Origin of the sequence: Cytobacillus sp. IB215316, from assembly GCF_033963865.1 — a bacterium.
Taxonomy (GTDB): domain Bacteria; phylum Bacillota; class Bacilli; order Bacillales; family SM2101; genus Nanhaiella; species Nanhaiella sioensis.
Genome location: NZ_JAXBMC010000020.1, coordinates 1 through 57,671 on the forward strand (window position 1 = coordinate 1; position 57,671 = coordinate 57,671).

A 57,671-nucleotide genomic window follows, 5' to 3' on the forward strand; every position below is an offset into this window, starting at 1 on the left:
TAAGCTCTTCAGCGCCGATGGTAGTTGGGGGTTTCCCCCTGTGAGAGTAGGACGTTGCCAGGCAATTAAAAAACACAGAGAGCTTCTCTGTGTTTTTTTGTCTGCTTTTTTTGCAATGTACAAGTTTCCTTGAATGTGTTGACTTAAAAAATTTGAAAGATATGTTGTACTTATTGCGTATAGACATACACATTTATTTTAAAAAAGAAATACACTAATAGAAATAGTAAAAACAATTATTCTGTAACCAAAATTCTAAATTATGTATAAATTTTAAAAATACTGATGATAATAAGTGTATGGAGGTGGAGGTGTTGAGTTCACTTGTAGTAAAACAACTTATTGGGGAAACGTGTTTAATATGTGAACAGAGAAAGTATCAAGGAATTCATTTATATAAGACATTTATTTGTATAGAATGTGAAAAGAATATGATAACAACGGATACGAGCGATCCAAAGTATCAGTTTTATCTACAACAGTTAAAGAAGGCAACATCTTCATAGATCAATACCATATCACACTACAAATAATTATTTACTGAAATATCATAATTAATTTCTGAACACTTGTGTACATAGATACATAAGTGTTTTTATTAAGGCTCTTTTTGTAGCTATACTATGTATTATAGGGGATAGTTACATAATAATAATGTTTAGATCTTAGTCTTATAGCAAATAATTACTGTTATAATATGCCTTATTTAATAAGATTTTAAAGCTTGAAATAAGTTATAATAATGAGGTATGTAAAGTATATAATTCCGTTCTGGAAGGAGTAATAATGGATCAAAAATTAACACCTTTGTTTGATGCGTTAGTTCAACATATTAATAATAACCCGTATTCATACCATGTTCCTGGTCATAAATATGGTGCCCTCTTCCCTAAAAAAGGTATTAACTTCTTTGAAGATATATTAAGAATAGATGCGACTGAATTAACAGGGCTAGATGATTTACATGCACCTGAATCTGCTATTGCACAAGCCCAACAATTAACTGCTGAGTTATATGGTGTAGACCAGAGTTTTTTTTTAGTTAATGGCAGCACAGCTGGTAATTTAGCAATGGTACTTGCTGTATGTGAGAAAGATGACACTGTTCTTGTACAAAGGAATAGTCATAAGTCTATTTTTAATAGTATTCAATTGGCAGGGGTTAAGCCAGTTTTTTTAGCCCCTTATTATGATGATATAGTAAAAACTGCAGCTCATGTCCCAATTGATACGATTAAACAAGCAATTAAAGAACATCCTAAGGCGAAGGCTATCATTTTAACAAATCCCAATTATTATGGGCAGTCAGTTGACTTAACAGAGGTTATTTCATATGCTCATGATTATGATATTCCAGTATTAGTTGATGAAGCACATGGTGCTCATTTTAATCTAGGTCAGCCATTCCCTATTTCTGCAATTGAGTGTGGAGCTGATATTGTTGTTCATTCCGCACACAAAACCTTACCCGCAATGACTATGGGGTCATTTATTCATGTCAAAAGTAATCTTGTTGATATAAATAATTTGGTGTATTACTTACAGCTATTTCAAACAAGTAGTCCCTCTTATCCCATAATGGCTTCTTTAGATTTAGCAAGATACTATCTTAACGATATAAAACATACTAGCATAATCAATCAACTTGTTGAGAAAATAAATCAATATACTGAGATTTTACATTCTATACCACAAATTAAAGTAGCGAGAACAAATAATCCATCTATATTAACTGACCCATTGAAGGTTACCATTCAATCTAATTGTGTATTATCTGGCTATGATCTCCAAAAATTATTTGAGGATTATGGAGTTTATACAGAATTAGCCGATCCTGATAATGTGTTGTTCATATTTCCATTATCAAATGATGAAAACTTATTTAAGCCGTTACTTTCTATAGAGAATATTTTACATTCTGTCGAAATAACTAAAACGAAGAGTTCTAACGTAAAAATGTATTCGAACGATAACATTTCTACTTTAACTATTTCATATAGCCAGTTAAAAAGCTACAATAAGAAAGTAATTCCGTTAAAAGATGCGGTAGGTCAATTATGTGCTCAAATGTTAATACCTTATCCGCCAGGAGTACCACTTTTAATAGTAGGAGAAGTAATTACAGAATCACATATTGAAAGAATCCTTAATTTTAAGGAATTGGGTGCTAAATTTCATGGTGGACAATTATTGAAGCAAAACGAGATAGAAATTTTTGATAGATAGCAAAGGAGAATATTGAGTGTCTGGATATTTTTTTTCTTTTGAAGGCCCTGAAGGTGCTGGAAAAACAACAATCATTGATAAATTAGCAAATTATTTATATAAAAAAGGGTATGATGTCATTTCAACTCGTGAACCTGGAGGCATTGCTATTTCAGAGCAAATTAGGAATGTAATATTAGATCAACAGAACGATACAATGGATGGTCGTACAGAAGCTTTGTTATACGCAGCTGCAAGACGGCAACATCTCGTCGAAAAGGTAATCCCAGCCTTAGAAGAAGGGAAAGTAGTATTGTGTGACCGTTTTATAGATAGCTCACTCGCTTATCAAGGTTATGCTAGAGGAATTGGTATTGATGAAGTTTTTGGCATAAATAAGTTTGCCATTAACAACTTAATGCCTCATTTTACTTTATATTTTGATATAGAGCCAATTGTGGGACTACAAAGAATTCAACAAAATAATAAAAGAGAGGTTAATAGGTTAGATATGGAGAACATCTCCTTTCATGAGAGGGTGCGTGAAGGATATTTATTATTAGTTGACCGCTTTTCAGATCGTATTAGACTAGTCGAGGCAGACAGGCCGCTTGAAGAGGTATTCAATGAAGCAAAAATGCATATAGAGCATTTTATAGAAGGACATAAACGATAATAATTTAAAATTCATGATAAGTGCCTAGGTAAAGTGATGGAAAATGATGTTATAATAAACGAAACATAAACGATATTTTCCAACATCCTAAACATGATGATATAGGAATTTCGTGATAAAATGATAGGAGGCTGATGTTATGAAATTAATTTTAGCAGTCGTCCAAGATCAGGATAGTAATCGATTGTCAAATGCACTAGTTGACCATAATTTTCGAGCGACAAAGCTTGCAAGTACAGGTGGTTTTTTAAAATCTGGAAATACAACATTTATAATTGGAACAGAAGATATTCGTGTTGAAAAAGCCTTACAGGTCATAAAAGAAAGTTGCCAACATCGTGATCAATTAGTTGCCCCTATTTCTCCAATGGGTGGAAATGTAGATACTTACGCATCATATCCGGTTGAAGTAGAGGTAGGAGGAGCTACGGTATTTGTTCTTCCAATCGATCAATTTCACCAATTTTAGACGGATATGAGGTATTTATAATGAAAATTAACCAAGATGTAAAGACAACCATTGAAAAGGCTCAACCAGAAATTAAGCAATCATCTAGTAATCAAATGAAGTTTAATGAGCTTGTACAGAAACAAGATTCAAAAATGCATGTTGAACAGTTAAACAAGCTTATGAAAGATATTGAAGTAGCTGGTAATTTGCTCGCTCGCTCAAGAACATTTAAGGATTTAACTAAGTATAAAGCGTTAGTGAAACGCTTCGTGGAGCAAGCTGTTGATTTCGGCATGGACTTAAAGCAATCTCATAGTTGGAATTCTAGGGGACAGGGTAGAAAGCTAAAAATTATCGAAAACATCGATCAAGAGTTGATTGATTTAGCTGATACACTGATAGATAAAGAAAGTAATTCAATTTCTCTATTAAATAAAATAGGGATTATAAAAGGATTATTAATAAATTTGTATACGTAAGAGAGTGATGTTTGTGGTAAATGATACGTGGGACAAGCTAGAAACCTATCAACCGACAATAATAAAAATGCTCACTAATAGTATACTTAAGGATAGAGTAGCCCACGCATATATATTTGAAGGTGGTCGAGGTACAGGAAAGAAGCATGTTAGCCTTATGCTAGCTAAAAGCATGTTATGTAAACATTTGAATGGAAGCATGCCTTGCCAAAATTGTATCAATTGTCGTAGGGTTGATTCGAAAAACCACCCTGATGTGCATATCATTGAACCAGATGGCCAATCAATTAAAAAATCACAAATTCAAGATTTACAAAGTGAATTTTCTAAAACTGGAGTAGAGTCATCTAAAAAGTTATATATTATTGAACATGCTGATCGGATGACGACAAATGCTGCTAACAGTCTATTGAAATTTTTAGAGGAGCCTGATTCTGATACAATCGCTATTCTCCTTACAGAAAATATACAGAAAATGTTAAATACTATTATTTCTCGTTGTCAAGTGTTATCTTTTCAACCAATTTCTTCAATTGTTATGAAAGATTTCCTATTAGACAAAGGGGCTCCAAACCATTTAGCTGCAATAGTCGCTCAATTGACCAATAACTTTGAAGAAGCAACGGAATTATGTCAAGATGATTGGTTTGCGCAATCTAGGATGATAGTGATACAATTATATGAAATGCTAAATATGAATTATGCTAAAGCTTTATTATATATTCAGGAGAAGTGGCTCTCCCATTTCAATGATAAAGACAAGCTTGATAGTAGTTTAGACTTATTATTACTTTTATTAAAAGATTTACTATATATTCAGTTAGGTGAAAATGAATACGTTGTGTATACTGACCAATTAGAAAAATTAAATCAATATGCCCTTCATATTTCTCAAAATCATATTGCTGAACAAATGTCAGCAGTTTTAGAGGCCAAAAGTCGTTTACACACCAACATGAATCCACATTTATTAATGGAACAACTTGTATTGAATTTGCAGGAGGGATTTTAATTTGTATGATGTAGTTGGTGTACGTTTTAAAAAAGCTGGGAAAATTTATTATTTTGATCCAGGGGAATTTAAAATAGATGATGGAGAATTTGTTATAGTAGAAACAGTTCGTGGAATTGAATTCGGCAAGGTAGTTATAAATAAAAAACAAGTCGATGAGAGTGACATAGTTCTTCCATTAAGAAAAGTTATTAGAATTGCTGAATCAAAAGATAAACTTATTGTTGAAGAGAATAAACAAGCTGCACAAGAAGCATATGAAGTATGCATCGAAAAGGTTAATCAACATGGCTTGGAGATGAAACTAGTAGATGTAGAGTATACCTTTGACCGAAATAAGGTAATTTTCTACTTCACAGCAGATGGCCGCGTTGATTTTAGAGAACTAGTAAAAGATCTTGCAGCTATTTTTCGAACAAGAATTGAATTGCGTCAAATTGGTGTTCGTGATGAAGCCAAAATGTTAGGTGGTATAGGTCCGTGTGGAAGAATGCTCTGCTGTTCGACATTTTTAGGGGACTTTGAACCAGTCTCTATAAAAATGGCAAAAGACCAAAACCTCTCTTTAAATCCTACTAAAATATCTGGTCTATGTGGCCGATTGATGTGTTGCTTAAAGTATGAAAATGATGAATACGAATCTGCTAAACAACTGCTACCTGATATAGGGGAGAAGATCGTAACACCTAATGGAGCAGGCCGTGTAGTTGGATTGAATATATTAGAACGTGTATTACAAGTCGAGTTAAACGATAGAGAACGAGTAATTGAATACACATTGGATGAATTAATGAACGAGGGAGCTGTATCAATTCAAGCCACAGATTAATGAGGTGGATTTTGTGGATAAAAAAGAGATTTTTCATTCAGTAAGCAGTATGGAGGAGCAAATAGGGCATTTATATCGTCAACTGGGAGAGCTAAAAGATCATCTTGCACAATTATTGGAAGAAAATCATCATTTAATAATTGAGAATGAGCATCTTAGACGTAGATTAGAGCAAACCTCAGAAGAGCCAAAAAAATTAAAGAAGAACAAATCTAATAACAAAAGGAAACAAAATAAGCAAGTCGATATTGGGGAGGGTTATGATAATTTAGCCCGCTTATATCAAGAAGGATTTCATATATGTAATGTTCACTATGGTAGTGTTCGTGCAGAAGGAGATTGCTTGTTTTGTTTATCATTTTTAAATAAAAAATAATGTATAGTCTTCCACTTTGGAAGACTATTTTTACTAGGAATTTTAATAACTATAGAAGTGACAAACTTTTAATTAGGCACTTTTCACTTAAAGTTGAGTGACGGAAATGTATTGTCATAAGAAAAGGTGCCGAATGTGTTTAGTTCTTAATGCGACAACATCGTTATAAACAGAAAGGAGTGTCTATGATGGTTGAACTTATAGGGGATGAGCGATTAGATCATTTACTTGGTGAAAATATGAGAATTATTCAGAGCCCATCGATGTTCGCCTTTTCACTAGATACAGTTTTATTAGCCAAATTTGTTTATGTACCAATTCAAAAGGGTAATTTAATTGATTTATGCTCAGGAAATGGAGTTATACCATTATTACTTAGTAAAAGGACAAAAGGGCATATTACAGGAGTCGAAATCCAAGAAAAAATTTATCAGATGGCTGAGAGAACAATTGCATTTAATAAGCTAGATAGCCGCATAAAATTTATCCATGGCGATATAAAAGATATGCCCACATTATTAGGACAAGGAAAGTATGACATTGTTACTTGTAATCCACCTTATTTTCCAACACCTAGTAATGAAGAAATTAATAAAAATGAACATTTAGCAATTGCTAGACATGAAATTTATTGTACGCTAGAGGATACAATTAGAGTAAGTAGTATGCTACTTAAACAGGGCGGGAAAGCAGCATTTGTACATCGACCAGGTCGTCTTATTGACATGATTACATTAATGAGGAAATATCGTTTAGAGCCAAAAAGATTACAATTTGTTTACCCACGACATGGAAGAGAAGCAAATACCCTATTAATTGAAGCGACCAAGGATGGAAGCCCAGATTTGAAGTTATTACCCCCGCTAGTAGTATATAATGAACACAATGAATACACTGACGATGTGAGGAACATTCTATATGGAAAGTAAACAGCATTTCTTATATGTATTAGAATGCAGTGATGGAAGCTATTATGCTGGTTATACAAATGACCTTAAAAAACGCATAAGAACACATAATGAGGGCAAAGGGGCAAAGTATACGAGAGGACGTATTCCCGTAACATTACTGTTCTCCAAATCGTATGCTACAAAAAATGAAGCACTTCGGGCAGAATGGGACTTCAAGCAACTTAAAACACGACAGAAGAAAGAGCAATTTATAGCAAAGGAGAACAAACTAAAGTATGTGGCAACAAAACAGCTTTCAAAACGATAATACCGAGGGGTGCTTATATCTTGTTCCAACACCTATTGGTAATTTAGAAGATATGACATATAGAGCCATACGTATACTTAAAGAGTCAGACATTATAGCAGCAGAAGATACAAGACAAACGAAAAAGCTATTGAATTACTTTCAAATATCAAATGCAGTCATGAGTTATCATGAGCATAATAAAGAGACGAGTGGCGAAAAAATAATAAACCTGCTTAAATCAGGAAAAAAGGTAGCATTAGTTAGTGATGCAGGGATGCCGACAATTTCTGACCCAGGTTTTGAAATTGTTGTTGCAGCATTAAAAGAGCAGTACAAGGTGATTCCATTGCCAGGTGCAAATGCAGCATTAACATCGTTAATTGCTTCTGGAATAAAAACACAACCTTTTTATTTTTACGGATTTTTACCTCGTCACAAAAAAGAAAAACGGAAACAATTGGAGCTTTGTAACCAAGTACAAGAAACGATGATATTTTATGAATCACCGCATAGGTTGCAAGAGACGTTAAAAATAATGTTAGACCAATTAGGTGATCGCCCTGCAGTCCTTTCAAGAGAGCTGACAAAAAAGTATGAAGAATTCATAAGGGGAACGATACAAGATCTATTGCAATGGTCTCAGCAATCGAATGTGCGTGGTGAGTTTTGTATTATAGTAGAAGGAAGTAGTATAGAAAGTCATATGGAAAATCAATGGTGGGAAGAATTAACTGTTGTAGAGCATATCGATTATTATATAAATAAACAATCGTACACTTCAAAGGATGCTATAAAAAAAGTAGCAAAAGATAGGGATATGGTAAAAAGAGAAGTTTATCAACAATACCATATAAAGTAGAATTCAAATTATGATCCTTTTTCCTAGGAAATAAATGGGTGTTTTCGTAGTTATTGTTGCTTTTTTTGCAATAAGAGCTAAACACGAATATTACTAATGTTCGGGATATCTTTTCTTATCTAAAAACTACAAAAGTCAATATATAATACACGACATGAGTTTCTCAAATTAAAGTAAAAACAACAACATAGTTTTCGAAAAATAGCCAAATAAAAAGAAAAAAGCGCCTTATAGACATTCCATATAACGGAAATGTAAGGCGCTTGTTTTTATAATAACTCCATTATTTTACTTGGTTTGATTTAATTTCATCTATTAGCTTTTCTGCACCTTCAGGACTTAGAATAATTTTACCCTCGGCAAGAGTAAAGTTATCATCAGATACTTCCCCTGTTACTTGACAAGTCATATTAGGCTTGTACTTTTTCAAAATAATTCTATCATCATCAACGTAGATTTCTAGTGCATCCTTTTCTGCAATTCCTAGTGTACGTCTAAGTTCAATCGGGATTACTACACGACCTAACTCATCAACCTTACGAACTATACCTGTAGATTTCATAATAAATACTCCTCTCAGTAGTACAAAAATTTTTATTATCTCTTAAATTCGTCATTATTCGACAAATAATTATTTTCTTTATAATACCAGTGTTTCCCATGCTAGTCAATAAATTTAATTGAAATATATGTAGTGTTTTAAAAAAAATGGTATTATATAGAGAGATAACTATTGTTTTAATAGGATTTAAGTTAAAATGCTATAAAATCACTAAATGGTAAATATTTAGAAAATAATCCATTTATTCTTAACTTTTTCAAACAATTTACCAATATAGTTAAGAATTATTATAAATAAAATTCGACAAATTTCAACTATAAATCGACAAAAAACTACTGGAAAATAAATACTAATAAAATTTGAAATTTGATTCGACTATACGTTTTAAAATAAAATAAACAATAAATCCTATACACTAGTTAAAGAAGCTTATCTTTATAGTAAACTAAGGTTTATAATTATTGATTTGTTATTACATAAGGAGGAAAAGATGAAACAAGGAGCTAATAACTTTTATATTACTACCCCAATATATTATCCAAGCGGCAAGTTGCATATAGGACATGCTTATACAACGGTCGCAGGTGATGCGATGGCCCGTTATAAAAGACTTAAAGGTTATAATGTGATGTATTTAACGGGTACGGATGAACATGGTCAAAAAATTCAGCAAAAGGCTGAAGAAAAAGGGGTTTCACCTCAAAAGTATGTAGATGACATTGTATCAGGAATACAGGAATTATGGAAAAAATTAGATATTTCGTATGATGATTTTATACGAACAACGCAACCAAGGCATAAAGATATTGTTGAGAAGATTTTTGATCAACTTGTTAAACAGGAAGATATTTATTTAGATGTATATGAAGGGTGGTACTGTACACCTTGTGAATCTTTCTACACTGAACGTCAATTAGTCGACGGAAAATGCCCAGATTGTGGACGTGCTGTAGAAAAAGTGAAAGAGGAATCATATTTCTTTAAAATGGGTAAATATGTTGATCGACTGCTAAAATTCTACGAAGACAATCCTCAATTTATTCAGCCAGAATCGCGAAAAAATGAAATGATAAATAATTTCATTAAACCTGGCCTAGAGGACTTAGCAGTATCAAGAACAACGTTTGATTGGGGAATAAAGGTTCCTGGTGATCCTAAGCATGTCATTTACGTGTGGATAGATGCATTAACAAATTATATTACAGCATTGGGATATAGCTCAGAAAATGATGAAAAATTTCAAGCTTATTGGCCAGCCGATGTACATCTGGTTGGTAAAGAAATAGTACGTTTTCATACGATATATTGGCCTATAATGCTTATGGCATTGGATTTACCGCTACCGAAGAAAGTATTTGCTCACGGTTGGCTCCTCATGAAGGACGGCAAAATGTCGAAATCGAAAGGTAATGTTGTTGATCCTGTATCTTTAATTGACCGATATGGCTTAGATGCATTACGTTACTATCTACTTAGAGAAGTTCCATTTGGGGCAGATGGCGTGTTTACCCCAGAAGGGTTTGTTGAAAGGATAAATTTTGATTTGGCTAATGATTTAGGTAACTTACTCAATAGAACCATTGCTATGATTCAAAAGTACTTTGATGGGGAGATACCTAGATATAACGGTTCTAAAACAGACTTTGACAATGAACTTGTAACAATGAATGAAAAAGTTGTAGAGAAATATAGTGATGCTATGGAGAAAATGGAGTTTTCAGTTGCGCTTTCTTCCGTGTGGCAATTAATTAGTCGATCAAATAAATATATTGATGAAACTCAGCCATGGTTGTTAGCGAAAGATGAAAATAGTAGAGAACAGCTTGCTTCAGTTATGACACATTTAGTGGAATCACTACGTAGGGTGGCAATCTTATTACAGCCATTTTTAACACAGACACCGTCACTCATGTTTGAGCAAATGGGAATTACTGACGACAAATTAAAGCAATGGGATAGTTTAGCACAATTTGGGCTTATTCCACCAAATGTAACAGTTAACAAGGGGGAACCTATTTTTCCAAGGTTGGATATGGAGGAAGAGGTTGAGTATATTAAACAACAAATGCAAGGTGATGTTGTTGAAAAAACTGAGAAAACTGAGAAGAATGAGCCTGAACTAGATGAAATTACGATTGATGACTTTATGAAAATCGATTTACGGGTTGCAGAGGTTATACATGCTGAGCCAGTGAAGAAAGCAAATAAATTGTTAAAACTTCAATTAGATTTAGGGTATGAACAACGGCAAGTTGTATCAGGAATAGCAGAGCATTATAAGCCTGAGGAGTTAGTTGGACAAAAAGTCATTTGTGTAACGAACTTAAAACCAGTTAAACTTCGTGGTGAATTATCACAAGGAATGATTCTAGCAGGTAAAAATGAGGGCATGCTGTCTTTAGCATCTGTTAATCAAAATCTACCTAATGGAACAAAAGTAAAATAGCTATAGTACACAGCATAGGTTGTCTTTGTTGTCTCATTTATAGGTGAATAACAAGGCTTTTAGGTTTTCAATTAGAGGTGTTCTGCTCATTATAGAAGTGGAACACCTTAATTTAATCTAAATTTAACATAATTGTATTGCTAGAGAATTTAATAATTGAAAAGAGGTTTTAAGATGTTATTTGATACACATGCACACCTAAATGCAACGCAATTTGACGAGGATGTAGTAGATGTCATTAATCGTGCTAAAATGGAAGGTGTATCCCATATAGTTGTTGTTGGTTTTGATCGTCAAACAATTACTCGCGCTATGGAACTTACTGACATGTATGACTTTATTTATGCTGCAGTTGGTTGGCACCCAGTTGATGCAATTGATATGGTTGATGAGGACCTATCATGGATTGAAGAATTGGCAAGTCATCCAAAAGTAGTTGCGATTGGGGAAATGGGGCTAGATTATTATTGGGATAAATCACCAAAAGATGTTCAAAAAGAAGTGTTCCGCAAACAAATTAAACTAGCAAAAAAGGTAAACTTGCCAATTATTATACATAATCGCGAAGCAACAGCTGATGTTTTACAAATTCTTGAGGAAGAGAATGCTGAACAAGTTGGTGGGATTATGCATTGCTTCACCGGAAGTGTAGAGGTAGCTAAAAAGTGTATGGATATGAACTTTTATATTTCACTCGGGGGCCCTGTCACATTTAAAAATGCAAAAAAGCCTAAAGAAGTTGCTAAGGATATACCGTTAGAAAATCTTCTCATAGAAACAGACTGTCCGTATTTAGCTCCACACCCTTATCGTGGGAAACGTAATGAGCCGAGCTATGTAAAGTATGTTGCTGAATCCATTGCTCATTTAAAAGGAATTACAGTTGAGGAAGTTTCTGAAAAAACAGGGTTAAATGCAAAAAAATTATTCGGCATAAAATGATAAATTTCTTTGTCTTTTGCTGAAGAGACTTGTCTAACGATATCTGACCTTGAGTAAATTCTACATCCTTTACTATTGTAGGTGATGGGAGTGTCGATAAGTCTCCCTTTTCTTTTTTAGTTATTTTTTGCATAATGTTGTATATCGAAAGTGAAAAGGAGGTCAGGGTTGACAGATAGTAACTAACTATATATAATCTCTCCGAGGAGAAGGAGGCGTTTTTCATCGAGTTATCAAGATTGAAAAATCTGTTTTTTAAGCCCTTCAAGAAAGAGAGATTAGCTATAATTATTAGTAGTTTCATAGCTATCTCAGCTGGATTAGTCTTTATCATTTTCCAAGCTACGAAGGAAAGAGTTACTCTAACTCTTGATGGTTATACGCAGGTAGTTAATACACATGCGGATACAGTTAATGAGCTGTTAGACGAATATGATGTCAATGTAAAACCTGCAGACAAAGTAAATCCATCGGTGGATACACCAATAAGTAATAATATTGAAGTGGTGTGGGAGCCAGCACAGCTTGTTCTCTTTGTAAAAGAGAGGGAAGAGCAAGCGTATTGGACAACTGCAAAAACAGTAAAAGAATTTCTGGCAGAAAATGAAATTGAATTAACAAGTCATGACCGAATTCGACCAGAATTAAGTACAGATATAAGTAATGAAATTGTAGTAACATTGGAAAAGGCATTTCAAATTACACTAAATGTCGGCGGAGAAGATAAACAAGTATGGTCTACTTCGACTACTGTCGCTGACTTTTTAAAGCAGCAAGAGATCACTCTCAATTTACTTGATCGCGTTGAACCCAACTTAACAGAACGAGTGAAAAAGGATTCGGTTATTACTGTGACGAGAGTTGAAAAAGTCACCGATGTAGTGGAAGAGCCAGTCGACTATGCAGTTGTTACTAAAAATGATAGTAAATTATCTAAAGGTGCTTCAAAAGTTCTTTCTGAAGGTAAAGAAGGTTTAGTTGAAAAACAATATGAAGTTATCTTAGAAAATGGCAAAGAAATTTCAAGAACATTAGTAAATACATCGACATTAAAAGAAAGTCTTGACCGTGTTGTAGCTGTGGGTACTAAAGAAGACATTCAAGTATCCCGTGGTACTGAAGGTGGGGAAGAATTTTATGTATCTTCTACCGCATATACTGCAAGTTGTAATGGCTGTAGTGGAATAACCTCTACTGGCATAAATTTAAAAGCAAACCCTCAAGCAAAAGTAATTGCCGTAGACCCTAGTGTTATACCTTTAGGAACTAAAGTATATGTAGAAGGTTATGGTTACGCTGTAGCAGGAGATGTTGGTTCTGCTATTAAAGGCTATAAAATTGATGTGTTTTTCCCGACGAAAGATGAAGCTTATCGATGGGGCAACAAAAAAGTAAAAATAAGAATAATTAATTAACACTTTGTTCATGCGGAGGATTTTTCTATCCTCTGCATTTTTACGTTATAATTGTTTAAGCTAAGTTGTTTTAGTATAGATTGTGTAAAAAAGCAGTCATAATAAGGCAAAGAAAATTACTTTCTACATGTTAGACGATTGAACGGGCAAAAAAGTTTCAACTTTTGGAGGAAAAAATAAAAATGATTATAAAAGAAATAATTGTTGTTGAAGGTCGGGATGATACAGTAGCTATTAAACGTGCTGTGCAAGCCGATACGATAGAGACAAATGGATCAGCGATAAATAGTATTGTAATTGAACAAATTCGCTTAGCGCAACGTAAGAGAGGTGTTATTATATTTACTGATCCAGACTTCCCAGGTGAGCGCATAAGAAAAATAATATCTGAGCAAGTATCAGGTTGTAAGCATGCATTTCTGCAAAAGTCTGAAGCTATTGGGAAAAATGGAAAAGGTATAGGGGTTGAGCATGCTTCGCCAACTGCGATAAAACAAGCCCTCAAGGATGTAAAGCAAGAAATTGAGGACATACAGGAAGCTATACCTTTTCAAGATCTTGTAGATGCCGGTTTAATTGGTGGTCAGCAGGCAAAATTAAGACGTGAACGATTAGGCAAATATCTCAAAATTGGTTATACAAATGGTAAACAACTACACAAACGTCTAATCATGTTTCAAATATCTAGAGATTCATTTGTAGCTGCATTACGTAAAGTGCTACAGGAGGAGCAAATTCATGAATAAAGATATAGCAACACCTAATCGTACGAGAGCAATTCTTGAGAAGTATGGTTTTTCTTTCAAAAAAAGTTTAGGACAGAATTTTTTAATTGATACGAACGTGTTACGTCGTATTGTAGACCATGCTGAGTTAACCGAAGAGAGTGGAGTAATAGAAATAGGGCCTGGTATTGGAGCGCTTACTGAACATTTGGCTAAAAGTGCTAACAAGGTAGTTTCTTTTGAGATAGATCAACGATTATTACCAGTATTACAAGAAACGTTAAGTATTTACGATAATGTTAAAATAATTCACTCAGATTTTCTTAAAGCAAATATAGAACTTGTTATACAAGAAGAGTTTGGTGAAATGAAAGATTTGATGGTAGTTGCGAATTTACCATATTATGTTACAACGCCGATTATTATGAAATTACTAACTGAACAAATCCCAATCAGGGGTATTGTTGTTATGCTGCAGAAAGAGGTTGCTGATCGGATGACAGCTGCTGCGGGAACGAAAGATTATGGATCCTTGTCGATTGCTGTTCAATATTATACAAAGGCTGAGAAGGTAATGACAGTACCTAAAACAGTTTTTGTCCCTCAGCCAAATGTTGACTCTGCTGTTATCCGTTTAACAAGACGAGATGATCCAGTAGTCAATGTAGAGAATGAAGATCACTTATTTACAATTGTTCGCGCGTCATTTGCACAACGGAGAAAAACGATATTAAACAATTTAGTTAATCAATTACCAAATGGAAAGCAGAAGAAAGAAGTAATAGAAGAAGCGCTAAAAAGTGCGAATATTGACCCAAAACGTCGAGGGGAAACATTAGCTATTGAAGAGTTTGCCCTGCTCAGTAATATTCTGTTAGAGCTCTTTTAGTAAACTAGTCATTGTTGTAAAGAAGAAAAGATGCCACGAACTCTAGTTTTATACACGTTTAGCTCTTATTACGAAAAGCAACAATTCATGTGAAAACAGCCTTCGTTTAATACATATGAAATATAAAATTACAATTAGCTTTTCAAGCCTCCCTTAATACATGATGTCTTCATGAATTAAGGGTCTTTATTTTTTGGGGGATAGGTACTTCGGCATTTCTTATCACAACAGACATAGATGTTGCATAGCCTAAGTAAAGGAAAACATTTGGATTTAAAGAGTCGCCTCAAATTGTTGCTGGAGTGAAGAGTATGGATGCATGTATTGGCGATATTGTTGCTCGCAAGTCGTATAAATGTGATTTGTTATTTCGTGTGATCAACATTAACAATGATAAGCATGGAAATAAAATTGTGATTTTGTATGGAGAAGATGTCAGACTTGTCGCAGATGCTCCTTATGAAGATATTGTTGTTATCAATGAAAGGGAACAAAAGAAAAGAAAAAAGGTCGATGAAGAGAAGATTGAGCAATCTTATAAGCTATTCCGTCAAGAGTATCAACTCATTAGGCAAAAGAGTGAATATTATGCAACAGAAGGTTATGCTAACACATTTGATTTTTTCCAATTGCCTGGTAAAGTGTTGCATTTAGATGGTGACCCGTTATATTTAAAGAAATGCTTGGCTTTATATGAGAAGATTGGTGTTCCTGTTTTTGGAATACATTGTAATGAGAAAGAGATGCCTCAAAAAGTAACTGGTTATATTGAGAAATTCAGGCCGGATATTCTTGTTGTAACAGGTCATGATGCATATACAAAGGCCAAAGGTGATAAATCTGATTTGAAAGCATATCGACACTCAAAGTATTTTGTCCAAACCGTTCGCCAAGCACGAAATAAAATACCCCACTTGGATCAGTTAGTCATCTTTGCTGGTGCGTGTCAATCTCATTTTGAATCACTAATAAGAGCAGGAGCTAATTTTGCTAGCTCACCTTCAAGAATTAATATTCATGCTTTAGATCCTGTGTATATTGTATCAAAAATAAGTTTTACTCCATTTGTTGATAGAATAAATGTTTGGGAAGTACTTCGTAATACACTTACAGGAGAAAAGGGATTAGGAGGGATTGAAACAAGGGGCGTGTTACGAACTGGGATGCCATATAAACTACAACAAGAAGAAGAGTAAATACTGACTGGGTTGTCATTTGTGGCGACTCAGTTTTTAGTTGTGTACGCCTTTTTTCTTTAATACAAAAAACAACAATTAATGCGAAAACGATCTTTTATTTATACGATCAGTAAGGTGGGGGTTTTATCCAATCCTCATAAATAAAATGTAAAAAATATGTCAAGAATGATAGATGGAAATAGGTTTATATTCTTTGTGCGAAAACAACCATCTATAAGAAAATAGCCGATATAAAAATAATTGTATATATAACTTTTTAAGCAAATATCTAACATAAAAAAACAATTTACATATCTAATTAATAATTGGTAAAAATATTTGTAGAGGAAAGTGGAATTTTGTTGTATTATTTTCATTGACAAACAAAATAGATCGTTGATATAATGAAATTTTTATTTGACTATTTTTTGTTAATTTGCTATAATTGATATCGTGAGGTGGAGCGATTATGGGAAAAACATTGTCAGATATAAAAAAGGCATTAGATGGGAATCTAGGCAAACGACTTACCTTGAAAGCAAACGGTGGTCGTAGAAAAACGATTGAACGTTCGGGTGTTCTGGCAGAAACATATCCATCCGTTTTTGTAGTTGAGTTAGATCAAGCTGAAAATGCATTTGAACGTGTTTCATACAGTTATGCAGATGTCCTAACTGAAACAGTTCAATTAACATTTTCTGAAGACGCATCAGGGAATATAGCTGTTAACGGGCAGTAAACCTTAGTTTGCTGCTTTTAATTTTGACTGTTTTCGCATAGATTATTGTATTCGTACTTTAAAAAAATAAACACGAATTTAGATTTCATGGTGGAATCTTTTCCTCTATAAAAGGATGTCTGTTACGTAATTCGACAATATCTTAATCTTCTAGTTGAAGAGCAATAGCAACAAAGTTACGGAAAGAGCCTTTAATTTGGCTGTTTTTTTACGTTAAAAGTTGTTTTTATATAAAAAAATGAATACGAATTAGTTATATGTCTTCATTTGTAATGATGACAAGTTGCGAGGGTATAAAACTTCTTCTAGTTTTTCTACAAGGGCCGATGTTTTATATAGATAGAATGTATAACATTTTACATATGGAGAGTGTTGATGTATTAAGGAAATATATTAATTGCATCTCTTAAGCTCCAGTTTTTAGCCCGAAACTATGTTAAAAGGAATATTTAGGGTTTCATATTATTAGTAATTTTGTCCTTATACTAAGAGTGTCGTAGTTATTTTGAAAGGAGTTGCTTTTGTTGGGTAGACGCCGCGGAATAATGTCGGATCGATTTAAGGAAGAACTAGCGAAAGAACTTGGTTTTTATGACACTGTTCGTAATGAAGGCTGGGGAGCGATTCGTGCAAGAGACGCTGGTAACATGGTGAAGCGCGCAATTGAACTTGCTGAAGCAAACCTTGTAAATAATGATAAACAAAAGTAATAAATAAACGATTAAATAACTGCGATAACCGAAGCCTAGTAGCTTCGGTTTTCTTGCATTACAATTGATTGAAGTCATTATTCAATTTCTGCAATGAATATTATGTGTATAATATATGGTAAAATGACGTTATAACAATGGAAGAACGAAAAGTAGGTGAAGATTTTGAGACTTTTGGTTAAGGCGCCAGCTAAAATTAATTTATCCTTAGATGTATTACATAAGCGTCCAGATGGATACCATGAAGTGAAAATGATTATGACTACGATAGATTTAGCCGATCGAATTGAGTTAATTGATTTAGCAGAAGATACCATTTCTATCGTATCGCATAGTCGCTTCGTTCCAGATGATAGTAGAAATTTAGCATATCAAGCCGCACAGTTATTAAAAAAGAAGTTTGGAGTGCAAAAGGGAGTATCGATAGGTATTACAAAGACGATCCCGGTTGCGGCTGGTCTAGCAGGAGGTAGTAGTGATGCAGCAGCCACATTACGGGGCTTGAATAAATTGTGGAACCTTGGATTAACAATTGATGAACTGGCGTCATTAGGTGCTGAAATAGGTTCGGATGTATCATTTTGTGTTTATGGAGGAACCGCACTTGCGATGGGACGTGGAGAAAAGATCATTCACATTGATCCACCACCGCATTGTTGGGTTGTGTTAGCAAAACCATCAATAGGTGTTTCTACTGCAGAAGTATATAGAAGACTAGATCTTAATAATGTAGAACACCCAAGAGTAGATGAAATGGTAGATGCTATTCGGGCGCATGATTATCCTTTGATATGCTCACTCTTAGGTAATGTTTTGGAAGATGTTACATTTCAGATGCAGCCTGAGGTTGCACAAATAAAAGAGCAGATGAAACGTTTTGGTGCAGATGCTGTATTGATGAGCGGAAGTGGACCAACGGTGTTTGGTTTAGTTCAACACGATTCTAGAATGCAGAGAGTATACAATGGGCTAAGAGGATTTTGTGATCAAGTATTCGCGGTAAGAATGCTAGGTGAAAGAATCACTCTTGATTAAATACGTATGTTAATGATATATTTACATAAAATATTCGTATTTTGGAGGAATCGAGAATGAAAATACGAAGAAGCGGTCGATTAGTCGATATGACAAATTATTTATTGCAGCACCCCAATCAACTTTTACCTTTAACGATTTTTTCAGAAAGGTATGATTCAGCGAAATCATCTATAAGTGAAGATTTGGCGATAGTTAAACAAACTTTTGAACAGCAAGGTATAGGGACTTTACTAACAGTGCCAGGTGCAGCTGGTGGTGTTAAATATATTCCTGGCGTATCTTCTGAAGAAGCTACGTTAACAATTAATGACTTATGTCATTTAATTGCGAAGCCGGACCGGTTGTTACCGGGAGGATATTTATATATGACAGATATATTAGGTCATCCCCAACTTGTAAACCAAGTAGGTCGATTATTTGCAGCTGTATATGGCGATCGTCCGATAGATGTGGTTATGACAGTTGCTACTAAAGGAATCCCTTTAGCTTACGCAGTTGCATCATATTTAAACGTTCCTGTAGTAATTGTTCGACGTGATAGCAAAGTGACTGAAGGATCAACAGTAAGTATTAACTATGTTTCTGGATCTTCAAAAAGAATACAAACGATGGTTCTTTCAAAAAGAAGCTTAGATGAGGGAGCTAACGTTCTGATTATCGATGATTTTATGAAAGCTGGAGGAACGATAAACGGCATGATTAGCATGCTCGAAGAATTCAAAGCAAATGTAGCAGGGATAGGTGTGCTTGTGGAATCAGAGGGCCTTGAAGAGAGGCTTGTTGATGAATATATTTCGTTAGTAAAGCTGACTGAGGTAGACGTTAAGGCTAAGAAAATAGAAGTTAATATAGGTAATTATTTTAATTTCTTAAAGTAATTAGAGGATGGAGGAATTGCTATGAAAAAAATCCAAACAAATCTGGCTCCTCAAGCCATTGGTCCGTACTCTCAAGGGATGGTTGTAAATAATTTGTTTTTTAGTTCTGGACAGATCCCGTTAAAACCTAACGGTGAACTTGTACAAGGGAATGTGGATGAACAGACACACCAAGTTTTTGCTAATTTGAAAGCTGTATTAAAAGAGGCAGGTGCTTCTTTCGATACAGTTATAAAAACTACAGTTTTTATAAAAAATATGGATGACTTTGCTGAGATAAATGAAGTTTATAGTGAATATTTTCCCAACCATCAACCAGCAAGATCATGTGTTGAAGTTGCAAGACTACCGAAAGATGTTCTAGTAGAGATTGAAGTAATCGCATTGATTAAATAATTAGTTTAAAATTCCTATGTTTACTATACCGACCTAATATTTTCAAAAAAATTTACATAATTTGCAGGAAAACTCAAAAATTGTGTTGAATAACATACTAAGTCTTTTAAATTGGGAAAAGGTGGTGAACAGAATGGAAGTAACAGATGTAAGATTACGCCGCGTGAATACCGATGGTCGTATGAGAGCGATTGCATCAATTACTTTAGATCATGAGTTCGTTGTACATGATATTCGTGTAATTGATGGGAATAACGGCTTGTTTGTTGCGATGCCAAGTAAACGTACTCCAGATGGGGATTTTCGTGACATAGCCCACCCGATTAACTCAACAACTCGTGGGAAGATTCAAGACGCAGTTTTAGCAGAATATCACCGACTTGGTGAGATAGAAGAATATGAAGAAGCGGGTGCTTCATAAGAAATACTAATATTTTTTACACCAAGAGAGCCTTCACAGATGAAAGGCTCTTTTTCACGTAAGTGTATGGTACAGTTAGACTTATATAAATGGATGTTACCGCACTTTCTACAAGGCATTTTGGTTGTCTAAGCTATTTACATATTAATCATAGCTTTTTCATATTAGGATCAAACACATATACAACTACATTGCGTGGTATCATTTCTTCGAAGAAATGATGACAGCTCCTAAAAATTTATCTCCCTATGCTCATATTAGTAACATGAGCAACAAATTTACGAAAGAGACTTAGGTTGAACTTTCCCCTCATATAAATCTTCTAATAATTAATAAATGACCCTATGCTCATTCTTTAATGTTTATTCTGACAATATAATGTACTTACGGATGTTTCCTTGAAATTGGAGGCTATTTGAGATAATATTCATAGTGGATAAAAAGGTTACATTGGAGGCCTGTAGATGAAAAACCGATTTGCGGTAATATTGGCCGCTGGGCAAGGTACAAGAATGAAGTCAAAATTATATAAAGTTTTACACCCTGTTTGTGGCAAACCGATGGTTCAACATGTTGTCGAAGAAGTTACAAAAATAGGTGTATCGCAGTTGATAACTGTAGTAGGACACGGTGCTGAACAAGTGAAAGAGCAGCTTGGTAACACTAGTGATTTTGTGTTACAAAAGGAGCAACTAGGTACAGGGCATGCTGTATTACAAGCAGCTCCGCAATTAGAACAGCAAGACGGTATTACTATTGTTTTATATGGAGATACCCCACTTATTACTGAAGCTACCATGAAATCTTTGTTGGAGCACCATGACCATACAAAAGCAAAAGTGACTATTTTAACAGCTATTGCAAATGATCCGGCAGGCTATGGAAGAATTGTTAGAGACGATCTAGGCAAAGTCGAAAAGATTGTTGAGCATAAGGATGCCAACGATCAAGAGCTTAGTATTCAAGAGATTAATACAGGAATTTATTGTTTTGATAACAAAGCTTTATTTCATGCATTAAAGCAAGTATCAAATGATAATTCACAAGGTGAGTATTATTTACCCGATGTAGTAGGAATCTTGAAAAATGAAGGTGAAACAGTCTCTGTTTACCAAACACCATCTTTTTCAGAAACGTTAGGAGTAAATAACCGAATTCAACTTGCAGAAGCTGAACAAATAATGAAAGAGCGAATAAATAATTACCATATGTTAAATGGAGTGACAATCATTGATCCGCATTCAACATATATATCATCAAATGCTCAAATTGGTCAGGATACAACTATACACCCGGGAACTATCATAGAGGGTGAAACAGTTATTGGAACTGATTGTACAATAGGTCCTCATACAGAGCTGAAAAATTGTCAAATAGGAAGCCAGTCAGTTATTCGTCATTCAGTGGTACACCAAAGTGAGATTGGTAATGAAGTTAATATTGGTCCTTTTGCACATATTCGACCTGATTCTTTAATAAAAGATGAAGTGAAAATTGGTAACTTTGTAGAAGTGAAAAAGTCTATCATTGGAGATGGCAGTAAAGCTTCGCATTTAAGTTATATTGGAGATGCTGAGGTAGGTAAAGGTGTCAATATTGGTTGCGGCTCAATAACAGTGAACTATGATGGTCAAAATAAATATTTAACTAAAATAGAGGATGGCGCTTTTATCGGATGTAATTCTAATTTAGTGGCGCCAGTTACAGTTGGAGAAAGAGCATATGTGGCTGCAGGCTCTACAATTACAAAAGATGTTCCTGGAAGTGCACTATCTATTGCCCGTGCGCAACAAGTAAATAAAGAACAATATGTTAACCGTTTGCGAAAAAAGAAATAATTTATTCTGATATGTTTTAACAACGTCTGGATTTGTTACAATAACTAAGATAATGATTATCGGAGGTTAGTAGGAGAATGCAATCAATCGATCCAAAATTAAAAGTATTTACACTTAGCTCAAATCAAGGTGTAGCTGAAGAAATTGCTAAAGTTATAGGAGTCGAATTAGGAAAAATTGCTGTTGCTCGCTTTAGTGATGGTGAAATACAGATTAATATCGAAGAAAGCATCAGAGGCTGTGACGTATATATTATTCAGTCAACAAGCTCACCAGTGAATCAGAATTTAATGGAATTATTAATTATGATTGATGCTTTAAAACGAGCGTCTGCAAAAACCATTAACATTGTTATGCCGTATTATGGATATGCACGTCAAGATAGAAAAGCTCGTTCTCGTGAGCCGATTACTGCTAAACTAGTTGCTAACCTCATAGAAACCGCTGGAGCAACACGTGTTATAACACTCGATTTACACGCTCCACAAATACAAGGCTTTTTCGATATTCCAATTGATCATTTAATGGGTGTACCGATTTTAGCAGATTATTTCAACAGTAAAGGTCTTGAGGATATAGTGATTGTTTCTCCTGATCACGGTGGTGTGACCCGTGCAAGGAAAATGGCCGATCGTTTGAAAGCACCTATCGCAATAATCGATAAACGTCGACCTAAACCGAATGTAGCCGAAGTAATGAATATTGTTGGTAATGTTCAAGGTAAAACTGCCATTTTAATTGATGACATTATTGACACAGCAGGAACGATTACATTGGCTGCAAATGCACTCGTTGAAAATGGTGCTTCATCGGTGTATGCATGCTGTACACATCCGGTTTTATCGGGGCCAGCTATTGAAAGAATACAGAATTCAAATATAAAAGAGTTAGTCGTTACCAATTCTATTGCATTACATGATGATATGAGAATCGAAAAAATTGTAGAGCTTTCTGTTGCTCCTCTAATTGCAGAAGCGATTGTCCGTGTCCATGAACAAGAATCAATAAGTGCTTTATTTGATTAATTATTATTATTAGGTTTATCTCTACCCGGTTTTGGGGAAAGTTACTCATAGGACGAGTACACAAACCAAACGGGTAGGTGAATAGAATGGCATTATTGCAAGCAAATGAGAGGCAAGATTTTAAACATTCATCAATTAGGAAATTGCGTGAGGAAGGTAAAATCCCTGCAGTTATTTATGGTGAGAATTATGAGAGTAAGGCGATCTTTATTCACGGGGCAGATTTTCTGAAAACGATAAAAGAAGCTGGTCGCAATGGTATTATTACGCTCTCACTTAATAATGATCAACATTCAGTGATGTTGCATGATATTCAAAAAGACCCATTAAAAAGTGACATAGTGCATGCGGATTTTCAAGTTGTTAATATGAAGTCAGAAGTTGAGGTTGATGTAAATATTCAACTCATTGGTGATGCAATTGGTGTCAAGGATGGCGGAGTACTCCAGCAACCGTTACACCAAGTCTCTGTAAGGGCGTTACCTGCTAATATCCCAACTTCCATTGATATAGATGTGTCTAACCTGGAAGTTGGTCAAACGATATCTATTGGTGACATTCAAACAGTAGATAAATTTGACATTAATCATGATATGAGTGAAGTAGTTGCATCCATTTTACCTCCAAAACAAGAAGATGAAATAAATAGTGGTGAAGAACAAGAAACTGGGCAACCTGATAATGTTGAAGGTAGAGAGACAGTTGACGAGTAGGTATGCTTACGCATAAAGTGATTAGCCAAAATTGAGTTGAACTTGCTCGAGATTAAGAAAACTTTATCTAGGGTTTGTCGAAGTTGCTTAACCCCATCCTTCAAAAGCATCGTTGTGCTTTTTGTAGGCATGGGGTTCTAGTGCTTGTTGGATGTGTATGAGAAGCTAGTGTGGTCTATAATGTCTAGCTACTACAGCGCCTATCCACCCGAGACAGCTTTAAAAATTCATCCGAAGGAAGGCAAAAAGCTCCTTCTTGTGAATTACATGAGTGTTAGTCTAGATGAGTCTGGTGCTTGCGTTTTTTATTATACATATGGGGGAATCTTGATGAAATTAATTGTAGGTTTAGGAAACCCTGGTAGAGAATATGCTCTAACAAAACATAATGTAGGTTTCATGGTTATTGATCAATTATCGACACGATTTAATATCGATATAGATAAATCTAAGTTTTCAGGATTATATGGAACAGGTATGTATAATGGTGAAAAAGTAATATTATGTAAACCGCTTACATATATGAATTTATCAGGAGAATGTATTGGGCCGTTAATGGACTATTTCGATATACCTATTGAAGATCTATTGATTATCTATGATGACCTGGATTTGCCAACAGGAAAAATTCGTTTAAGAACAAAAGGAAGTGCTGGTGGACATAATGGAATTAAATCCACAGTTAATCATCTTGGCACTCAAGAGTTTAAAAGAGTACGTATAGGAATTGGGAGGCCAACGAATGGCATGGCAATTCCAAATTATGTTCTTACAAAATTTGTTGATGATGAAATTGAAAAGATAAATGATGCTATAAAGGTTTCAACAGATGTATGTGAAGATTGGATTTCATCACCTTTTTTACAAGTAATGAATAAGTATAATTAATCAATGAAATTGAATAACTTCCTAGGATTGCGTAAATACTATCACTAAAACCAATTGGGAGGATAACAAATGTCACTCCATTATTATTGCAGGCATTGTGGTATAAAAGTTGGTAGTATTGAAAGAGTATCACTATATACTGAAAGTTTAGGATTTCAATTACTTTCTGATCAGGAACGTCAAGAGATGTTATCCTACGAAGATAACGGTGATATCAAAGTATTAACAATTTGTGAGGATTGTCAAGAAGCATTAAACCGAAATCCAGATTTCCATCTATATGAAACATTTATTCAGTGAGAAGCTTTGGTCTAATACCAAAGTATTTTCCTGTTTAATGTTGATTATTTTGTAACATTAAGTTGTTTTGCGTAAGCAAATAAACATATCATACAAATAGAGTTCTGAATATATTATCTTTTTTACGATAATAACGCATACAGTTTGATCTAGCATAAAATAGTAACGTATGCAATAAAGAAGTTTTTTTATTTATTTTGGCTGTTTGCGCATTGATTGTAGTTTTTCGTACTAAGATATAAAGTTCGATGCGTTTTTTCTTCTCATTTACAGATGAAAGTCGCACTAACTTTAGCAATAGCAACAAAGTTTTAAAAAAATTTGTAAAAAGTGTAACGCATTTTATATAACTAGAATATTATTAAACCCTGCTAAGTCATTCGAGAGGAGGGGGTTGAATGTTAGGTATACAAGAGTATTTTTTATATAATGATGATTTGGCTTCAATTGTAAACGGCATTGATGAAGGGCTTAAAGAGCAGCTTGTAGCTGGATTATCAGGATCAGCTAGATCTTTATTTTTTGCTTCAATCTATAAAGATACAAATCGCCCGTTACTAATAGTGACACATAACCTCTTTCAAGCGCAGAAGATTTATGATGATTTACTAGGGTTGTTAAGTAGTGATCATGTATTTCTATACCCAGTGAATGAAACAATTGCGTCAGAGATAGGAACTGCTAGTCCAGAATTAAAAGGACAGCGTCTAGAGGTATTGGATTATTGGTGTTCATCAAAAAAAGGTATTGTCATAGCACCTGTTGCAGCTATAAAAAGGTTACTTCCCCCAAAAGAAGTTTGGGATAGCTATCAATTAAATTTCTCAGTAGGAAATGACATAGACATAGATCAATGCTTAAATAAAATTGTATTAATGGGTTACTCAAGAGCATCAATGGTTACAGCACCCGGAGAGTTCAGTGTTAGGGGTGGCATTATTGATATATACCCATTAACTGAAGAGTTTCCAATTAGAATAGAACTTTTTGATACTGAGATAGAGTCAATACGTACATTTGCAATTGATGATCAACGGTCATTGCAAAAGATAGAAAAAGTAACGATTGGTCCGTCAACTGAAATTCTAATAAGTAACGATAAAATCGATCACGTAATTAACTCAATAGAAGATAAACTTGGAGAAAGTTTGAAAAAAACAAAGGACAGTGATGTAAAAAAATTATTAGTGGAAAACATTACTGCTGAAATAGAACAATTAAAAAATGACCAACTTCCGAGTCAAGTATTTAAATATTTATCTCTTTTCTATGAAAAGCCTGCAAGTTTACTAGACTATGTACCTAATAACGGTCTTATTTTATTTGATGAAATGAGCCGTATCCAAGATATTACGACAACCTTAGATAAAGAAGAAGCTGAATGGTACACGAGCTTACTTTCCGAAGGTAAAATTATTCATGATTTACAGCTGTCTCATCATTTTTCTACTCTTATACAAAAGATAGACAAGCCGCTTATTTATTTTTCTTTGTTTTTAAGGCATGTTCAGCAAACAAGTCCACAAAATATTGTCAATATTACTTGTAAGCAAATGCAAAGCTTCTTTGGGCAAATGCATGTATTGAAAACCGAATTAGAAAGATGGAAAAAAGGAAATTATACTGTTGTAGTTTTGGCTCCGAATGAAGAAAGACAGAAGAAGATACAACATGTTCTTGAAGATTATGATTTGAATTTTGCTACAACTGATAGCAATGACAAAATAATAACAGGTACAAATCAAATTGTTATTGGGGATTTAAACACAGGTTTTGATTTGCCTTTACAAAAGCTAGTAGTTATTACTGAGGAAGAATTGTTTAAAAATAGGACGAAAAAAACGAAACCGAGACAGAAGCTATCCAATGCAGAAAGAATTAAGAGCTACTCAGAATTAAAGGTTGGCGATTATGTTGTTCACATTAATCACGGTATCGGTAAGTATATTGGAATTGAGACGCTAGAAATCAATGGTATACACAAAGATTATCTTCATATTGAGTATCAAGGTAGTGACAAGCTATACGTTCCTGTCGAACAAATAAATCAAGTGCAAAAATACGTTGGCTCAGAAGGAAAAGATCCAAAAGTGTATAAGCTTGGCGGAACAGAGTGGAAACGGGTTAAGAAAAAGGTTGAGTCCTCAGTACAAGATATTGCTGATGACTTAATTAAGCTATATGCAGAGCGAGAAGCGAGTAAAGGGTATAGCTATAGCCCTGATGGTGATATGCAGCGAGAGTTTGAGTCGGCTTTCCCATATGAAGAAACAGTAGATCAACTACGTTCAATTGGGGAAATTAAAAAAGACATGGAAAAAGAGCGCCCTATGGATCGGTTATTATGTGGTGATGTAGGGTACGGGAAGACAGAAGTAGCAATCAGAGCAGCATTTAAAGCAATTGTTGATGAAAAGCAGGTTGCTATCCTTGTGCCGACAACGATTTTAGCCCAGCAGCATTACGAAACTATTCAAGAAAGATTTCAAGATTATCCAATTAATATAGGTTTACTTAGCCGATTTAGATCTCGTAAGCAACAACTCGAAACAATTAAAGGCTTAAAAGATGGAACGATTGATTTAGTTGTAGGTACTCATCGAGTGTTGTCTAAAGATATTTCATTTCGTGATTTAGGGATGTTAATCATTGATGAAGAGCAACGGTTCGGTGTAACACATAAAGAGAAGATTAAGCAAATGAAAGCTAATATTGATGTATTAACTTTAACAGCAACACCTATTCCTAGAACGTTACATATGTCCATGTTAGGCGTCAGGGATTTGTCTGTAATTGAAACACCACCTGAGAATAGATTTCCAGTGCAAACTTATGTAGTTGAATATAATGGTGCACTCATTAGAGAGGCCATTGAAAGAGAACTATCTAGAGGTGGCCAAATATACTTTCTTTATAACCGTGTTGAAGATATTGAACGCAAAGCCGAGGAAATCTCTATGCTCGTTCCAGATGCACGAGTTGCGTATGCACATGGAAAAATGACTGAAAACGAGCTGGAATCTGTCATACTTAATTTCTTAGAAGGTGAAATCGATGTCCTTGTTAGTACAACCATCATTGAAACAGGTGTTGATATACCAAATGTTAATACGTTAATTGTATTTGACGCAGATAAAATGGGCTTATCACAATTGTATCAGCTTAGAGGAAGGGTCGGTCGTTCGAACCGTGTAGCTTATTCATATTTTACACATCGTAAAGACAAAGTCTTATCAGAAGTTGCTGAAAAAAGATTGCAAGCAATAAAAGAGTTTACAGAGCTAGGCTCTGGTTTTAAAATTGCCATGCGTGACTTGTCAATAAGAGGAGCAGGGAACTTGTTAGGGTCGCAACAACATGGATTTATTGACACTGTTGGATTTGATTTATATTCCCAAATGCTGAAAGAGGCAATTGACGCAAGAAGAGGAAATGAACCAACTGCAACAGATCCAGATATAGAAATAGACGTAGAGGTTGATGCATATATCCCTGACCAATACGTTTCTGATGGTCGACAAAAAATAGACATGTATAAACGCTTTAGAGCTATTACTACACTAGATGATTTAGAAGATCTTCAAGAGGACATGACAGACCGTTTTGGGGAATACCCAGATGAAGTATCTTATTTATTTCAAATTGCTGAAATTAAAGTTTACGCAATACAACAAAAGATACTATCAATTAAACAGGTGAAACATGAAGTAACAATATTATTTAGTGAAGAGCAGAGTGGTAATGTTGAGGTTCAAAGGTTAGTTCAGCTTACACAACAATATGGGCGATTGATTGGGTTAGGTATGGAAGGCAAACAATTAAAAGTTGTTTTCCACACAAAAGGTATTCCTGCTCAGCAATGGTTAGCATCAATGTACGATTTCCTAAAAAAACTGGCTGACGTTAAGGAAGAGCAATTAAAAACTGTATAAATAGGTTTATTTGTAATATTAATTGGCGATACTGTATGTTTGTTTTTATTTTGAAAAATTATGCTTTCTTTATGTATAGTTCTTTGTTTGAAGAGGATACTAATGTCAACAATGGTGATTTATACATGGACAACACTTTAATCACCATCATTTAATCATCAGATGAAAGTGAGGCATCTTTAGATGAAAGCAACTGGAATTGTTCGTCGAATTGATGATTTAGGCCGAGTGGTAATCCCTAAAGAAATACGGAGGACATTACGAATTAGAGAAGGTGACCCGCTAGAAATTTTTGTTGACCGCGATGGAGAAGTGATTTTAAAAAAATATTCTCCTATAAGCGAATTAGGTAACTTCGCTAAAGAGTATGCAGAGGCTTTATTTGACAGTTTAGGACATAATGTATTAATATGTGATCGAGATGTGTTTATAGCAGTAGCGGGAGGCTCCAAAAAGGACTATATTAATAAAAGTATTAGCAGGATGATTGAGAAATCTATGGAGGATCGTAATACTGTACTTAATACCGAAGAAAAAGAAATATCCTTTATAAGTGACCAAGAAGAACCATTGTCATCTTATGCTATAGGTCCAATCATTGCAAATGGAGATCCAATTGGAGCAGTTATAATTTTTTCAAAAGATACAGTGATTGGGGAAGTTGAGCAAAAAGCTGTTGATACAGCAGCAGGTTTTTTAGCAAGACAAATGGAACAATAAAACAAACAAAAGGCGGCAAACATGCGGCCTTTTCTTATTTATTGGCTGTTGTGTTAAGCACTAACAAATAACCGCGTTTATAAATCTTTTCTTCTTCTTTTTAACAACAAAAAGTAAGAAAAGAGGCTATTTAGATGATGAATTTTTACGCTTCAAGCCCCTATCCTCTCGAGATTGCTTCTCGTTTTAATTAAAGTACCTTCATGTGATATGCTCTCATTGCTCTCAATATCATTGAAGCAGTGAAAGTAAAGCATGACTTTCTTCAATTTTTTTCTTGAAGGGGTGAGTTGGTGAACATCCATTCCGATTTGCAAAAAAAATTTTTTTTGCAAGGAACAGTTATATTATCTATTGCAGGTATCGTTACTAAGCTACTTAGTGCGGGATATCGGATACCTTTCCAAAATATTGTTGGAGATATCGGGTTTTATATATATCAGCAAATATACCCATTTTATGGAGTGTTTTTAACGTTATCAACCTATGGGTATCCAGTTATAATTTCTAAGCTACTAATAATTTCATTTGAACAGCAAGATTATAAAAGAGTTAAAAAAGTTGTTGTGGTCTCCTTTTTATCCTTACTTGTTGCAGGAATCGTTTTTTGTAGTGTGTTATATTTTTTTGCTAATAAGATAGCGATTATTATGGGTGACCCGGAATTAACTATATTGATTAAAGTAATTGCTTTTTCATTTTTATTAATGCCATTTATCTCAGTATTAAGAGGTTATTTTCAAGGACAGAAGAATATGGTTCCAACCGCTGTTTCACAAATGGTTGAACAATTTATTAGAGTCATAACTATTCTAATATTTTCTATTCTCCTCGTATCACATGGGTATGGCATGTATGCTACCGGTGCTGGAGCACTTTTCGGATCGATCACAGGTGGATTAACAGCAATTGTAATTTTGTTAATATATTATAAGCAAAATAATCTAATACATACAGAACGCCCGTTAATATTTAATAAAAAGGAAAATAAAGAAATAATTAGGGTGTTATTTACGCAAGGGGGACTTATTTGTATTAGTGGGATGATCCTTATCCTCTTTCAATTAGTGGACTCATTTACGTTATACTCATTATTAATCTCAAGTGATATGAGTGACGTTATCGCTAAAGGTGCAAAAGGAGTCTATGATCGTGGATGGCCACTTATTCAATTAGGAACTGTTGTATCAACATCAATCTCGCTATCTTTAATTCCAATCATTTCTAGTGCATATATTCGTCATAATTTACAATCTATTAAAGAGAAGGTTAATTTATCAATCAGAATTAGCATTGTTGCTGGTGTAGGCGCATCAGTTGGGTTAGCTTTTATTATTGAACCGACAAATATTATGCTTTTTCAAAATAATCAAGGGACAGATGTGTTAAGGATACAAGGTTTTACTATACTCTTTAGTTCACTTATCTTAACAACTTCATCTATTTTTCAAGGTATGAACAATTACATAATTCCTGCAATTAGTGTTGTCGTAGCGTTAATTTTAAAAGGGCTGTTAAATGTTCTACTTGTTCCTATTTTAGGAACAAAAGGGGCTGCATTTGCAACTATCATTTCACTATTGATAACTGTGTTATTTCAGTATTATTTATTGTATAGGAAATTCCGAGGGTCTATATGCAGAATCAAGGATGTTGTCAAGATACTAGAAGCAGCCATAGTAATGGGCATAGGTTTATATGTATATATTCATTTTACAAATCTATTGTTGGTATTTATTAATAATCGGCTTTTTTCGGCTTTGCAAGCAATTACTGCTGTAATGATCGGTATCATATTATTTCTCTTCGTCATTATTAAAAGACAAGTTTTTACCCAAAGTGAGTTGTCAATCATTCCTTATGGAAATAAGCTAGCCTATTTTAATAGAGCAAATAAGAAGTTAGGTGATTAATAATGAAGAAAATAACTGTAATAGGTTTAGGAGCTGGCGATTTAGAGCAATTACCTCTAGGAGTTTATCGATTGTTACAAAGGGCTGATCATATTTATATACGAACAAATGAGCACCCAGTCGTACAGGATCTTATGAAAGAAGGACTACATTTTAATTCTTTTGATAATGTATATGAAAAATACGATCAATTTGAAGAAGTATACGAAGAGATAGTAAATGTCTTAATTTCCGAAGCGCTGCATAAAGAGATATTATATGCTGTACCTGGTCATCCATTTGTGGCTGAGAGAACAGTTCAACTATTAGTGGACAAGTGTAGTAAGTATGGTATTGAAATTAATATTGCTGGAGGGCAAAGTTTTCTTGATTCAACATTCACATCATTGCAAATTGATCCGATTGAAGGGTTTCAGTTTCTAGATGCAACGTCACTACAAAGGCAACAAATTCAATATAATCAACATATTATTATATGCCAAATGTATGATCAATTTATTGCATCTGAGGTGAAGCTAACACTTATGGAGGATTTGCCTGATGATTATGAAGTAATGATCCTTACAGCTATTGGTAGCGAGGCTGAAGAAGTAAGAAAAGTACCATTATATGAATTGGATCGTCAGTCTACCATAAGTAATTTAACAAGTTTATATGTACCTCCTGTAAATGATGAGAAATTGCTTTATCATACATTTTCTTCATTACGTTCTGTTATAGCAATTCTTCGTGGGCCAGATGGTTGTCCATGGGATAAAAAGCAAACGCATCAATCATTAAAGAAATATATTCTTGAAGAAGCATATGAGCTTGTAGATGCGATTGACAATGATGATGTTTGGAATACAATTGAAGAGCTCGGAGATGTACTTCTACAAGTTATGTTACATGCTCAAATTGGAGATGATGACGGATTATTTAACATTGATGATGTGGTTAGAAGTATAACAGAAAAAATGATTCGACGTCATCCACATGTTTTTGCAGGGGAAAGAGTAGTTGATAGTGATGAAGTAGTCTATAATTGGGAACAAATTAAGCAAGATGAAAAAAAGGGAATGAAACACTCTGCATCATTACTTGAGGAGGTCCCAAAGAGCTTACCGGGCTTATTAAGAGCTTATAAATACCAAAAAAAAGCAGCTCAGGTAGGGTTCGATTGGGATGATGTTAGTCCGATGTGGGATAAAGTGAGGGAAGAAATAGAGGAGTTTCAAGTTGAGGCAACCAATCACAACCAAAAGAATATGCTTACTGAGTTTGGTGATATTCTTTTTGCTCTTGTAAATATATCTCGTTATTATAAAATTGATCCGGAAGAAGCGATAACAAGTGCAAATAATAAATTTTATAAGCGGTTCCGTTTTATTGAAAACACTGTGAGAGATGAGGGGAAAGAGATTGAATCCTTATCTTTAGAACAATTAGATGAAATTTGGACATCTGCAAAGAAAAAAGGATTATAATGAGAACACTAGGGCTAGGTAAATACGCTTACCCTTCATGTGGTTTTGATAACGAGTATTTATGTTATAAGCTATCGACTTAAAAAAACATATACGAAATCTATGATATATGAAAGAAGTGAAAAATATGAGACTAGATAAATTTCTTAAAGTTTCTCGCTTAATTAAAAGGAGAACACTAGCAAAAGAGGTTGCTGACAAAGGAAGAATTTCGATAAATGGTATCCAAGCAAAAGCAAGTTCAACTCTTAAAGTGGGGGATGAACTAACCATTCAATTTGGTCAAAAAGTTGTAACGGTAAAGGTAGAAAAACTTGTTGAGACAAGTCGTAAAGAAGAAGCTAATGACTTATACTCGATTGTAAAGGAAGAGAGAAAAGAGGAGCAAAGCTGAAAAAATTTACCGTTGACCAACTTAATGAACATACATTGAGCAACTGGTTGCGTAAGTTTTATAGGCTTGTTCTAAAATGATTGTCCCTAACATACATTGATATAAATGTTTGCTATGAAGCATGTCTTCAGCATAAAAGCGAGGGATGATCATGGATCAATATTATGAAGGTAGCTCAAATCAAAAAGGAACGATTAAAGAGCACGACTTAGTAATGAGAGGACGAAGAATTCTTGACATAACAGGTGTCAAACAGGTTGAAAGCTTCGATAATGAAGAATTTTTATTAGAAACTGTGATGGGATTTTTAGCTGTTCGTGGCCAAAATCTCCAAATGAAAAACCTAGATGTTGATAAAGGGATTGTCTCGATTAAAGGGAAAATATTCGATATTGTATATTTAGATGAACAATATGGGGAGAAGGCTAAAGGTTTTTTTAGCAAGTTGTTCAAATGAGTTTAACGACTCAATTTTATACAATGATGTCTATGATTGGTATTGGGAGCTTTTTAGGAGCAGCTCTCGATACTTATGGACGCTTCTTACAGCGGTCGTACCGAGCAACATGGTTAGTTTTTATAAATGATATTATGTTTTGGTGTATGCAAGGCTTTATTATATTTTATGTTTTGTTACTCGTTAATGAAGGTGAACTAAGGTTTTATATCTTTATTGCTATTTTATGTGGTTATGCTGCCTATCGTAGTCTTTTTCAATCGTTATTTTTGAGATTGCTGGAATTTGTAATTAAATTAGTAATTTCGACATATCAAATTGTAAAAAAGCTCGTTCACTATATTATCATAAAGCCAATTCAAATATTGTATCATTTTATTGCTATACTAGTTATAGGGCTTTTAAACGTATGCTATACGACTATTCGTTTTTTGGTAAAAGTACTTATTTATTTTGTACAAGTATTGTTTATCCCAGTGAAAAAGCTAGTAAAGTTTGTGTTTCAACTACTCCCTAGCTCTTGGAGAAAGTTTTGTGTAGTTTTTTTAAAAAAACTTGCAGGATATTTTAAAAAAATAAAGAATGTACAACATATCATAATAAAATGGTGGAAATCAATCCTAAGTTTTTTAAGGAGGAAGTTTTAGAGATGAGTGCGTTACGAAAGCAGAAGAAAGTTATAGAGCTGCAAACGTCATACTCTAGTCAGCATGAGAATAATCAACAGGTATTAACTAATAAGCGTCGCGGTTTAATGAGACGGTTAGCGGCTTTGTCATGTCTAGCTGTAGTTGCCGCCTTTTTTATTAGTTCTACACTCATCTCTCAATCGAAAATAATTGAAGAAAAGAACGTTGAAAAACAAAAACTGGAATATGAGTTAGCTGATTTGAAAAAAGAGCAATTGTATTTAGAAGGTGAAATTGTTAAGCTTAACGATGATGAGTATATAGGAAAAATTGCTCGGAGAGATTTTTTTCTATCACAAGAAGGCGAAGTTTTATTTAATACATCTGAGTGAAGTTGGTTAGTCTTGTTGACACTCAATTTTTAAATTATGTATAATAAAAAAAAATGATTTTTTTATTTTTTAAGGAGGAACACTTTTTTTATGTCGATTGAAGTAGGCAGCAAGTTACAAGGAAAAGTAACAGGTATTACAAATTTTGGTGCGTTCGTGGAGCTGCCAGAAGGCTCAACAGGTTTAGTACACATAAGCGAAGTTGCTGACAATTATGTGAAAGATATTAATGAACATCTAAAGGTTGGCGACGAAGTTGAAGTGAAGGTAATAAATGTTGAGAAAGATGGTAAAATTGGCTTATCAATTAAAAAAGCAAAGGAGTCACCGCGACCTCCTCGTAAAGGCAGTAATCGCCCTCCAAGGGATTTCCGTCCAAAAGAGAATTTTGAGCAGAAGATGGCCCGTTTCCTAAAAGAAAGTGAAGACCGATTATCATCTTTAAAACGGAACACAGAGTCAAAACGAGGTGGACGAGGAGCACGAAGAGGATAACTTGCTGCTGATCATTTTATAGTGCGTATTCAAAAAGGATATAGAAGAATGAGGCAGTATACCTTGCATTTTTAGAAGAGCTATTTTACTGATAACTAATAAAGATACTATGTTTCGAATTGTTAACGTAGAAACATACGATACGTATGTGTCCCGCAAAATAGTGGGAAACCCCCTAACAATCGCAAGTGGTATCTTATTCAAGTTTAGACAGTCATTTCTTCTTACTTTTTGAGCAGCCTCTTACAGATAGCCTGGCAGGTAACATGTACATCAAGCACCCACGGGTGCTTTTTTGTTACGCTCTCTTCGTAAACTTTGTTGCTATTGAGACCAATTTAGGACAACAACAAATAAATTTATACAAAACGAAAAGCAACAACATATGCGAAAACAGCCTAAGATTTCTTAGTAAACTTTGTTGCTATTGTTATTATATTTGGCTCTTTAACTTCTAGTTGACGTCATTCGTAATTTCTTAATAAATGATATGAAATGAGTTTTTAATGTAATTAAGGTATTGACTAAATTGTTATTCCTTAGTATCATATTCTTTGTCGTATTATGGCGGTGTAGCTCAGCTGGCTAGAGCGTACGGTTCATACCCGTGAGGTCGGGGGTTCGATCCCCTCCGCCGCTATTTATAAAATGTCATTTTATCATTTTTTTTGGCCCGTTGGTCAAGTGGTTAAGACACCGCCCTTTCACGGCGGTAACACGGGTTCGAATCCCGTACGGGTCATCGTAAAAGTCAGTTCTTTGATGAACTGGCTTTTTTTATTAGCTTATTTGCGTCAACTTTGTCGCATGAAGTTTATGTGATTGGCATTGTTTTAAAGAGCCAAGATGTGAACAGCTCTAGTTGAATTGTGTTCAATAAAAAAACAAATCCAATTTAACGTTGAAAAGATAATGATGGGATAAATTATCTGAATATTCGATATTATTGTTGCTGGTTTTTAAAAAATAGGATTAAATTCTTCAGATTATGTATGCTTATTGTATGTTATTAAGAATTGAGTCGAACACTTTTTTATATCTCCATGTTGTTTTGACAAAAAATATTCTGGCTTAGAAGTATAATAACAACCAACTATAAAAAAGTTGGGGAGTGAATAAGTATGGAAAAGACTGAACGGAATGTCATTGAACCTATTACGAACGTGAATTTCAAAAGTACAAAGCTATCGTTTGACAGCTGGATTCAAAAGAACAAGCAAAAACTATTAAAAATAATAATAAACAGAGGGGTTCTTATTGTTTTTATAGGCTTTTTACTTGGACGAGCATTAATATTAGCTGAAGTTACACCATTCGCATTACCATTTTTTGCTGCCGTATATGTCATTCAAAAAAATAGAATCTGGTTAGCCCTGCTAGCATTACTTGTAGGTGGAATTAGTTTATCTTTTCAAACTTCCATATTCATTCTTTCATCAATAGTATTATTTCTATTTTTAAATAACATAACGAGAAGGTTTAGTAAAGATACACTAAAAGTAGTTCCATTCCTCGTGTTCTTATCCTTATGTATGTCCAAGCTCTCAATCTTGTATTTTATAAACAACGAAATTGATCTGTATAATTTGATGTTGGTTGGTGTTGAGTCAGGTCTAGGTTTTATACTAACGTTAATATTTCTACAAAGTGTTACGTTAGTTGCTTTTCGAAAACGAAAACAAACTTTAAAAACGGAAGAAATTATATCCTTAATTATATTATTGGCTTCTATCATGACAGGTTTGATTGGTTGGTCTATATATGACTTATCAATTGAATATATTGCTTCAAGGTATTTTGTTCTTCTACTTGCATGTGCTGCAGGTGCCACGATTGGAACGACAGTTGGTGTGGTTACCGGGTTAATATTAAGCCTTGCAAACATCGGAAGTCTATTTCAGATGAGCTTGCTTGCATTTTCTGGATTACTTGGAGGTTTACTAAAAGATGGCCGGAAAATAGGCGTATCAGTTGGACTTCTCATTGGTACTCTTTTATTAGGAATGTATAATGATGCTAATCAGCTTCAAATAAGTGTTATTGAATCTTTATTAGCCATTTTTATATTTCTATTAACTCCTCAATCACTCATTTCGCAAATCGCAAAATATATACCAGGAACAATCGAAAATATGTCTGAGCAACAACAGTATTTACAAAAAGTAAGAGATGTCACTGCAAGTCGTGTATCCCAATTTTCATCAGTTTTTCAAGCTTTATCTAGTAGTTTCGAAAATTACAATCAATCAGCTAATCATATGGATGAGGAAGTTGAAGTTGATTATGTTTTAAGTAATGTCACTTTGAGGACATGCCAATTGTGCTATAAAAAAGATCAATGTTGGACGAACAATCTTAATAAAACATATGATTATTTGAAGAATATTATGCATGAATATGAGCAATCCACATTGGAAGAGAATTATCATTTACAACGTGAGTGGAATAAGCATTGTATAAAACCAGATAAGGTTATAAATGTAATTAAGGATGAGTTGACATTATATTACGCCAATCAGAAGTTAAAAGAACAAATTAGAGAAAGTAGGAAGCTGGTTGCTGAACAGTTGTTAGGCGTATCCCAAGTGATGGGGGACTTTGCTAACGAGATTAAACGTGAAAGAGATAACCATCATGTGCAGGAGGAGCAAATACTAGATGCTGTGCAAGGTTTCGGGGTAGAGATAGGTCATGTCGAAATTTATAGTTTAGAACAAGGGAATATCGACATAGAAATGAGCATTCCATTTTGCAATGGGCGAGGGGAGAGCGAAAAGTTAATTGCACCTATGCTTTCTGATATTTTAAAGGAGACGATCATTGTTACAAAGGAGGAATGTGCAGCTTACCCTAATGGCTATTGCCAGGCAACATTTGGATCAGCAAAGACATACAAAGTTGATACAGGTGTTGCTCATGCAGCGAAAGGCGGAGGGTTAATATCCGGTGATAGTTACTCGACGATTGAATTAGGAGCAGGGAAATTTGCAATTGCAATTAGTGATGGAATGGGAAATGGCCAGAGAGCCCATTATGAAAGTAATGAGACTCTGGAGTTATTACAAAAAATTCTAAAGTCGGGGATAGAAGAAAAAGTAGCGATTAAATCTGTAAACTCTGTTCTTTCTTTAAGAACAACGGATGAGATATTCTCAACCCTAGACCTAGCCATGATTGATTTACAAGATGCGAGTGCAAAGTTTTTAAAAATTGGGTCATCACCTAGCTTTATTAAAAGAGGAGAGAAAGTTATTAGTATTTGTGCTAGTAACTTACCTATGGGAATTATTCAAGACTTTGAGGTAGATGTTGTTAGCGAGCAATTGAAAGCAGGAGATTTATTAATAATGATGAGTGACGGAATTTTTGAAGGTCCAAAGCATGTAGAAAATTACGATATTTGGATGAAGCGAAAAATAAAAGATTTACAAACGAAAGATCCTCAACATGTCGCAGATTTAATTATGGAGGAAGTGATCCGTACTCGTTCAGGAAACATTGACGATGATATGACGATCGTAGTTGCAAAGGTTGATCATAACACTCCTAAATGGGCTGCAATACCTGCTCATATGTATGAAAAGAAAGCGCAGTAAAGGTACGAAGTATAAAAACTTTTTATTCAGTCGAAGATGGTAATAACCATTTGAGGAGGGAATAAAAGGTGGATAAAGGTACTTTAAAACAAATATTACTTATTACTGATGGGTGCTCAAATCATGGAGAAGATCCTGTGGCTATGGCAACACTTGCTAAAGAGCAGGGGGTGACAGTTAACGTTATTGGCGTAATGGAAGAGGATAAAATAGATAATCGTGGACTTGCGGAGATAGAAGGCATTTCAATGGCAGGAGGTGGGGTTAGCGAGGTCGTCTATACTAGGCAATTGTCACATACTGTACAAATGGTAACTAGAAAAGCAATGACACAAACATTACAAGGAGTGGTAAACAAAGAATTACAGCACATACTTGGTTCCGGAACTTCAATGGAAGACTTATCACCTGAAAAACGTGGAGAAGTGATGGAGGTGGTGGATGAACTAGGAGAAACTGCTGAGTTAGAAGTTCTTATTCTTGTAGATACGAGCGCTAGTATGAAGCATAAATTACCAACCGTGAAAGAAGCATTGTTGGATTTATCGATTAGTTTAAATGCACGTATTGGCTCGAATCGCTTTTCAGTGTTATCATTTCCAGGCAAAAAGAAAGATGTCGAGAAAGTCCTGGATTGGAATCCACATTTAGATTCATTAACTAAAATATTTCCTAAGTTAACATCAGGAGGAATGACACCTACAGGGCCTGCCATTAGAGAGGCATTGACTTATTTTAAAAAGAAACGATCGTTAAGGAGCTTTATTTCTCGAGATGAACAACCTTTCGAAGAAACAGGCATGTAGTGTACCAGTTGGAACGGTCATTGTCGGTAAGTGGCATAAAAATAAATATAAGATTAAAAGTTTACTTGGTAAAGGTGCTACGGGATCAGTTTATTTATCAGAAAGTCCTACCGGTTTAGTCGCTGTTAAGATTAGTGATAGTAGCATGTCAATATCATCAGAAGTTAATGTACTTAAACATTTTTTGAAGGTCCAGAGGTCATACTTGGGACCTTCTTTGCTAGATGTTGACGATTGGGAGCGTCGTGGCTTTGACTCTCCTACAGCTTTTTATGTAATGGAATATATAAAAGGAGAGGCATTATTACAATTTATTAAGAGGCGTGGTAATGAATGGATTGGCATATTATGTTTACAATTGTTAGCTGAACTTGACATACTTCATCGTGAAGGATGGGTCTTTGGCGATCTAAAGCCAGATAACCTGTTAGTGACAGCTCCTCCTCCGAAAATAAGGTTACTAGATGTGGGGGGGACGACACTAATAGGGAGATCCATAAAAGAATTTACTGAGTTTTTTGACCGTGGTTATTGGGGAAAGGGTTCTAGAAAAGCTGAACCATCGTATGATTTGTTTGCAGTAGCGATGATCATTATAAATATAGCCTATCCAAACAGATTTTCTAGAAGTAGGAATGGAGGGGATCAACTTAAGAATGCTATAACATCAAATGTATTATTAAGGAAGTATTCAACTGTTTTAGAAAATGCAATAGAAGGGAAATATAGTAGTGCGTCTAATATGAGGAAGGACCTATTACTTGTAATGAATCAGCAATATGTTTCCAATAAGCAAACCACGACCAATCAATCAACTAAGAGTAGCTCAATAAATAATAGAAGGAAAGGCGGAAAAAGGAGTAAGAAAAAGAGCTTTTTAGAATTTACATTATTATTTCTAGTAATAATTGTTGTCTATTGGCTATACATATATAGTCAGTTATTATGAATATGAGTTGCTAGACATCTTTTTTGCAGAAACTTATATAATCATGTACGATAAGGGGACAAGATTCTGTAGAACGAAGAGTAGTAGAGGGTTGAATTGCGGATGATAAATAAGCTAAATGATTTTATTAAACGTCATGAGTTAATTACAGAAAATTCAACGATCATTGTAGGTGTATCAGGAGGACCTGATTCCTTGGCGCTTCTTCACTTGCTTATTGGAATGAAAAGGAACCTCGGTTTAAGGTTAGTTGTAGCTCATGTTGATCATATGTTTCGTGGTAAGCAGTCCGAGAATGAGATGCGTTTTGTTGAACAACATTGTAGCTCACTAGGAATTATTTGTGAAGCAAAACAAATAAATGTGAGTGACTATAAACAAAAAAAGAAAATAAGTACCCAAGTAGCTGCGAGAGAATGCAGGTATCGTTTTTTTTCATCAATGATGAAAAAATATGAAGCTCAATATTTAGCTCTTGGTCATCATGGAGATGATCAAGTTGAGACTGTTTTAATGAAGCTGGTAAGGGGAAGTACAGGGATAGGCTATGCAGGTATTCCAATAAAGAGGCCGTTTAGTATTGGTCATATTATTCGCCCCCTATTAAGCTTAAGTAGGGAAGAAATTGAACATTATTGTCAAAGCATTGGGTTAGAGCCCCGTCGAGATCCAAGTAACGATAAGGATGATTACACCCGTAATCGGATTCGACATCATGTACTACCTTATTTAAAACGAGAAAATGAACGAGTACATGAAAGAGTTCAACAATTTAGTGAGATGATGATAGAGGATCAAAATTATTTAAAGGAATTAACAGAAAATGAATTGAATAAAGTAGTGAAGAAGAAAGACAATACTATTATTATTAGTAGAGAGTCTTATCTTAAGTTACCTATTCCTTTACAAAGGAGAGGGATTCAACTAATATTAAAATATCTTTATCAGGAGGTTCCACCTTCTCTTTCCTCAATACATATTAACGACTTTCTAACAGCCCTGAATAATGATCATCCATCAGGAACATTACATTATCCAATGGGTTTAAAAGTTGTTAAATCCTATGATGATTTTATCTTTACATATGATGAAAGAGCAATAAAAGCATATAATTACGTTCATGAGGTTCCTAGTCAAATTGAATTGCCTAATGGTGACCTAATACTTAGTGAAATCATTGAGCAATTACCGAATGGATTAAATGGGAACCATTCAATTGTCATTGACATAAACAGTGTCGAGTTACCGCTAGTTATTCGAACGAGGAAACCTGGCGATAAGATGACATTAAAAGGAACTGGCGGGACAAAAAAGATTAAAGATATTTTTATTGATCAAAAAATTCCTTTATATGAAAGGGATGAGTGGCCTGTTGTTGAGGACAGAAATGGAAGAATCATTTGGTTACCCGGCTTAAAAAAGTCTTCTTTTGAGACTGAATTTAATGGAAATAAACAATATATTTTATTACAGTTTAAGAAGCATTGATCTTCTAGGAGGAAAGTAGTCATGAATCATGATATTCAAAAAGTATTAGTTACAGAAAAAGAAATTCAAGAAAAAGTAAAGGAATTAGGTGAAGTTCTAACAAAAGATTATCAAGAGAAATTCCCATTAGCTATCGGCGTGTTAAAAGGTGCAATGCCTTTTATGGCTGACTTATTAAAAAGAGTTGACACATACCTTGAAATGGACTTTATGGACGTTTCTAGCTATGGTACATCAAGAGTATCATCTGGAGAGGTAAAAATATTAAAGGATTTAGACACATCTGTAGAAGGACGAGATATCTTAATTATCGAAGACATTATCGATAGTGGCTTAACTTTAAGCTATCTAGTGGAATTATTTCGTTATCGCAAGGCCAAATCAATTAAAATTGTTACGCTATTAGATAAACCTTCTGGACGCAAGTCTGATGTAGAAGCAGATTATGTAGGCTTTATTGTACCTGATGAATTTGTTGTAGGTTATGGCTTAGATTACCTTGAGAAATATCGCAATTTGCCATACATAGGGGTCCTTAAACCTGAAGTATATACGGAATCATAAATAATATTTTTAAAAAGCAAAATAATAACAGTAAATTAATTGTATTGGTATGTTTTTCTATGATACTATTGAGTATAGTTTTTTTACCGTGGGAGGAGGTAAGGAATGAATCGGATTTTTCGTAATACTATATTTTATTTATTAATTTTTCTAGTTGTTATTGGTATAGTTGGTGTTTTCAATAATACTAATCAAACAACTGAGGAAATGTCATATGATGTATTCATAGCTAATTTAGAGGACAATAATGTTAAATCTCTTGCAATACAACCTGCACGAGGGGTATATGAGATTAAAGGTCAATTAAGATCTTATGAGAGTGAAGAGCAGTATTTTATTACATACACACCAACACCTTTTTCAGAGGCAATGTTACAACGGATTGATACAATTGCAGCAGAAAATAGTGTAGTCGATTTTGTTCCAGCAAAAGAAACAAGTGGATGGGTTACGTTTTTCACTTCAATCATTCCATTTGTGATCATCATTATTTTATTTTTCTTCTTACTGAACCAAGCTCAAGGCGGTGGAAGCCGTGTAATGAACTTTGGTAAGAGTAAAGCTAAACTTTATAATGAAGAAAAGAAAAAAGCAAAATTCAAAGATGTTGCTGGTGCTGATGAAGAGAAACAAGAGTTAGTTGAAGTTGTTGAGTTTTTGAAGGACCCTAGAAAATTTGCAGAACTAGGCGCTCGCATCCCAAAAGGTGTTTTACTAGTCGGCCCTCCGGGTACAGGTAAAACATTATTAGCTAGGGCTGTTGCCGGAGAAGCTGGCGTACCTTTCTTCTCCATAAGTGGTTCTGATTTTGTTGAAATGTTTGTTGGTGTCGGTGCGTCTCGTGTTCGTGACTTATTTGAAAATGCGAAGAAAAATGCTCCTTGTATCATTTTTATTGATGAGATCGATGCCGTAGGACGTCAACGTGGTGCAGGCCTTGGTGGAGGTCATGACGAGCGTGAACAAACATTAAACCAATTGCTAGTTGAGATGGATGGCTTTGGTGCGAATGAAGGAATTATTATTATAGCGGCAACAAACCGCCCAGATATTTTGGATCCTGCATTACTTCGCCCAGGTCGCTTTGACCGTCAGATTACTGTCGATCGACCAGATGTTAATGGAAGAGAAGCAGTGTTAAAAGTACACGCACGCAATAAACCGCTAGCGGATTCTATTGATTTAAAAGCAATCGCTATGCGTACTCCTGGTTTTTCAGGTGCTGATTTAGAGAACTTATTAAATGAAGCTGCTTTAGTAGCGGCAAGACGCGATAAAAAGAAAATTGATATGCTCGATATGGATGAGGCTACAGACCGTGTAATTGCTGGACCGGCTAAAAAGAGCCGTGTCATCTCTGAAAAGGAACGGAAAATTGTTGCTTACCATGAAGCTGGACATACAATTATCGGTGTTGTACTGGATGAAGCAGATGTCGTACATAAAGTGACGATTGTTCCTAGAGGTCAAGCCGGTGGTTATGCAGTAATGCTACCAAAAGAAGATCGCTACTTTATGACTAAGCCTGAGCTGCTGGATAAAATTACTGGCTTATTAGGTGGACGTGTTGCTGAGGAGATCATTTTCGGTGAAGTGAGTACGGGTGCTCATAACGACTTCCAACGAGCAACTGGTATTGCAAGAAAAATGGTAACAGAATATGGTATGAGTGATAAGCTGGGGCCATTACAATTTGGTCAGGCTCAAGGTGGTCAAGTGTTCTTAGGTCGCGACCTTCATAACGAGCAAAACTATAGTGATGCCATTGCACATGACATTGATATAGAGATACAAAGGTTTATTAAAGAAAGTTATGAGAAAGCTAAAGGCATTTTGACAGAAAACCGTGACAAGCTCGAACTAGTAGCAAAAACCTTACTTGAGGTTGAAACACTTGATGCTGAACAAATCAAGTATTTAATAGACAATGGAAGATTACCTGATCGTATTGAAGAGAGCAGTTCGGATGATGTGAAAGTAAACATTAGCTCTAAAAAAGAAGAAACTCCATCTGATGATCAAGATCAACAAGATTAATTTAGCTTTTTGATCGATAATTAGTATGGATGAAGGATTAAGAAGATGTCTCGGTTTTTCGAGGCATCTTTTTTGAAGGCTCTTTTCGTAAAATTTGTTGCATTTATCAAAATTATGACACTAAAGTCTTGTATAATCATCTTCATATTATAGAAGAAAAGATGCCACGAAACTATTGTTGTATCCGTGTTATATCTTATAATGAAAAGTAACAATCATTGGAAAACGGCCTTTTTGAATATGCTTTGGCTCTTCTGTTGCTGGACAAATCCGATTCGTATGCTAGCATAAGCTGACACCATGCGCTTTTGTAACCATTTGTGGTATGATGAGGAATATGTTGTTATTTTTATGTAGTGATAGTTTGGAATAACAGTTATTTTGATAAAAGTGGTGATGAAATGATTTTTGTCTTAGATGTCGGGAATACTAATACCGTTTTAGGTGTTTATGAACAAAATGAGCTTAAATATCATTGGCGGATTGAAACGAGTAGAAATAAAACTGAAGATGAATATGGCATGATTATCAAAGCGTTATTTAAGCACGTAGATTTAGATTTTTCAAATATTGACGGCATCATTATTTCTTCTGTCGTTCCACCAATTATGTTTGCATTGGAAAGAATGTGTCACAAGTATTTTAATATAAATCCGCTAATCGTTGGCCCAGGAATAAAAACAGGTTTAAATATAAAAATAGATAACCCAAGAGAAGTAGGGGCAGATCGAATCGTAAATGCAGTAGCGGGAATGCATTTATATGGTAGTCCACTTATCATTGTCGATTTTGGTACTGCAACAACTTATTGTTACATTAATGAGCAGAAACAATATATGGGTGGGGCTATAGCTCCTGGAATTGCAATTTCAACGGAGGCGCTATATTCCAAAGCAGCTAAGTTACCTAGAATAGAAATTGCGCATACAGATCATGTTATTGGGAAGAACACGGTATCTGCAATGCAATCTGGAATATTGTACGGGTATGTTGGTCAAGTAGAAGGAATTGTAAAGAAAATAAAAGCTCAAGCAAATGTTTTACCAACGGTTATCGCTACAGGTGGACTTGCATCATTAATTGCTGATGAGTCAACTGTTATAGATATTGTCGATCCGTTCTTAACGTTAAAAGGTTTACAACTGATTTATCAAAAGAATCAAGATTCTTATAAAAACTAATGATGTTTTATCATACTTAATGAATCAATTATTATATAGTTGCATCATGTGAAAGGGGTATTAACAACCATGTCAGATTATCTAGTAAAAGCCTTAGCTTATGATGGGCAAGTCAGAATATATTCAGTAAAGACAACAGAAACTGTCGGAGAAGCCCAGCGTCGTCAATATACATGGCCGACAGCCTCAGCCGCATTAGGAAGAACAATGACTGCGGGCGTAATGATGAGTGCGATGTTAAAAGGTGACGAAAAAATTACCATTAAAGTAGATGCTGGTGGGCCAATTGGAGCAATTATCGTGGATAGCAATGCATATGGAGAAGTGAGAGGGTATGTATCCAATCCACAAACACACTTCGATCTAAATGAACATGGCAAGCTAGATGTGGCAAGAGCCGTAGGGACAAATGGTTTTTTAACAGTGGTGAAAGATATAGGGTTGCGTGAGAATTTTACTGGTTCAGTTCCGATTGTTTCTGGAGAGTTAGGTGAAGACTTTACATATTATTTTGTAACATCTGAGCAAACCCCATCATCTGTTGGAGTAGGTGTTCTAGTTAACCCTGATAATTCTATTCTTGCTGCAGGTGGGTTTATTATACAACTCATGCCTGGCACAGATGAGGATACGATCGCTGCAATAGAAGATAGGTTAAAAACAATAGAGCCTATATCTAAATTAATTGAAAAAGGGTTATCCCCTGAGCAAATTATATATGAACTAATAGATAAAGAACATGTGAAGATATTAGACAAACAACCAGTAACTTTTAAATGTAACTGTACAAAAGAAAGGTTTGCAAATGCAATTATTAGTTTAGGTCCTAACGAAATAGAAGAAATCATTGTGGAGGAAGGCCAAGCTGAAGCGCAATGCCATTTTTGTAATCAAAAGTATTTGTTTTCAAAAGAAGAACTTGAGGCTCTTAAAAAAGAAGCGATGTAATTGAGTAAGACTCTTTCTAAATAAAGGTTGGTAGGTTTTAAATATGGCTCTTTTCGTGAAATGTTGTTGTTAATAATACGAAATAAGACAGTACATTGAAGGTTTGTATGAATCCGTGTTTATTAGTATGAATAACAACAATCATTGCAAAAGCTGCATAAACAATTGTCGTATTCTTTTTAATAATAGCATCACGGTAACTTTGTTATAGCATAGTAAAATATTTTATTGTGGGACTAACATCATTTACAGATGATAAGATGTTACGAACATTTGTTGTATACGTGTTTAATTCATAGAACGATAAACAAAAGGTAGATGTCTCGAAAGTTAGCTATATGGATGTCTTGTCTTGTTGTAAAAAACCATAATGAATACGAAAATAACCTTTAGCAAAATGGAGTGGGTTAACATTGAGTAAAAAAGCGTTATGGATACTTGTTTTTGGCCTTGTAATTGTAAACTGTTTTACTATCTTCATTTTGATTGGTGACAAGCAAGATGTGGTTGATGTTACAAAGCCTGTTAATTTCAATGAAAAGATTATACAAACAGGAACAGAAGAAGTTATTGCATCTGTAGGAAATGAAGATATCTATAGACAACAGTGGCTCAATGAGTTAGAAGCTGAATATGGAAAAGCAACTTTACAAAATATGATCGATAGAAAAGTAATTGAACTATTAGCTGAAAAATATAATATACAAACAGATGAGGAGTCCGTTGAGAGAGAGTTAAAGATGATAAAAAGATATTCCTCACTTGCTAATGATGATTGGGATGACGAGAAATGGAGAGAACAAATCCGTTTCAGCATGTTGCTCGAACAACTACTAACAAAAGATGCAAACGTTCAAGAAGACGAAATAAGAGACTTTTATGAAAAAAACAAAGAATTATATGATATAGAAACAAAGTATCATCTATCACATATCGTTGTAAAAACAAGGGCAGAGGCAGAACAAGTCAATAATGAATTAACAGAGGGGTCGAGCTTTGATGTGCTAGCCATGGAGAAATCTGTTGATGCATTTACCGCTAATTCTGGAGGGGAACTAGGTGTCCTTTCATCTAATAGTAAATTAGTACCTAAAGAGTATTTTGAAACTGCTGAACAATTAAAACAACATGAATGGAGTCAGCCGATAAAAGTAGAAGGTGGTTTTGCAGTCGTTCTTTTACATGAGAAAATAGACGGAATTAACTACACCTTTGAAAGTATGAAGGACCAAATAAGAAGGCAAATAGCACTTGAACAAATGGATGGCCCAATATCTGCACAACCATTTTGGGGTGAGGCAGAAGTATCCTGGTTTTATGGTAAAGATGCAAATAAATAAATCTTTTTAAATGAGACTTGAAAATAATTGACAATTTCTATAATTTCGAGTACATTTATTGTATACAAAACAAATCAAAATACTCGGAATTAAGAGGTGATAAAATGAAAATTGTTAATTCTGTTAATGAGTTAATAGGCCAAACACCAATTGTAAAGTTAAACCGCCTTGTCGAAGACAATTCTGCTGAAGTATATTTAAAGTTAGAATTTATGAATCCTGGGAGTAGTGTAAAGGATAGAATTGCTTTAGCAATGATTGAAGCAGCGGAAAAGGAAGGGTTACTAAAACAAGGTGATACAATCGTTGAACCAACAAGTGGTAATACAGGAATTGGTTTAGCGATGGTTGCAGCAGCCAAAGGCTATAAAGCAATCTTAGTAATGCCAGAAACAATGAGTTTAGAAAGAAGAAATTTACTAAAAGCTTACGGTGCAGAAATCGTGTTAACTCCTGGTAGTGAGGGGATGGGCGGAGCGATACGTAAGGCTGATGAATTACGTGAAGATCACGGATACTTTATGCCACAGCAATTTAAAAATGAGGCGAACCCTGAAGTTCATAAGCTAACTACAGGAGTAGAAATAGTTGAACAAATGGGTGATCAATTAGATGCATTTGTTTCAGGGATAGGAACTGGCGGAACAATTACTGGAGCGGGTTCAGTATTAAAAGATAAATATCCAAATGTAAAAATTGTGGCTGTTGAACCATCAGATTCACCTGTTTTATCTGGAGGTAAACCAGGACCGCATAAAATTCAAGGTATCGGTGCAGGGTTCGTACCAGATATTTTAAATACGGATGTGTATGACGATATTTTGAAGATTACTACTGAAGAAGCATTTGAATATGCACGTCGTGCTGCTAAAGAGGAAGGTATTCTAGGTGGGATATCGTCGGGTGCAGCAATATGTGCGGCATTAAAAGTAGCGAAGCAGCTAGGCAAAGGAAAAAAAGTGTTAGCAATTATCCCAAGTAATGGTGAGAGATATTTAAGTACACCACTTTATCAATTTGAAGAATAGAACTTCATAAGAAATAATTTATAAAAAAACAGCCCCTAACGGAGCTGTTTTTTTATGTTGTTTTCGGATTAAGGAGTGTTTTATTTTAAGACATAAGAACGTATAATTTTAACGTTCGTACCATCTGCGACAGTTGTCCTTAATTGAATGACGAAATTAACGAGAAGAGCCTTTATTAAGAGGGAAGGTTCTAGCTATAGAGATTAACAGGGAAGATATATTAACTATTATGGTCTTCATAACTCTTTTTTTACATTCATTCGAAATTTTAGACGCTGGAAGGTGAACTCTTAGTGACATTCTTGTACAATAGGCTTATCAGTTTTAGTTTGGAGTAAGGAGTGTGACACGATGCAACAAAGAAAACCTGTAGCTAGGAAATTACCTATCAAAGAAGATGAGTGGTTTAAAAGATATAAATACTTATCAAAAGATGAACCGTATCACATGCTACTTGAAAGTGGCCGTGGGGGGCAATATAGCATAATTGGTCTTAGGCCGTTTGCAACAATTAAAGGAAAAAATAATCAGGTTGAAATTATAGAACATGGTCAACGCTCTACAATAGAAGGAGATCCACTTGTGGTTCTTAAGGAATGGATGAGGAAATATAAAACTGAACATGTACCTAGCTTACCAGATTTTCAGGGTGGTGCTATTGGCTATATAAGCTATGATTATGTTCGGCAAATTGAAAAACTACCTACATTGGCTGCTGATGATTTACTTACCCCTGATATTTATTTTTTTATTTTTGATGACATTTTTGTTTATGATCATAATGAGAATATACTATGGCTAATGACGATTGATAACGGAGATGATGAAAAAACACAGAAACGTTTAGATCATTATGAGAGGTTGTGGAGTGTAGAGATAAGTCATGAACTAAATTTCGCTTACCCTACACAAGAAAGTCAACATCAAAATGTATCAATGTCTGAAGAGGAATTTAAAGAAGCAGTAGAGAAGGTAAAGAATTATATTGCGCAAGGTGATGTCTTTCAGATAAATTTATCCGTACGGCAATCAAAATCAATTACAAAGCACCCTATTGACATTTATGAACAATTACGTGAGTTAAACCCATCCCCATATATGGCATATTTGGAAATGGGTGATGTTCAAATTGTTAGCGGTTCTCCAGAACTTCTTATTAAAAAAGATGGAGAAGTAGTGAGTACGCGTCCAATTGCAGGGACCCGTTCTCGTGGAACAACTCATGAAGAAGATGTTAAGCTTGCCAATGAGCTTATTCAAAATGAGAAGGAACGGGCTGAACATGTTATGCTCGTTGACTTGGAGCGGAATGACTTAGGGAGAGTTTGTCGATATGGAACGGTAGAAGTTGATGAATTTATGGTTATTGAGAAATATTCACATGTAATGCACATCGTCTCAAATGTGAAAGGGAAATTAGATAAAAATAAGAATGCGTATGATTTAATTAGAGCTGTTTTCCCTGGTGGAACGATAACTGGGGCACCTAAAGTGAGGACGATGGAAATTATAGAAGAGTTAGAACCTGTACGTAGAGGAATGTATACAGGGTCAATTGGTTGGATAGGCTTCTCAGATAATATTGAATTAAACATAGTTATTAGAACAATGGTTGTAAAGGATGGCATTGCTCATATTCAAGCAGGCGCAGGTATTGTAATTGATTCAAATCCAAAATATGAGTATAAAGAGTCATTAAAAAAAGCTAAAGCACTGTGGAAGGCTATTGAATTATGTGAAGCGAAAGTAAACTCATTCGAGTAAATTTGAACATTGAAGCTTGCTAACTTCTCACTTGAAGGGATGCAAAAGCTCTAAAAAAATTGATGAGGTGACGATAATGATTTTAATGATCGATAATTATGATTCTTTTACGTATAACCTAGTACAATACTTAGGTGAATTAGGAGAAGAGTTGGTAGTAAAGCGTAACGATGAAATAACGACAAAAGAAATTGAGGAGCTAAACCCAAACTTTATTATGATTTCCCCTGGTCCATGTAGCCCTAATGAAGCAGGTATAAGCCTGGAAACTATTCAATATTTTGCTGGGAAAATTCCGCTTTTCGGAGTGTGTTTAGGACATCAATCGATTGCTCAGGCATTTGGTGGCGATGTTGTAAGAGCTGATAAATTAATGCATGGAAAAACCTCTCAAATTTTTCATAATCAAAAAACAATTTTTACAGATATTGAAAATCCTTTAACTGCAACTAGATATCATTCTTTAATTGTGAAAAGAGAGACTTTACCTGATTGCTTTGAAATTACAGCTTGGACTGAAGAAGATGAGATTATGGCGATTAGACATAAAACCCTCCCTATTGAAGGTGTTCAATTTCATCCTGAGTCTATTATGACTGCTTTCGGTAAACGACTACTTAAAAATTTTATTGAGCAATATAGGGAAGTAAAATAATCAGTTTATGTATATATACTTAGACGGCAAAATTATGAAAAAAGAAGATGCGAAGATCTCTCCATTTGACCACGGGTATATGTATGGAATAGGTTTGTTTGAGACACTTGCAGTATATGATGGACACCCTTTTTTGTTGGATGACCATCTTTCAAGGTTAAATGAAGGGTTAAACAGTTTAGCGATAGATATAGAACTGCATCGAGATGAGATTTTCTCAATCATTACTCGTTTACTTAACAAAAATAACCTTTCAAATGCTTACGTTAGATTGAATGTTTCAGCTGGAGTAGGAGATATCGGTTTGTCGGTTGAACATTATACAAAGCCTACTGTCATTATATATATAAAACCACTGCAAGTACCAGTTGCTGAAAAAGCTGGTGTATTTCTAAAAACAAAGAGAAATACACCTGAAGGAAAAAGTCGTTTAAAGTCACATCATTTTTTAAACAATGTTTTTGGGAAGAGAGAGGTAGGAGTAGATGCGACAAAGGAAGGGATATTTCTATCTCAAAAGGGATTTATTGCAGAGGGGATTGTGTCGAACGTTTTTTGGGTAAAGAACGATAAAATCTACACACCTTCTCTGGAAACAGGGATTTTGAACGGAGTTACAAGACAATTTGTAATGACTCTTGCAAAACATAATGGTTTGCATATTGATGAAGGGTTATTTAAACCGGATGAAATGCTAATGGCTGATGAGGTGTTTGTAACAAATTCGATTCAAGAATTGATACCGATATATAAAATAGATCATAGATATTTTCAGGGAAATAAGGGCATGGTTTTTAATACTTTGAAGAAGCAGTACAATGAAACGAAAAAATCGTTATGGAGTAGGGTTGACCTACACAGTTTTTGGAAGGAGTGAAACGAGTGAAAGGTCAACCTTTACAGTTATCATGTGGACCTTATCATCTAGATTTTACAAAGAAGACCTATATTATGGGTATAGTCAATGCTACACCCGATTCATTTTCAGATGGGGGAAAATATAATTCGATCGAATTAGCTGTAAAGCATGCTGAGAGAATGACTTCTGAAGGTGCTGATATTATTGATATAGGTGGAGAATCTACACGCCCTGGGGCAAATAAAGTGTTGTTAGATGAAGAATTATCAAGAGTTATTCCAGTTGTAAAAGAAGTTGCTGCAAATGTGAATGTGGCGGTATCTATAGATACGTATAAGGCTGAAGTAGCTAAGCAGGCAATTGAGGCTGGTGCTCATATAATTAATGATGTTTGGGGTGCTAAGGCTGATCCAAAAATGGCCGAGGTAGCTGCACATTATCAAGTTCCAATTGTATTAATGCATAATCGGACTAACCGTAATTACCAAAACTTTATTGTTGATGTGCTTAATGATTTGAAAGAGAGTGTGTCTATCGTTAAGTCTGCCGGAGTGAAAGATGATAACATTATTTTAGATCCTGGTGTTGGTTTTGCAAAATCTTTTGAACAGAATCTTGAAATCATACGACATTTAGATGAGTTAAACAAGCTTGGATACCCTGTGTTATTAGGGACATCTCGAAAGTCTTTCATTGGACAAATTTTGGATTTGCCACCAGCTGAACGTGTAGAAGGTACAGGTGCAACTGTTTGTCTTGGTATAGAAAAAGGATGCCACATCGTAAGAGTTCATGATGTTATGCAAATTTCTAGAATGGCCATGATGATGGATGCTTTGATAGGGAAAGGTGTGAAGAACAATAGATAAAATAGTTGTCAATGAAATGATGTTTTATGGATATCATGGGGTATTTACTGAAGAAACAAAATTAGGACAGCGGTTTTTGGTAGATGTTGAGCTTCAACTCGACTTATCAACTGCCGGTCAAACAGATCAGTTACAAAATACAGTTAACTATGGTGAAGTATATGAAATTTGCCAACGGATTGTGGAGGGAAAACCATATAAATTAATAGAAGCAGTGGGCGAAAGAATTACTGCAGATTTATTAGCAACATTCGTCCAAATAGAAGAATGTACTGTGAAAATAACAAAGCCTGGCCCGCCAATTCCGGGTTATTATAAAGATGTAGCAGTATTCATAACAAGGAGTCGCTAAATGACACGAGAAGCTTATATTGCACTAGGTTCTAATCAAGGTGATAGACAATTATATATGTTTAAGGCTATTAAAAGTTTACAATTGCATCCTCAAATTACTATAACGAAAACTTCATCAATTTATGAGACAAACCCTGTTGGTTACACGGATCAAGATCAATTTTTGAATATGGTAATTAAAGTTAATACAGACCTTTCAGCACTTGATTTATTAACGATTTGTCAACATACAGAAGAACAATTAGGAAGAAAAAGGGAAATTAGGTGGGGTCCTCGAACAATTGACCTTGACATTTTGTTATATAATCAAGAAAATATTGAAACAGAGCAACTTATTGTTCCACATCCACGAATGCTTGAAAGAGCATTCGTCATGGTACCATTGTTAGAGATCGATCAACATGTTGTCCTTGGAAAAGGTGTTGATTCATCGTCGGTTAATATCAACAAATTAATTGATAGAGAAGGGGTACATGTATGGAAACGGAGAATTGGGGAAGACGTATTCGAGCTTTTCGAAAGCTAAAGGGCTATACCCAACAAAGTTTTGCAAAAGATCTTGGGGTTTCAATAACTTTGTTAGGAGAGGTAGAGAGAGGGAATCGATTACCTAGCGAAGAGTTAGTGAAAGATATTTCGGATAAACTTGAGGTAAGTATAGGTGAGTTATCGCCTTTTAGTGACCTATAAGTCAATTATATAGATTAGAAGTATATAACAAGGAGGGACAGATATGCTGAAGATTGGTGATTTACAAATGAAAAACCCTGTTGTGTTAGCGCCTATGGCTGGTGTGTGTAACTCAGCCTTCAGGCTAACTGTAAAAGAATTTGGTGCAGGGCTTGTTTGTGCAGAAATGGTGAGCGATAAAGCCATTCTATATAAAAATGCAAAGACGTTAGGTATGCTCTATATTGATGAACGAGAGAAGCCGCTCAGCTTGCAAATATTTGGTGGAGAAAAAGAGACTCTTGTAGAAGCCGCGAAATTTGTAGAACAAAACACAACAGCAGATATTATTGATATTAATATGGGGTGTCCAGTTCCCAAAATTACAAAGTGTGATGCAGGTGCAAAATGGTTGCTTGATCCAGCTAAAATATATGAGATGGTTGCTGCTGTCGTTGATGCTGTACAAAAACCTGTCACTGTAAAAATGCGTATGGGTTGGGACGATGAACATATATTTGCAATTGAGAATGCAATGGCAGTTGAACGTGCTGGAGGAAAAGCTGTATCGTTACATGGAAGAACACGTGAGCAAATGTATGAGGGTAAGGCAAACTGGGATATCATTAAACAGGTAAAACAAGCGGTTAATATACCGATCATCGGAAATGGTGATGTTGAATCTCCGCAGGATGCAAAAGCGATGCTTGAGCAAACAGGTTGTGATGGGGTAATGATAGGACGAGCTGCATTAGGTAACCCTTGGATGATATACCGTACAGTCAAATATCTTGAAACGGGTGAATTAATTGAAGAACCTGGAATTCGAGAAAAGATAGATGTTTGTATTTTACACCTTGACCGACTAATTGCTCTAAAAAATGAGAACATAGCGGTGAAAGAAATGAGAAAGCATGCAGCATGGTATTTAAAAGGGATCAAAGGCAATGCTAGAGTAAGGAATGCTATAAATGATTGTCATAATAGAGCAGACTTAGTAAATCTACTAACAAAGTTCGTTGATGATGTGGAAAATAAACAGCAAAGTGTAGCGAAAGTAGTTTGACATCAAGTATAGCCTGGAATATAATAACCCCTAAAAGACGTTTATATACTGCCAGTCTATCGCTGGCAGTTTTTCTAAAGGAAGGAAAGCATCACCCTTTCACCTAGAAGGCACGAGCAACTTCAGGGGGAGGGTTCCAACACTTTTTAGAAACTAAATTCTTTAGACTTAACTCAATTTCAGATTAACTCGGCACTGTCGGGTTTTTCTTTTTAACAATGGCTGTTTTCGTATAGATTGTTGTTTTCTTTCTTAAATAGCAACACGTATGCAACTATCGGGATATCTTATCCGCCTTTAATATTTATAAAAATCCCTAAACCCATTACTTGCTACTCTATTTTGGTAAAGATAACAACTGAGTTAACAAGAAGAGCCCTTGAATAAGTAACGCTTCTTTTGAACTAGAAGTATATAAAATCTCTTTTTTTGTTAGAAAAATAATATTGGAGTTGATTGGTATGAGTACAGAAGAATTGAATGATCAGTTAGTAGTCAGACGTGAAAAATTACATAAGCTAGAAGAAAACGGGATTGATCCGTTTGGAAAACGTTTTGAACGTACTCACTCCGCTAAAGAGTTGATTTCCACATTGGATCATTACTCTAAGGAAGAGTTAGAGCAAAATGAAGTACAAGTTAAAATAGCTGGTAGAATAATGACAAAACGAGGGAAGGGTAAAGCTGGTTTTGCGCATATTCAAGATTTGACAGATCAGATCCAAATATACGTTAGAAAAGATGCGATAGGTGATGCACCGTATGAGACTTTTACAATCGCAGATATTGGAGATATCATTGGAATTTCTGGCACTGTTTTTAAAACAAAAGTTGGGGAGCTTTCTATTAAAGCAACTTCATTTGAATTATTAACAAAATCACTTAGACCATTACCTGATAAATACCATGGTTTAAAAGATATAGAGCAAAGATATCGTCAGCGATATTTAGATTTAATTACTAACCCTAAGAGTAAGCAAACGTTCATATCTAGAAGCCAAATTATTCAATCGATGAGACGTTATTTAGATAACAATGGATATTTAGAGGTAGAAACTCCGATGATGCACTCAATCGCAGGCGGAGCCTCGGCAAAACCTTTTATTACTCACCATAATGCACTAGATATTCCTTTATATATGAGAATTGCAATTGAATTACATTTAAAGAGATTAATTGTTGGTGGCTTAGAAAAAGTTTATGAAATCGGTCGTGTATTTCGTAATGAGGGTGTTTCTACTCGTCATAATCCAGAATTCACAATGCTTGAACTTTATGAGGCGTATGCAGATTTTGAAGACATTATGTCATTAACTGAAAATATGATTGCTCATATTGCAGAGGAAGTACTCGGATCTACAACTGTTATGTATGGTGATGATGAAGTAGAATTAAAGCCAAAATGGAAAAGACTACACATGGTTGACGCAATAAAAGAATATGTTGGCGTAGACTTTTGGAAAGAAATGAGTGTTGAAGAAGCACGTGCTCATGCGAAAGAGCATGGTGTTGAAATAAATGATAATATGTTATATGGACATATTGTAAATGAATTCTTCGAACAAAAAATAGAGGATAAACTTATACAACCGACATTTATTTATGGTCATCCAGTAGAAATTTCTCCTCTAGCTAAGAAAAACGCACAAGATCCGCGTTTCACTGATCGTTTTGAGCTGTTTATCGTTGGTCGTGAACATGCCAACGCATTTACCGAACTGAATGATCCTATTGATCAAAGGCAACGTTTTGAAGCACAAATAAAAGAACGTGAGCAAGGTAATGATGAAGCGCATATGATGGATGAGGACTTTGTGGAGGCGTTGGAGTATGGAATGCCACCAACAGGGGGATTAGGTATTGGGATTGACAGATTAGTCATGTTGTTAACGAATGCTCCATCCATTAGA

General features: G+C 34.9%; 57 protein-coding genes and 2 tRNA genes (1 of these 59 running past the window's edge). 58 read left to right on the top strand and 1 reads right to left on the bottom strand.

The genetic code is table 11. The annotated features are described in order from the left end of the window. The first annotated feature begins 314 nt into the window (after nt 1-314). The 11 genes from SLH48_RS20105 to rsmI all read left to right on the top strand — a co-directional run bounded on the left by SLH48_RS20105 (nt 315) and on the right by rsmI (nt 8,087). Nucleotides 315-506 (top strand): sigma factor G inhibitor Gin, encoded by a 192-nt coding sequence (locus tag SLH48_RS20105; protein WP_284730486.1) that lies wholly within the window; start codon nt 315-317, stop codon nt 504-506. Nucleotides 507-786: 280 nt separating this feature from the next. Then, on the top strand, nt 787-2,226 hold the full coding sequence (locus SLH48_RS20110; RefSeq protein WP_320259579.1) for an aminotransferase class I/II-fold pyridoxal phosphate-dependent enzyme: 1,440 nt from the start codon (nt 787-789) through the stop codon (nt 2,224-2,226). A 16-nt stretch (nt 2,227-2,242) separates the two neighbouring features. Continuing rightward, nucleotides 2,243-2,881 carry a dTMP kinase gene (tmk, locus tag SLH48_RS20115; protein WP_320259580.1) on the top strand — a complete coding sequence of 213 codons (639 nt, stop codon included), beginning with the start codon at nt 2,243-2,245 and terminating at the stop codon, nt 2,879-2,881. 139 nt (nt 2,882-3,020) lie between these two features. Continuing rightward, nucleotides 3,021-3,350, top strand: a complete 330-nt coding sequence (locus tag SLH48_RS20120) for a cyclic-di-AMP receptor (protein WP_214484105.1) — start codon at nt 3,021-3,023, stop codon at nt 3,348-3,350. A gap of 20 nt (nt 3,351-3,370) precedes the next feature. Beyond that, the gene (locus SLH48_RS20125; protein WP_214484104.1) at nt 3,371-3,811 is read left to right on the top strand and encodes a YaaR family protein; all 441 of its coding nucleotides are present in this window, start codon (nt 3,371-3,373) and stop codon (nt 3,809-3,811) included. 7 nt (nt 3,812-3,818) lie between these two features. Next, nucleotides 3,819-4,823 carry a DNA polymerase III subunit delta' gene (gene holB / locus SLH48_RS20130; RefSeq protein ID WP_320259581.1) on the top strand — a complete coding sequence of 335 codons (1,005 nt, stop codon included), beginning with the start codon at nt 3,819-3,821 and terminating at the stop codon, nt 4,821-4,823. A 1-nt stretch (nt 4,824) separates the two neighbouring features. Continuing rightward, nucleotides 4,825-5,652, top strand: coding sequence for a stage 0 sporulation family protein (locus tag SLH48_RS20135; protein ID WP_214484102.1), 828 nt, complete (start codon nt 4,825-4,827; stop codon nt 5,650-5,652). A 13-nt stretch (nt 5,653-5,665) separates the two neighbouring features. After that, nucleotides 5,666-6,028: a DNA replication initiation control protein YabA gene (gene yabA, locus SLH48_RS20140; RefSeq protein WP_214484101.1), complete on the top strand. Its 363-nt coding sequence runs from the start codon at nt 5,666-5,668 to the stop codon at nt 6,026-6,028. 188 nt (nt 6,029-6,216) lie between these two features. Further along, nucleotides 6,217-6,957: a tRNA1(Val) (adenine(37)-N6)-methyltransferase gene (locus SLH48_RS20145; RefSeq protein WP_320259582.1), complete on the top strand. Its 741-nt coding sequence runs from the start codon at nt 6,217-6,219 to the stop codon at nt 6,955-6,957. After that, nucleotides 6,947-7,246: a GIY-YIG nuclease family protein gene (locus tag SLH48_RS20150; protein WP_320259583.1), complete on the top strand. Its 300-nt coding sequence runs from the start codon at nt 6,947-6,949 to the stop codon at nt 7,244-7,246. The genes SLH48_RS20145 and SLH48_RS20150 overlap by 11 nt, the downstream gene beginning before the upstream one ends. Further along, nucleotides 7,215-8,087 (top strand): 16S rRNA (cytidine(1402)-2'-O)-methyltransferase, encoded by an 873-nt coding sequence (gene rsmI / locus SLH48_RS20155; RefSeq protein WP_320259584.1) that lies wholly within the window; start codon nt 7,215-7,217, stop codon nt 8,085-8,087. The genes SLH48_RS20150 and rsmI overlap by 32 nt, the downstream gene beginning before the upstream one ends. 283 nt (nt 8,088-8,370) lie before the next feature. On the opposite strand, the gene SLH48_RS20160 is transcribed toward rsmI, so the two are convergent. After that, nucleotides 8,371-8,649 carry an AbrB/MazE/SpoVT family DNA-binding domain-containing protein gene (locus SLH48_RS20160; protein ID WP_214484097.1) on the bottom strand — a complete coding sequence of 93 codons (279 nt, stop codon included), beginning with the start codon at nt 8,647-8,649 and terminating at the stop codon, nt 8,371-8,373. Between the two features lie 466 nt (nt 8,650-9,115). Here SLH48_RS20160 and metG point away from each other — a divergent pair, with 466 nt between their 5' ends. From metG to lysS, 47 genes are all read left to right on the top strand, one after another. Then, on the top strand, nt 9,116-11,095 hold the full coding sequence (metG, locus tag SLH48_RS20165) for a methionine--tRNA ligase (RefSeq protein WP_320259585.1): 1,980 nt from the start codon (nt 9,116-9,118) through the stop codon (nt 11,093-11,095). A gap of 174 nt (nt 11,096-11,269) precedes the next feature. After that, the gene (locus SLH48_RS20170; protein WP_320259586.1) at nt 11,270-12,037 is read left to right on the top strand and encodes a TatD family hydrolase; all 768 of its coding nucleotides are present in this window, start codon (nt 11,270-11,272) and stop codon (nt 12,035-12,037) included. A gap of 239 nt (nt 12,038-12,276) precedes the next feature. Then, complete coding sequence (locus SLH48_RS20175; protein ID WP_320259587.1) at nt 12,277-13,452, top strand: ubiquitin-like domain-containing protein; 1,176 nt, start codon at nt 12,277-12,279, stop codon at nt 13,450-13,452. Nucleotides 13,453-13,634: 182 nt separating this feature from the next. Continuing rightward, nucleotides 13,635-14,198, top strand: coding sequence for a ribonuclease M5 (rnmV, locus tag SLH48_RS20180; protein ID WP_320259588.1), 564 nt, complete (start codon nt 13,635-13,637; stop codon nt 14,196-14,198). Then, entirely contained in the window at nt 14,191-15,066 is an 876-nt protein-coding gene (gene rsmA / locus SLH48_RS20185; protein ID WP_320259589.1) for a 16S rRNA (adenine(1518)-N(6)/adenine(1519)-N(6))-dimethyltransferase RsmA, read from the top strand. The genes rnmV and rsmA overlap by 8 nt, the downstream gene beginning before the upstream one ends. 311 nt (nt 15,067-15,377) lie before the next feature. Further along, nucleotides 15,378-16,262, top strand: a complete 885-nt coding sequence (gene yabG, locus SLH48_RS20190) for a sporulation peptidase YabG (protein WP_214484091.1) — start codon at nt 15,378-15,380, stop codon at nt 16,260-16,262. A 451-nt stretch (nt 16,263-16,713) separates the two neighbouring features. Then, a complete protein-coding gene (veg, locus tag SLH48_RS20195; RefSeq protein WP_214484090.1) occupies nt 16,714-16,983 on the top strand; it encodes a biofilm formation stimulator Veg in 270 nt (89 codons plus the stop codon). 524 nt (nt 16,984-17,507) lie between these two features. After that, nucleotides 17,508-17,693: a small, acid-soluble spore protein, alpha/beta type gene (locus SLH48_RS20200; protein ID WP_214484089.1), complete on the top strand. Its 186-nt coding sequence runs from the start codon at nt 17,508-17,510 to the stop codon at nt 17,691-17,693. A 165-nt stretch (nt 17,694-17,858) separates the two neighbouring features. Further along, entirely contained in the window at nt 17,859-18,728 is an 870-nt protein-coding gene (ispE, locus tag SLH48_RS20205) for a 4-(cytidine 5'-diphospho)-2-C-methyl-D-erythritol kinase (RefSeq protein WP_320259590.1), read from the top strand. A 56-nt stretch (nt 18,729-18,784) separates the two neighbouring features. Then, nucleotides 18,785-19,609: a pur operon repressor gene (gene purR / locus SLH48_RS20210; protein WP_320259591.1), complete on the top strand. Its 825-nt coding sequence runs from the start codon at nt 18,785-18,787 to the stop codon at nt 19,607-19,609. A gap of 21 nt (nt 19,610-19,630) precedes the next feature. Beyond that, the gene (locus tag SLH48_RS20215) at nt 19,631-20,005 is read left to right on the top strand and encodes a RidA family protein (protein ID WP_320259592.1); all 375 of its coding nucleotides are present in this window, start codon (nt 19,631-19,633) and stop codon (nt 20,003-20,005) included. Between the two features lie 133 nt (nt 20,006-20,138). Continuing rightward, a complete protein-coding gene (spoVG, locus tag SLH48_RS20220) occupies nt 20,139-20,426 on the top strand; it encodes a septation regulator SpoVG (protein WP_214484085.1) in 288 nt (95 codons plus the stop codon). Nucleotides 20,427-20,890: 464 nt separating this feature from the next. Further along, nucleotides 20,891-22,264, top strand: coding sequence for a bifunctional UDP-N-acetylglucosamine diphosphorylase/glucosamine-1-phosphate N-acetyltransferase GlmU (gene glmU, locus SLH48_RS20225; RefSeq protein WP_320259593.1), 1,374 nt, complete (start codon nt 20,891-20,893; stop codon nt 22,262-22,264). Nucleotides 22,265-22,341: 77 nt separating this feature from the next. Further along, entirely contained in the window at nt 22,342-23,289 is a 948-nt protein-coding gene (locus SLH48_RS20230) for a ribose-phosphate diphosphokinase (RefSeq protein WP_320259594.1), read from the top strand. Nucleotides 23,290-23,375: 86 nt separating this feature from the next. Further along, nucleotides 23,376-24,002, top strand: a complete 627-nt coding sequence (locus tag SLH48_RS20235) for a 50S ribosomal protein L25/general stress protein Ctc (protein ID WP_320259595.1) — start codon at nt 23,376-23,378, stop codon at nt 24,000-24,002. 330 nt (nt 24,003-24,332) lie between these two features. Continuing rightward, nucleotides 24,333-24,890 (top strand): aminoacyl-tRNA hydrolase, encoded by a 558-nt coding sequence (pth, locus tag SLH48_RS20240; protein ID WP_320259596.1) that lies wholly within the window; start codon nt 24,333-24,335, stop codon nt 24,888-24,890. Between the two features lie 69 nt (nt 24,891-24,959). Beyond that, nucleotides 24,960-25,190 carry an anti-sigma-F factor Fin family protein gene (locus tag SLH48_RS20245; RefSeq protein WP_214484080.1) on the top strand — a complete coding sequence of 77 codons (231 nt, stop codon included), beginning with the start codon at nt 24,960-24,962 and terminating at the stop codon, nt 25,188-25,190. 398 nt (nt 25,191-25,588) lie between these two features. Then, nucleotides 25,589-29,122, top strand: a complete 3,534-nt coding sequence (gene mfd, locus SLH48_RS20250; protein ID WP_320259597.1) for a transcription-repair coupling factor — start codon at nt 25,589-25,591, stop codon at nt 29,120-29,122. 183 nt (nt 29,123-29,305) lie between these two features. After that, nucleotides 29,306-29,842, top strand: coding sequence for a stage V sporulation protein T (spoVT, locus tag SLH48_RS20255; protein ID WP_320259598.1), 537 nt, complete (start codon nt 29,306-29,308; stop codon nt 29,840-29,842). 293 nt (nt 29,843-30,135) lie between these two features. Further along, nucleotides 30,136-31,755: a polysaccharide biosynthesis protein gene (locus SLH48_RS20260; protein WP_320259599.1), complete on the top strand. Its 1,620-nt coding sequence runs from the start codon at nt 30,136-30,138 to the stop codon at nt 31,753-31,755. Beyond that, nucleotides 31,755-33,221 carry a nucleoside triphosphate pyrophosphohydrolase gene (gene mazG / locus SLH48_RS20265; protein ID WP_320259615.1) on the top strand — a complete coding sequence of 489 codons (1,467 nt, stop codon included), beginning with the start codon at nt 31,755-31,757 and terminating at the stop codon, nt 33,219-33,221. The genes SLH48_RS20260 and mazG overlap by 1 nt, the downstream gene beginning before the upstream one ends. Nucleotides 33,222-33,348: 127 nt before the next feature. Beyond that, the gene (locus SLH48_RS20270; RefSeq protein WP_214484113.1) at nt 33,349-33,615 is read left to right on the top strand and encodes an RNA-binding S4 domain-containing protein; all 267 of its coding nucleotides are present in this window, start codon (nt 33,349-33,351) and stop codon (nt 33,613-33,615) included. Between the two features lie 151 nt (nt 33,616-33,766). Further along, nucleotides 33,767-34,072 carry a sporulation protein YabP gene (yabP, locus tag SLH48_RS20275; protein ID WP_214484075.1) on the top strand — a complete coding sequence of 102 codons (306 nt, stop codon included), beginning with the start codon at nt 33,767-33,769 and terminating at the stop codon, nt 34,070-34,072. Further along, a complete protein-coding gene (gene yabQ / locus SLH48_RS20280) occupies nt 34,069-34,719 on the top strand; it encodes a spore cortex biosynthesis protein YabQ (protein ID WP_320259600.1) in 651 nt (216 codons plus the stop codon). Before yabP ends, yabQ begins: the two co-directional genes overlap by 4 nt. A 2-nt stretch (nt 34,720-34,721) precedes the next feature. Continuing rightward, nucleotides 34,722-35,093, top strand: coding sequence for an FtsB family cell division protein (locus tag SLH48_RS20285; RefSeq protein ID WP_214484073.1), 372 nt, complete (start codon nt 34,722-34,724; stop codon nt 35,091-35,093). 90 nt (nt 35,094-35,183) lie between these two features. Beyond that, on the top strand, nt 35,184-35,588 hold the full coding sequence (locus SLH48_RS20290) for a S1 domain-containing RNA-binding protein (RefSeq protein WP_214484072.1): 405 nt from the start codon (nt 35,184-35,186) through the stop codon (nt 35,586-35,588). Between the two features lie 566 nt (nt 35,589-36,154). Beyond that, nucleotides 36,155-36,228, top strand: a tRNA-Met gene (locus SLH48_RS20295). 30 nt (nt 36,229-36,258) lie between these two features. Beyond that, nucleotides 36,259-36,330: transfer RNA gene (locus SLH48_RS20300), tRNA-Glu, on the top strand. A 379-nt stretch (nt 36,331-36,709) separates the two neighbouring features. Then, nucleotides 36,710-39,184, top strand: a complete 2,475-nt coding sequence (gene spoIIE, locus SLH48_RS20305; protein WP_320259601.1) for a stage II sporulation protein E — start codon at nt 36,710-36,712, stop codon at nt 39,182-39,184. A gap of 68 nt (nt 39,185-39,252) precedes the next feature. Then, the gene (locus SLH48_RS20310; RefSeq protein WP_320259603.1) at nt 39,253-39,990 is read left to right on the top strand and encodes a vWA domain-containing protein; all 738 of its coding nucleotides are present in this window, start codon (nt 39,253-39,255) and stop codon (nt 39,988-39,990) included. Continuing rightward, entirely contained in the window at nt 39,959-40,939 is a 981-nt protein-coding gene (locus SLH48_RS20315; protein ID WP_320259604.1) for a protein kinase domain-containing protein, read from the top strand. The genes SLH48_RS20310 and SLH48_RS20315 overlap by 32 nt, the downstream gene beginning before the upstream one ends. Before the next feature lie 102 nt (nt 40,940-41,041). Next, the gene (tilS, locus tag SLH48_RS20320) at nt 41,042-42,427 is read left to right on the top strand and encodes a tRNA lysidine(34) synthetase TilS (protein ID WP_320259605.1); all 1,386 of its coding nucleotides are present in this window, start codon (nt 41,042-41,044) and stop codon (nt 42,425-42,427) included. A 21-nt stretch (nt 42,428-42,448) separates the two neighbouring features. Beyond that, nucleotides 42,449-42,991: a hypoxanthine phosphoribosyltransferase gene (hpt, locus tag SLH48_RS20325; RefSeq protein ID WP_320211149.1), complete on the top strand. Its 543-nt coding sequence runs from the start codon at nt 42,449-42,451 to the stop codon at nt 42,989-42,991. Between the two features lie 105 nt (nt 42,992-43,096). After that, nucleotides 43,097-45,028: an ATP-dependent zinc metalloprotease FtsH gene (gene ftsH / locus SLH48_RS20330; RefSeq protein WP_320259606.1), complete on the top strand. Its 1,932-nt coding sequence runs from the start codon at nt 43,097-43,099 to the stop codon at nt 45,026-45,028. A 401-nt stretch (nt 45,029-45,429) separates the two neighbouring features. Beyond that, complete coding sequence (locus SLH48_RS20335) at nt 45,430-46,209, top strand: type III pantothenate kinase (RefSeq protein ID WP_214484111.1); 780 nt, start codon at nt 45,430-45,432, stop codon at nt 46,207-46,209. Nucleotides 46,210-46,278: 69 nt separating this feature from the next. Beyond that, entirely contained in the window at nt 46,279-47,157 is an 879-nt protein-coding gene (hslO, locus tag SLH48_RS20340; protein WP_320259607.1) for an Hsp33 family molecular chaperone HslO, read from the top strand. A gap of 413 nt (nt 47,158-47,570) precedes the next feature. Then, nucleotides 47,571-48,497: a peptidyl-prolyl cis-trans isomerase gene (locus SLH48_RS20345; RefSeq protein WP_320259608.1), complete on the top strand. Its 927-nt coding sequence runs from the start codon at nt 47,571-47,573 to the stop codon at nt 48,495-48,497. 104 nt (nt 48,498-48,601) lie between these two features. Further along, nucleotides 48,602-49,525, top strand: coding sequence for a cysteine synthase A (gene cysK / locus SLH48_RS20350; protein WP_320259609.1), 924 nt, complete (start codon nt 48,602-48,604; stop codon nt 49,523-49,525). A gap of 351 nt (nt 49,526-49,876) precedes the next feature. After that, complete coding sequence (gene trpE / locus SLH48_RS20355) at nt 49,877-51,289, top strand: anthranilate synthase component I (protein WP_320259610.1); 1,413 nt, start codon at nt 49,877-49,879, stop codon at nt 51,287-51,289. A gap of 76 nt (nt 51,290-51,365) precedes the next feature. Next, the gene (gene pabA, locus SLH48_RS20360) at nt 51,366-51,944 is read left to right on the top strand and encodes an aminodeoxychorismate/anthranilate synthase component II (RefSeq protein WP_320259611.1); all 579 of its coding nucleotides are present in this window, start codon (nt 51,366-51,368) and stop codon (nt 51,942-51,944) included. Between the two features lie 7 nt (nt 51,945-51,951). Further along, nucleotides 51,952-52,821 (top strand): aminodeoxychorismate lyase, encoded by an 870-nt coding sequence (pabC, locus tag SLH48_RS20365; RefSeq protein WP_320259612.1) that lies wholly within the window; start codon nt 51,952-51,954, stop codon nt 52,819-52,821. Nucleotides 52,822-52,895: 74 nt separating this feature from the next. After that, the gene (gene folP, locus SLH48_RS20370; RefSeq protein WP_320259616.1) at nt 52,896-53,672 is read left to right on the top strand and encodes a dihydropteroate synthase; all 777 of its coding nucleotides are present in this window, start codon (nt 52,896-52,898) and stop codon (nt 53,670-53,672) included. Further along, nucleotides 53,665-54,024 carry a dihydroneopterin aldolase gene (gene folB, locus SLH48_RS20375; protein ID WP_320259617.1) on the top strand — a complete coding sequence of 120 codons (360 nt, stop codon included), beginning with the start codon at nt 53,665-53,667 and terminating at the stop codon, nt 54,022-54,024. Before folP ends, folB begins: the two co-directional genes overlap by 8 nt. After that, the gene (folK, locus tag SLH48_RS20380) at nt 54,025-54,552 is read left to right on the top strand and encodes a 2-amino-4-hydroxy-6-hydroxymethyldihydropteridine diphosphokinase (protein ID WP_320259613.1); all 528 of its coding nucleotides are present in this window, start codon (nt 54,025-54,027) and stop codon (nt 54,550-54,552) included. Continuing rightward, on the top strand, nt 54,504-54,716 hold the full coding sequence (locus SLH48_RS20385) for a helix-turn-helix domain-containing protein (RefSeq protein WP_214484059.1): 213 nt from the start codon (nt 54,504-54,506) through the stop codon (nt 54,714-54,716). The genes folK and SLH48_RS20385 overlap by 49 nt, the downstream gene beginning before the upstream one ends. 43 nt (nt 54,717-54,759) lie before the next feature. After that, nucleotides 54,760-55,761 carry a tRNA dihydrouridine synthase DusB gene (gene dusB, locus SLH48_RS20390; RefSeq protein WP_214484058.1) on the top strand — a complete coding sequence of 334 codons (1,002 nt, stop codon included), beginning with the start codon at nt 54,760-54,762 and terminating at the stop codon, nt 55,759-55,761. A 461-nt stretch (nt 55,762-56,222) separates the two neighbouring features. Continuing rightward, on the top strand, nt 56,223-57,671 hold the 5' portion of the coding sequence (lysS, locus tag SLH48_RS20395) for a lysine--tRNA ligase (RefSeq protein WP_320259614.1). It continues 36 nt past the right edge of the window; 1,449 of the gene's 1,485 nt are visible here — the first part of the coding sequence; its start codon is at nt 56,223-56,225; its stop codon lies beyond the right edge, outside the window.

Coding starts and splice junctions, on each gene's coding strand:
- SLH48_RS20290 (WP_214484072.1), top strand. CDS start 35,184: ATGTCGATTGAAGTAGGCAGCAAGTTACAAGGAAAAGTAACAGGTATT.
- SLH48_RS20335 (WP_214484111.1), top strand. CDS start 45,430: ATGATTTTTGTCTTAGATGTCGGGAATACTAATACCGTTTTAGGTGTT.
- folK (WP_320259613.1), top strand. CDS start 54,025: ATGACACGAGAAGCTTATATTGCACTAGGTTCTAATCAAGGTGATAGA.
- mfd (WP_320259597.1), top strand. CDS start 25,589: ATGTTAGGTATACAAGAGTATTTTTTATATAATGATGATTTGGCTTCA.
- SLH48_RS20160 (WP_214484097.1), bottom strand. CDS start 8,649: ATGAAATCTACAGGTATAGTTCGTAAGGTTGATGAGTTAGGTCGTGTA.
- SLH48_RS20270 (WP_214484113.1), top strand. CDS start 33,349: ATGAGACTAGATAAATTTCTTAAAGTTTCTCGCTTAATTAAAAGGAGA.
- spoVT (WP_320259598.1), top strand. CDS start 29,306: ATGAAAGCAACTGGAATTGTTCGTCGAATTGATGATTTAGGCCGAGTG.
- hpt (WP_320211149.1), top strand. CDS start 42,449: ATGAATCATGATATTCAAAAAGTATTAGTTACAGAAAAAGAAATTCAA.
- trpE (WP_320259610.1), top strand. CDS start 49,877: ATGCAACAAAGAAAACCTGTAGCTAGGAAATTACCTATCAAAGAAGAT.
- SLH48_RS20145 (WP_320259582.1), top strand. CDS start 6,217: ATGGTTGAACTTATAGGGGATGAGCGATTAGATCATTTACTTGGTGAA.
- rnmV (WP_320259588.1), top strand. CDS start 13,635: ATGATTATAAAAGAAATAATTGTTGTTGAAGGTCGGGATGATACAGTA.
- yabG (WP_214484091.1), top strand. CDS start 15,378: ATGGATGCATGTATTGGCGATATTGTTGCTCGCAAGTCGTATAAATGT.
- SLH48_RS20120 (WP_214484105.1), top strand. CDS start 3,021: ATGAAATTAATTTTAGCAGTCGTCCAAGATCAGGATAGTAATCGATTG.
- pabC (WP_320259612.1), top strand. CDS start 51,952: ATGTATATATACTTAGACGGCAAAATTATGAAAAAAGAAGATGCGAAG.
- SLH48_RS20385 (WP_214484059.1), top strand. CDS start 54,504: ATGGAAACGGAGAATTGGGGAAGACGTATTCGAGCTTTTCGAAAGCTA.
- tilS (WP_320259605.1), top strand. CDS start 41,042: ATGATAAATAAGCTAAATGATTTTATTAAACGTCATGAGTTAATTACA.
- rsmI (WP_320259584.1), top strand. CDS start 7,215: ATGTGGCAACAAAACAGCTTTCAAAACGATAATACCGAGGGGTGCTTA.
- purR (WP_320259591.1), top strand. CDS start 18,785: ATGAAAATACGAAGAAGCGGTCGATTAGTCGATATGACAAATTATTTA.
- SLH48_RS20235 (WP_320259595.1), top strand. CDS start 23,376: ATGGCATTATTGCAAGCAAATGAGAGGCAAGATTTTAAACATTCATCA.
- pabA (WP_320259611.1), top strand. CDS start 51,366: ATGATTTTAATGATCGATAATTATGATTCTTTTACGTATAACCTAGTA.
- SLH48_RS20245 (WP_214484080.1), top strand. CDS start 24,960: ATGTCACTCCATTATTATTGCAGGCATTGTGGTATAAAAGTTGGTAGT.
- SLH48_RS20150 (WP_320259583.1), top strand. CDS start 6,947: ATGGAAAGTAAACAGCATTTCTTATATGTATTAGAATGCAGTGATGGA.
- dusB (WP_214484058.1), top strand. CDS start 54,760: ATGCTGAAGATTGGTGATTTACAAATGAAAAACCCTGTTGTGTTAGCG.
- SLH48_RS20285 (WP_214484073.1), top strand. CDS start 34,722: ATGAGTGCGTTACGAAAGCAGAAGAAAGTTATAGAGCTGCAAACGTCA.
- hslO (WP_320259607.1), top strand. CDS start 46,279: ATGTCAGATTATCTAGTAAAAGCCTTAGCTTATGATGGGCAAGTCAGA.
- pth (WP_320259596.1), top strand. CDS start 24,333: ATGAAATTAATTGTAGGTTTAGGAAACCCTGGTAGAGAATATGCTCTA.
- glmU (WP_320259593.1), top strand. CDS start 20,891: ATGAAAAACCGATTTGCGGTAATATTGGCCGCTGGGCAAGGTACAAGA.
- SLH48_RS20110 (WP_320259579.1), top strand. CDS start 787: ATGGATCAAAAATTAACACCTTTGTTTGATGCGTTAGTTCAACATATT.
- folP (WP_320259616.1), top strand. CDS start 52,896: ATGGGTATAGTCAATGCTACACCCGATTCATTTTCAGATGGGGGAAAA.
- spoIIE (WP_320259601.1), top strand. CDS start 36,710: ATGGAAAAGACTGAACGGAATGTCATTGAACCTATTACGAACGTGAAT.
- holB (WP_320259581.1), top strand. CDS start 3,819: ATGTTTGTGGTAAATGATACGTGGGACAAGCTAGAAACCTATCAACCG.
- SLH48_RS20230 (WP_320259594.1), top strand. CDS start 22,342: ATGCAATCAATCGATCCAAAATTAAAAGTATTTACACTTAGCTCAAAT.
- veg (WP_214484090.1), top strand. CDS start 16,714: ATGGGAAAAACATTGTCAGATATAAAAAAGGCATTAGATGGGAATCTA.
- yabQ (WP_320259600.1), top strand. CDS start 34,069: ATGAGTTTAACGACTCAATTTTATACAATGATGTCTATGATTGGTATT.
- yabP (WP_214484075.1), top strand. CDS start 33,767: ATGGATCAATATTATGAAGGTAGCTCAAATCAAAAAGGAACGATTAAA.
- spoVG (WP_214484085.1), top strand. CDS start 20,139: ATGGAAGTAACAGATGTAAGATTACGCCGCGTGAATACCGATGGTCGT.
- ftsH (WP_320259606.1), top strand. CDS start 43,097: ATGAATCGGATTTTTCGTAATACTATATTTTATTTATTAATTTTTCTA.
- cysK (WP_320259609.1), top strand. CDS start 48,602: ATGAAAATTGTTAATTCTGTTAATGAGTTAATAGGCCAAACACCAATT.
- SLH48_RS20125 (WP_214484104.1), top strand. CDS start 3,371: ATGAAAATTAACCAAGATGTAAAGACAACCATTGAAAAGGCTCAACCA.
- SLH48_RS20170 (WP_320259586.1), top strand. CDS start 11,270: ATGTTATTTGATACACATGCACACCTAAATGCAACGCAATTTGACGAG.
- SLH48_RS20315 (WP_320259604.1), top strand. CDS start 39,959: ATGAACAACCTTTCGAAGAAACAGGCATGTAGTGTACCAGTTGGAACG.
- rsmA (WP_320259589.1), top strand. CDS start 14,191: ATGAATAAAGATATAGCAACACCTAATCGTACGAGAGCAATTCTTGAG.
- SLH48_RS20215 (WP_320259592.1), top strand. CDS start 19,631: ATGAAAAAAATCCAAACAAATCTGGCTCCTCAAGCCATTGGTCCGTAC.